Genomic DNA, 41,873 nt, shown 5'->3' on the forward strand with positions numbered 1-41,873 from the left:
GAGGCCGGAAAAACCCGTGCCATAATCGTCCAGAGAAATTTGAATGCCTGCTTGCTGAAGCTTTTCCAATACGCGTTGCGCCGTCTCCGGGCACTCCAGAAAACAGCTTTCGGTCACTTCTATCTCAATTAGCTCTACCGGGATATTTTTTTCCCGGATATTGCTCAAGATGACGTCCACCAGGCTGTCATCAGACAACTGCCTGGCGGATATATTGATGGCAACTGGTAAGAGAGGATTTCCGGCGTCACGCCACTGCGCAAGCTGTGTGCACACTGCCGTGACGATCCAATGCCCCAACGGCGTAATGTAATTATGCTCTTCTGCAATGCCGATAAAATCGCCAGGAAAAATCAGGCCATGTTTGGGATGCTGCCAGCGCAGTAATGCCTCCATGCCGACGGGGCGAAGATCCTTAAGGGAAATGCGCATTTGATAATGAAGACAGAACTCGTTGTCCCTGATCGCACGTCGGAAACGCGTGAGTAGTTCCAGGGAACGTGCGGAGGACGTATTAAGTGAATCGTCATAGAAGCGATATTTTCCTCGACCACTCCGCTTCGCACTGTACATTGCCGCATCGGCATTCAAAATCAGGGTATCGATGTCCTGTCCATCCCTTGGGCAGAGGGCAATGCCGATACTGGGTGTCGTATCAACACTATGTCCATTCATCTCAAGATATGGCGCCGACAGGCAATCAACCAGCTTTTCCGCAATCTTGCTCGCCCGCTCCTCCGAGTTCAATTCAGAAACGAGGATGATGAATTCATCTCCACCAAATCGGGCCACCAAATCGTACTCGCGCAATGCGCCACGCAGGCGTTCTGCCACTGCCTTGAGAAGAAGATCACCGACGGCATGCCCAAGCGTATCGTTAATTGCCTTGAATTTATCCAAATCCAGGAAGTAGACCGCATATAAATTTCGGCTTCTCCGCGCGCGCGCCAGCTCAACTGTCGCAAGCTCATAAAACATCATGCGATTCGGAAGGCCTGTCAAAAAATCATGCGACGCAAGCTGGAAGGCTCGTGCCTTTTCCTGCTCAAGCTGTTCGATGAGCGCCTGCTTTTGCACTTCCGACTCTGTGAGTTCCTGATACAGCCTGCGCTGGCGTTGAGCCAAAACTGTCAGGCCCGCTGAAAGCAGAATGGTTACGACCGACATAAGTATGCCTCGCCAAAGGTAGCTTCGGTGACGCTCCGTCAACTCCCCCTCCACGGCAACACTGTCTCGTGTAATGGCAACTGCGATCGGAAACCGATCCAATATGTGGTAGCTCCCAATGCGGGTAATATTATTTGCCTGCGATGCTACTTCGATGCGTCCCAATTTCTTGCCGCGGCCAATGACGCCGCTGTAACTCGACAGGGCATCATGGTCGCTATCTGACACCATTCCACCGCGTATTTCAAACAGCTGCTGCCCATGAAAATCCAGCACTTCCAATGCGGTATCTTTACTACTGGTCGACTCTTTATATAAGCGTAGAAGATAGCCAAGATCGATATTTGCGGCGAATACACCGATTGGCTCGTCGCCGGAGACAATTGGTACCGCGACGGGAATGGTCCAATTTGCCGCTGGCCGCCCGATGAAAGGACGACGTTGCCTGTGGAGCGCGCTGCTGTCCTGCAGGACGACACGGACTAGCTCCCGCATTTCAGGCTCTATCTCGCCACGTGATGATACGTACTTCAGCTCGGCGTTCGAACCGAAAACCGCAAGCCGCAAATACGCGGAGTCCCCAAAGGTAAGGGGTGCAGGAATCGATGGCGTGTCGCCATTCGGTTTCAGTGCACTGCTGCTTAACTGTGCGTACAGAAGCGCACGTCCAAAGACCTCGTCGATGTCGGCGGCGACAATAGAAGAGATATTTTGGCTCGCCAGAATCGATTGCTCTACCGCTTGCCGCCTTTCGCCCAGCACTAAAGAAATGGTGATCAGCCATATGATTGCAAGACAAAGTACGGCGAGGAGGATAGTGCCGACGACAAGCCAGCGCCCCTCTTGCGCAATTGATTTTAAGGTACTGAACTTGAACGGCTGATACAAAATCATCGCCCTAGGGAGAAGCAGAAATGCAGTCGATTTTACTTTTGAAATATTTCCGGAGGACTACATTATTGCCATCTCCGTAGCAGCGCAAATAGTCATCAATCACGTGTAAAGCGGACAGATTGCCGCTGCTTCGGCGCGGCAATGTGATGGAGCCTATCCAGGCTTAAGCAGGAGGAATATGACAAAAACACGAACACGTGTTTGGCTTGTCATTGAATTGTCATATATGCATCCTAAACTGTAGGGCCCTAGGGATCATTCCTTCTATGAGCGCAAAAATAAAAGCAGTAGCACCAGTGCTGACTCTACCGTCTACCAACATATATTTAAACCGGGAGCTTTCGCAACTGGCGTTTAACCGCAGGGTTTTAGCGCAAGCAGAGGATGCGACTCTTCCTCTGCTCGAACGCCTGCGCTATCTGTGTATTGTCAGTAGCAATCTGGACGAGTTCTTTGAGGTTCGTATCGCCAGTCTGTTGGCCCATGATCGCATGGAGGGTAGAAAGTCCGAGCCCCCGGCGTTGACTGCCGCACTGGAGAGAACGAGCATCGAATGCCACCAACTCGTCGAACGCCAATACGAGTTGCTCAATCGGGATATCCTGCCGCAGTTGTCTGAAAAGGGAGTGCATTTATTACGGCATCACGAGAGAAATGATGCGCAACGCGCCTGGGTAAAAGAGTACTTTGATCGCGAAGTACGCCCCCTGCTAACACCAATTGCCCTCGATCCGGCACACCCCTTTCCGCAAGTCGTTAACAAGAGTCTTAACTTTATTGTCGAGTTATCTGGAAAAGATGCTTTCGGCCGTGGCACAGGCATTGCCATCTTAAAGGCTCCACGAGTATTGCCGCGGGTAATTCGCCTGCCTGACCATCTATCAACGAACGGTGTTGTATTTTGCCTCCTGTCGTCCGTCATTCATGCACATATTGCAGATCTATTTACCGGGCGCGAAGTCGTTGCCTATTCCCAGTTCCGTGTGACGCGCAACAGCGACCTGTGGGTCGACGAGGAAGAGGTCAAGAACTTGCGACAGGCATTGCAGAGTGAGCTGCAAAGTCGTCAATTCGGTTTTGCTGTCCGCCTCGAGGTCGCACGGAATTGTCCTCCGCATTTGGCTTCCTTCCTGCTCGAACAATTCTCCATCGACAAGAGCCGGTTATACGCCGTAGACGGTCCTGTTAATATGGTCCGCCTGTTGGAATTGATCAATAGCGTCCAGCAGCCGATACTGCATTTCCCCGCTTTCCAGCCCGGGCTGCCGCAGACGCTGGTTGACGGTGACATGTTTGCATTGCTGCGCAAGCGCGACGTGTTGCTGCATCATCCGTTCCAGTCGTTTCAGCCGATTGTCGAATTTATCCGTTGCGCCGCGCTCGACCCGAATGTCGTCGCAATCAAGCAGACCATCTATCGTACCGGCATGAATTCCTCGCTGATGGAGTCACTCATCATCGCGGCGCAGCGTGGCAAGGAAGTGACCGTAATTGTGGAGTTGATGGCGCGCTTCGATGAAGAGGCAAATATCAACTGGGCCGAGCGGCTCGAGCGCGTCGGTGCCCAGGTGGTTTATGGGGTGGTAGGGCTGAAAACGCATGCCAAACTCGCACTAGTTTTGCGCCGCGAAGCCAGCGAATTGCGTCACTATGCGCACCTTGGCACCGGCAACTACCATCCGACGACGACCAAGTTTTATACGGATTTTGGCTTGCTGACTGCACATCCGGCGCTGACGGCGGAAGTCAATGAAGTCTTCATCCACTTGACCAGCCTTACCAAGCCGAAAAAACTGAACTACCTTTGGCTGGCGCCATTTGACTTGCAAAAGGAAATCATCCGCGCCATTCGAAATGAAGCGGCAATTGCGCGCGAAGGTCGCCCTGCCCGCATTATTGCCAAGATGAATGCGCTGCTGGACGAGTCAGTGATCCGAGCGCTTTATGCAGCCTCTGCCGACGGCGTCAAAATCGACTTGATCGTACGCGGCGCATGTGCACTCCGCCCCGGAGTGCCGCATCTATCGGAAAACATACGCGTACGTTCGATTGTCGGCCGGTTTCTGGAACATAGCCGCATCTATTTTTTCCGTAACGATCGAAAGAATGACGTCTATCTTGCCAGTGCCGATTGGATGAACCGCAACCTCTTCCGACGCGTTGAAGTGGCATTTCCGGTATTGGATCCGAAACTGAAACGGCAAGTAATCGCCCAAGGCTTGAATCCCTACTTGAAGGACAACACCAACTCCTGGGAATTGGTATCCGACGGAAGCTACCGCAAGCGCAAGCCCATCGGCAAGCAACGTGCTTTCTGCGCGCAGCAATACCTCGCGCAGACACTCGGCGCCTAAAGCGTATGGCGAGAAAGGAGATGCGATGGAACTCATTTTATGGCGTCATGCTGAGGCTGAAGCAGGCGACATCGACCAACCCGATGCCGCGCGGGCTCTCACGCCAAAAGGACAGAAGCAGGCAGCAAAGATGGCCGAATGGCTGGATCGCGTTTTACCCAATACCTGCCGCGTCCTGACCAGCCCAACCACGCGGACTGTACAAACCGCATCAGCGCTGGGACGCAAATTCAAGATCATGCCTCACCTCGGGCCGGATTCCACGGCCGAAGAGGTATTAGAAGCCGCTCACTGGCCGACCAGCCGAGAGCCGGTATTAATAGTCGGACATCAGCCGTTTCTTGGCCAAATCGCCGCGTTGCTGATTACAGGTCAGCGCGATGAGTGGACCTTGCGTAAGGGGGCCATCTGCTGGATCGCGCAGCGGGTAAAAGATGAGACGGATGCCAATTTCATCAGGGCGGTCATGGGTCCCGACTTGGTCGGAAAGTGATGCCCACGATGCAGAAGAAATAGCCCCGGGACGTCATGAAGCTCTTTGCAACACCGAACACAGAAGCCATTGGCCATTGGTTGACGCCGTGATGCGGCAGGCCCATTTCCCTGCAGCGTTCGTTATGGCGAACAATGGCGAACGCCTTCCTATTTCAATTTCCTGCAGGAGAGGCACAGCATTACGAGCATGATACCGCTGTAAATCCAATAATCGATCGGTGCCCGCCAAAACCAATGCTTGTGCCACGCAATCGACTCCGGATGAAAGCGTGACAATCCATACGCAGGATTGAGCACGAACCAAAGGAAGTCTTCGACAATCCAAAACAGCATGATGCAGGCAAGGACACGGAGTTCTGCCTTTAACGACCAGCGTCCCATAAAAAACAGTGGGAAATGAAAGAACAGCGCGACGAAGGGGAATACCCAGGCGTGATAGCCGGTCATAGGACGGCCGCCCCAGAAGATATCAAGCAACCAGTGCTGCTCGATACGCCAGGTCGGCAGGTTGGCAGCCCAGCCGGCGGCACCTTCGATCTGAATTTCGATATTTGCAAAAAAATAGGCGAGAAGAATGACCCATGCCAGCGTGAGCACCAGGTGCAGGCGACGATTAGTGCGTTGCATGTGAATCGCGTGGCATTGATTTTCCGAGAACGACATCCAGTACATGATCGGCCGCCGCACTGCGGGCGATTGCCTTGGCCTTGTCGCGCATCTCCGCGAGTCTTTCGGGATGCTGCAGCAGATAACGGACGCGGTAGGCGAGCGATGCAGCGTCGTTCGCCTTGAAGGCGACGCCCTGCTCCAGCAAAAAATCGGCATTACACTCTTCCTGCCCCGGGATCGGGGCCGTCAGAATCATTGGCAGCCCCATGGCCAAGCATTCCGATGTAGTCAACCCGCCCGGCTTGGTAATCGCCAGGTCGGCGCAAGCCATCAAGCGCTCGACACGATCGGTAAATCCCTGTGCCAGTATGCGACCGGGATGCAGCACCGCCAGGCGCTGCAGAGCGGACAAGGCGACCGCGTTTTTTCCGGCCATGACAATGAGTTGAAGATCCGGATCGAGCGCTAGCAGGTCGGCCGCGGTCTCATCCAAACGCCCAAGCCCAGCGCCTCCTCCCATCAGCAAGAGCGTCGTTTTCTGTGGAACAAGTCCAAATTCTGCAGCACATTCGGTTCGGCTATGATGCTGCCCGAACGCCGGCATGACTGGAATACCAGTGACATGAATGGCGTCTGGCGCGATACCTTGTGCGCGCATATGAAAGGCCACTTCCTCGTTGCCCGCAAAATAGCCCGCCATATTCGGTTGCACCCACATTGCATGCAAGTCGAAATCAGTTACCTGTACCCATACCGGAGAGCCGAAATGTCGCTTCCCTCCGGGGTTCGCCAGCCACTCTGCGGGCATAAAATGCGTGCAAATGATCGCATCCGGCCGAAATAATGCGATTTTTTCCATCAGGCGGCGCGACGCCATCCGCTCGATTGCCCGTCGCACGGTTTGCCACGGGCTGTCCGACGGCACTTTATCGCTTATCCGGTACAGATATCCCCAGATAGCCGGATACCGCTGAACAAGAAAAATATAGAAATCCGTGTACAAGCGGCGAAAGAGCGATGGCACGACGCTCATCACATCGAGGTGCATCGCCGTTATATCAGCCCCATACATCGCGGCATGCGCACGGATTGATTCGGCTGCACGCACATGGCCTGCGCCGGCGGAAACGCTCAACAGCAAGATCCGCCTCCTGCGCAGCGAAGCAGGGGCAAGCACTCCCACGTTCGGTGCGGCATCTGACAAGCACTGCTTACGATATATCGTTTGCATGGTCTTCCATCTCAAGCCAACGACGACTGTGCCGCCTCACCCCCCTGGGCAGTACGGGCGAGATGCAGATTGGCCAGGAATTGCTGTGTGGCGGCGCTCCACGAATACTGCAGCGCATGTAGTCGCACAGCCTTGCGGCACAGTTGGCGTGCCGCAAGGCAGGCGCGTTCCAGGTCGTGGTCCAGCACGCCGGACCGCCCATGCGAGACGACGTCGAGAGGCCCGTCTACTGGATACGCAGCCACCGGTGTGCCGCATGCCATCGCTTCAGCCATGACAAGGCCGAACGTGTCTGTACGGCTAGGGAACACGAAGACGTCGGCGCAGTTGTAATACGGCACAAGCTCGTCGTTGTTACGCGCGCCAAGGAAGCGAACTCCGGGATAGCGGCGCTGCAGCTCTTCACGCATGGGCCCGTCACCAATCACCCATTTGGAACCAGGCAGGTCGAGCCGCAGGAAGTCCTCGACATTCTTTTCCACCGCGATCCTGCCGACATACAGGTAAAGCGGACGCGCAATGCCGGTTTGGTCCACCTGGGCTGGACGGAACAAGCCGGTGTCGACGCCACGCCCCCACAGGACGAGATGGCGAAAGCCCCGTTTTTCAAGGGAGCGCAGGATACCGGGAGTGGGCACCATCACTGCTTTAGATGGCCCGTGAAACCACTTGAGCCAGCGATAGGTGAGCGTCATGGGAATGAGCGAACGGGCCCGCACGTATTCCGGAAAGCGCGTATGGTAAGAGGAGGTGAAGGCCAGCCCGTGCTTCAGGCAATGGCGGCGCGCAGCCAGCCCGATTGGCCCCTCAGTCGCGATATGGATACAATCCGGTTCAAGATTCTCCAGGATTGACGCCACCTTGCGGTAGGGATTACATGCGAGGCGGATATCAGGATAGGTTGGGCAAGCGAACGTCTTCATACCCGCTGCGCTGACCACTTCGACCTCGTGTCCGGCGTTACGCAGGCACTGACGCGTAGCGACCAGCGTGCTAACGACCCCATTGATTTGCGGTGACCAGGCATCCGTTACGATGGCAATACGCATACTTCACCTAATTCCTCTTGTTTAGCGTGAATCGGCGGCATGACGATTTCGTGCCAAGTCACCAGGCGAAGTTCGCCGGAAAGATCCTCGACGAGCGCCGTTAGGCTCTCGACCCAGTCACCGTCATTGCAATAAGTAATGCCCTCGATATCCCGGATTTCCGGTTTGTGTATATGGCCGCAAATAACGCCATCGACATTTCTCTTCCGCGCTTCGCTTGCAAGCGCATGCTCGAACGAGCTGATGTAACTGACGGCGTTCTTGACTTTCAGCTTCAGGTACTGGGAGAGCGACCAGTACGGCAAGCCAGCACGTGCTCGCCATTTGTTAAATACCTGATTGATCTTCAGGATCAGGGTGTAGAGGGTATCGCCCACGTACGCAAGCCATTTTGCGCACGCGATGACGCCGTCAAAGCGGTCACCGTGTAGAACCAGCATCCGTTTCCCCTGCGCTGTCACATGCACCAGTTCGTCGCGAATCCGGATTCCGCCAAAATCAAGATCGATAAATTGGCGGATCGCTTCATCATGATTCCCGGGGATGAAGATGACTTCGGTGCCTTTTTTTGCTTTCTTCAGCACGCTTTGCACCACGTTATTGTGTATCTGGTCCCAGTACCAACGACGTTTCAATTGCCAGCCGTCGACAATATCTCCGACCAAGTAGAGCGTGTCGGATTCGGTATGTTGCAGGAACTCCAGCAAGCGCGCTGCCTGGCATCCTGTCGTCCCAAGGTGCACGTCGGATATCCAGATGGCTCTGAATCGCGTTACCGCCCGCTTCCCGCGCGATTTCAAGAAGTGCGGATCGAGGAAATCGTCTGCCGGTTTCATCGCGACCTCGCTTTACCGAATGCATGGCACGCCTTGCGCTCATCCGATGCAAGGCACCCGCCTGCAAGCCAAAGCGACTGCGGCAAGCCGGATCGATGTTCTTCGTGCTGACTTCCATGGGCGAGCGCACAGCCTCGAACAAGTCTCGAGACCAACTGCACGCTGTCAACTGCGGTGGGATGGGATCGCATCCAATGTCCTCATTGATTCGACAATGGAAGCGTAACTGTGGATTACTGCATGCGAATGACAGCTGCATGTCATCTGGATGACATGCAGCCAGGAGAAAACCGGAACGGGCGCCCCGGCAGCACCGCCGAGTGTTACTTGCTTTTCTTCGGCCGTCCTGCTTTTAACGCTGGCAGACCGGTCAGCACTTCCCTAAGCTTTTCGATTTGCAGTTGACGAATCAATGCGACGCCAACACGGAGGAGTTCGCTTTTTTTGACTTCAATGCCTGCCTTCAGGCACGCCTTTTTTACGTCGCTAAGAATGGCATATTCATCTTCCGGCATGGTGAAGCTATCCCGGACCAGCTTGATTTTCTTGACCTTCTCTTTTTGCGCCGCCTTGTCCGTGGCTACCGCCTTTGCAGCGGGCTTAACGGGTGTAGCAGCCTTCACGGCCTTGGCCGGCGTTGCCAGGTCGGCCGCAGCTTCGGTTTTTTTGCGCACTGGCTTCTTTTCGGTTGCAGCAACAGGTGTGGATGCAGATGTCTTTGCCATAATTTTCCTCTAGTTTTAAATTGTATAAATAATATATATCGTTTATCTCATTTTTTCAAATCGGGGAATTGAGCATGGCATAACAAACAACATCTGCAGCCCCCATAAAACCATACCAACCAATAGGATCGGACTGCATCTGCTGCGCCAACGCTCCATCACGACCGGCGTGAGCTCCTGGGGTCAATATTTGACGCGATGGATAATCTCTGCCGCAGCCATTTCCAGGGTCGCTTGTGACGTAGCACTTAGCGAAACAACTTCGTCACCCACCTCGTGCACGAACAATCGTCCGTTGCCGTTGGCCGAATACACCTCAGCGTTGCCGTATTCGTCAAGTTGTTCACGAAAGCGATCAAGGCCGCTGACGATCAATCAGTCGCCATCGTCCGTTTGTGTGGCGGGAATGAACCGATCACTCATGCTTGCAGATCTATTGCGGCGTGCCGCCGCACGCCGTTCAGGCGCAGCAATAGGCACTCTGTTGAGCATGCGCAGCTTCTGGCAGGCGGATGCTGGATGTTGTTGGGCGGGAGGTCCCCGGTTGGGCTCCGTCGGTCTGGGAGTGCTGAGCACCCGCTTCGGCTCGATTGCGCCCCCCCGGTATCGAGATCGCCATCCGTCCGACCTCTTCGGCAGCAGTAAAGCACGCGGCCAGCGTGTGGATGTCGCGCATGTTCATGCCAGCCTCGTCGCGAGTGAGAAAAAACCGGCCGCATTGGGACAACGCGTTCTCCCAATTGTTTGCCGGGCCATAAGCGCCCACGCCGATGGATTGCGCCGCCGCGCTGGCGTCCACGTGGGGGGCGATATCGAATGCCGGCGACAACACGAACCGGCTGGGGTAGCGCATCAGCCGCGCATGATGGCGCATGTGACCGTCGACGTTGCCGACCAGGATGTTAAACACCATGCGGCGAAACAGCTGATTGCAATCTATCGTTTTCGGCGATCACATCTTAGACAGTTGAGCGGTCATGTACGACGCAATATCGACATTGGCAGGGTCATGAAGGTGATGATGACACGTGCGTTCACCTCACGAATTGCTACGGATCGCCTTCATTTCACGCTCAGACGTGGAAACCGCGACGACGCTCAGCAGTCTTAATGATCGTCCGCATCGGACTCGCCCAGGCACCTTTGTACCCCAACGTTACCTGCTCGGAGGCCATTGTAATGCCCATACGTTCATTATCCAGTCCGACCGGCCCCGCAGGTTGGCCCGAGTTGCCATACGAAGCCTGGCGAGACACCTGCGAAACTTTGCATATGTGGACGCAGATCGTCGGCAAAATCCGTAAGGTCCAATCCCCCTGGGTCAATCACTCATGGAATGTCCCGCTGTATGTGACGGCCCATGGCTTAACCACCTCACCGATTCCCTACGGGAATCGCCTCTTCCAGATCGATTTCGACTTTGTAGACCATCAACTTGCGATTCAATGCAGCGATGCCCCTACCGAAGTGATACCCTTGGTGCCCCGTTCGGTAGCGGATTTTTACCACCAATTGTTTTCCCGATTGTCAGCACTTGGCCTGGACATCAAAATTCATGGCGCTCCCAATGAAGTTCTGAATCCGGTTCCATTCCAGGAAGACACCAAACACGCCTCCTATGATTCGGAGGCAGCCAATCGGTTCTGGCAGGTTCTGGCCCAAGCGGATCGGGTATTCAAGCAATTCCGTGGCCGCTTCATTGGCAAATGCAGTCCGGTACATTTCTTCTGGGGCAGCTTCGATCTGGCATTGACGCGCTTTTCCGGGCGGCGGGCGCCCGCGTTCTCCGGCAGCGTGCCGAACTGCCCGGACTGGGTGATGCGCGAAGCCTATTCGCATGAAGTCTGCAGTTGTGGCTTCTGGCCAGGCAGCGATGCGTTGCCTTTGCCGATCTTTTACACCTACGCTTACCCTGAGCCGGCCGGCTTCAATACCCATCGGGTCATGCCAGAAACGGCACGGTATGACCCCAATTTTCGCGAATTCATCTTGCCCTACGAAGAGGTTAGGCATGCATCCTCGCCGGATCAGATGTTGCTGGAATTTTTGGAGGATGCCTATGCCGCGGCAGCTACGCTGGGTAAGTGGGACCGTCAGGCGTTAGAAACGACTGAGCCCATCTACCATACTTGACGAAAAGCGTGCCATCACCGAGTAGTCGCTCACGTTCCCCGGCTGCCCCCGAACCCGCGTTGACACGGCACGCCCAGAGTGATCGATAGAAAGCGGGCAGTTATCAGGACTGCCTTGTATCCCCTGCGATCAGGATTTGTGGGTAATGACAAGCCCTGAACGCCGCGGCTTGCCACGCTTCTGGTCATCAGCGTCACTTCCTGTCGCCGGGTATAAATGTGCCGAACTCTTTCCACGTGCAGGGCTGCGTCGGCCTGGTGTCATGCCAGAATGGAAGTGACTGATTATCCGCCGGACTTCACCGTCATCTCCATGCCCACCTCGTTCCACCAACCTTTCTCTTTTTCAATCCAATACAAAACCGTCGGATGCTGGACAGCTAATTCTCGCTTGAACTCCAGTTCGATGCGGCTCTTCATTTTTAGACGTAGGCCGCTCACTTCAGTGTCGATCCGTGCATGCATGAAAGTGATCGCGAGCCGCAATGCCAGAACCGCTTTGGTGAAATCGGCATCACGCAGGGCCTCCGATACTTTGCGCAGGTTGCCCTTGTGCGCAAGAACCAATGTGCTGAGAAATCGCTGCTCGCGTGCCGTAAATCCAGGAAGGTCGGCATTCTCGAGCATATATGCTGCGTGTTTGTGGTACCCGGTATGTGAGACCGCAAGTCCGATTTCATGTAGCAAGCCGCCCCAGTAAAGATATTTCGCGAACGTATCGTCCTGCGGCTTGAGCTGGCTGTACAACGTGGTTGCGAGCGTCGCAACGCGCGAGGCGCGATCCTCATTGACATGAAAACGGTGCATGAACTCAAGCACCGACTGTTCGCGTCGGTCCCGTCTCGTGGCGCGCAGCTGCAAGTCCCACAGCACTCCCATGCGAAGGCCGGCATCCACGGCCGTAAGGGATTCAATACCAAGTTCCTGCATTATGCCGATCAGAATGGTCAACCCACCTATCATTGGAGTGACACGCTCCGGCTTGATGCCCAGCAGGTCGACCTGACTGACATGGCCAATTCGTAGTAGACGGACCTTCAGTGCCTCGAGATTGTCCAGCGACAGCGTGCGATCCCCGATCGCATTTTTTGACAAGGCGTCGGATATCGTCCGTATCGTTCCGGAGGAACCGTAAACGTGGCCCCATTGTTGGTGGCGGAATGGCTCTGCCCCATCTTCAAACACTGAACGTGCCGACAAAACCGCCGCATTAAGCCCAGCAGCGTCGATCTGCGCATCCCTGATGAACGCTTGCGCCTGCCCGACGGTTCCGATGCTAAATGATTCGACCTGAAGCACATCATGGCCACGACCAAGAATTAATTCCGTCGAACCTCCACCGATATCCACGACCAGTCGCGTCTCGCTCGAAGAATCAAGCGTGCTTGCAACGCCCATGTAGATCAGCCGTCCCTCCTCCTCGCCCGAGATGATCTCGATCGGATATCCAATTGCTCGTTCCGCCGCGGGCAGGAATGCGACGCCATTCTTCGCGATACGCAAGGTATTGGTCGCGACGACTCGCACCGCATCGAGCTTGTAGCCGTCAAGAATGGACTTGAAATTTGCGAGGCACTGCACTGCCTTCTGCATCGCCTCACCAGTCAGGTTTCCGTCATTGTCGAGACCTGCAGCAAGGCGAATCGGATCCCGTGCGCTCTTGACTATGCGGATTGCCTCTCCATCGTACAGCCCAACATGCAGGCGAAAACTGTTGGAACCTAAATCTACTGCAGCAAACATCCCAATTCCTCTTTCTAGCGATCAGCGATACCGCTGCGGAAATACCTGAATAACTCGAGCCCTGAATATGGCGACTCTACCATCAAATCTGATGTACCCCCGGGGGGCTATCGCGAACATTGATCGCTTGCCTGGCCGGAGGCCATGCCTCCCTTTGGATAGGGGCCGCGCTGCATGCAACGTTTGCCACAAGAACTCATTCATCAATAGCGACGGCGCACAATCATAAAACACGCGACAGGAACGACGCCGATAAAACGATGGCCATTATCCTACTAGCGCATCAGTATCCGGCGGAATTTGTTCAGCCCTGCCAAGCACGCGTGATCTTCCGTCGCCGCGGGTATGGACGCAGCCCCGCCCCTCCTGGGCATTCGGTCTGACATGCGCTGTTCTGTGCGGTGCAATCAGTGAGTGCGCCACGATGGAACTTTATGCCTCGGCGGGGGGCAATCTCCCGCCTGCGCATCCCGCGCTTGCGTTTTCGCGACCATGTAAATGAGCAGTAAACAATATCCAATTACGACAAGGACATTCATCCACAAACTCGTGCTGTTGAGGCACGAAAAGGCAACCACGGGAAAGCCGAGCCCTTGCAGTCCATACCCACCGAGATAGCAGGAAGTCATCAGGCTGCAGGCTGTGACGAGGGGCCACGTGCTTCGGTAAAGCAGCAAAAGCAAGGTAATGATAAAGAACAGAAAATATGCCAGGACGTGTCCGCCGCTAAAGTGGATCAACAGTGTCGAAAACCATGCGCTCGCCATAGCGCTATATATGCCTCCTATTGCCCGTCCTGGACGGTATCGCCAGAGCAGCGCGGCCACGAATGCAACAGGGCTCGTGAAGAGCAAGGCGTCAGTCCAATTACCGGCGATGAGCATCGGGGAAGCGCCTGTATCAGAACAGGCCGGTGGCAGCGTTTGGCCGTGTCCGTAAATATAAGCTACGCTGCTAATCAGTGGGCTTAATGCCGCAAGCAGGAAGAAAAATAACCTGTCCGCCCGGGTACGTGCTTGTCGCAATGAATGATCTTCGGTCATCACCATGATTATTCTTGCCCATGCACGGTCACCGTCGCCTCGCCGCAGTAGCAGTCACCATTTTTACCGCGAATTTTCTCCCTCCGTTCCAAGACTTGCCGCTTTTGGGCGAGCGCCACACATCTTCGAAGGTGTCTTGCGGCATGTCGGAATGACGCATGAGACTGTGTGGCGCACCTATCGATTCCAGCACAGCACACCTGCTGATTTTCAAGAAGTCACGATTAACGTAAGTACGCTTTCCTTTTAAATCTGGCTTCGTGACGATAATGTCACCGTCGTTCAATACATAGTCTGTAGTGACCACCGGCAGATGGGCGCGCATCTTGGTAAGGTTTGCGTTCAACTCAAGGAAGCATCGGTAGATGCACAATATGAAGGTCATTGTATTTTGGAAATATTTCTTCCATATGACCGCCCTATACCGAGAGGTGCCATAAAGAATTCAATCTCGCAACCGGATAAGCCTTCCGATCTTTGCGAAGCGCAGGCATCAAAGGGCTTGGGCCAGGCTTCCCGTGCTCAATCTCGACGAGGACGTTGCGCTCTTGCTCAGAGTGCTGCTTTCCATTGCATTAGGTGCATTGCTCGGATCACATTAGCGTGTCATCCGACCAGAACCGGACACGTTGTCGATGATGGCCTTGGCCGGGTCCACCTGCATAGCGGCTTTCCTGTTGATCGGAATGACGGCCGCGCAACTAATTCAGCGATTCCTGTTCCTTTCGCACGGTGGGGCAGGGATTTCCTGTGTTCTGTTCATGAGGCTTGTCACCCAACGGCGAATGCGCGATGTGGAACTCTTGCGATGCGTTGGTCTTGCTGCCAGGGTCGACATGACATCCCGCCTTGGAAGGGTGGTCTCCGCCTTGCTGATCATCGGCTTGGCCTAAGTGGCCGTTACGTTCCTGCATCGCAAGTCTTGGGAAGCGTATTGTCGCGCCGAATAGCCCAACAGTTGGGTGGGGCATGAGGCCGTAGCCCGCGCCTTGCCGCGAGATGGAACGCATTTGACGGTCGCCGCTCGCTATGAACCGCCCCGGAAATCGAGGAGGCTCCAATATTTGAGAAAATGGAGCCATGAAGAAGAAATCAACAAGATATTCGCCGGAGATCATGGAGCGCGCAGTGCGCCTGGTCTTCGAGAGCAGGGAGCAATACGAATCGCAGTGGGCGGCGATTGAATCGATTGCGGGCAAGATTGGCTGCACGGCAGAGACGTTGCGGCGCTGGGTTCGCCAGCAAGAGCGTGATACCGGCCAGCGTTCGGGGGCAACCACGACCGAGCAGGAACGGGTTAAAGCGCTGGAGCGGGAAGTCAAGGAATTGCGCCGTGCCAACGAGATTTTGCGCCTGGCCAGCGCATATTTCGCCCAGGCGGAGCTCGACCGCCGATCGAAATCATAAAGGCATTCATCGACGAGCACCGGGAGACCTTTGGGGTCGAGCCGCTCTGTGAAGTGATGCAGATCGCCCCGTCGGCCTATTGGCGCCATGCCGCCCGGTGTCGCAATCCGATGTTGAGAAGCGCACGCACCAAGCGTGACGAAGCCTTGATTCCCCACATTGAACGTGTGTGGCATGCCAACATGCGGGTTTACGGGGCGGACAAGGTCTGGAAGCAACTGCGCCGCGAAGGCAGCGACGTGGCGCGCTGTACGGTGGAGCGACTCATGCGCAAGTGCGGCCTGCGCGGCGTCATACGAGGCAAGGCAGTGCGTACTACGCAAGCCGACAAGGCAGCGCCATGTCCGCTGGACCGTGTCAACCGGCAGTTCAAGGCGACGCGTCCAAATCAGCTCTGGGTATCGGACTTCACCTATGTCTCGACCTGGCAGGGATTCGTGTACGTGGCCTTCGTGATCGATGTGTTCGCCCGGCGCATTGTCGGCTGGCGGGTCAGCAGTTCAATGCAGACGGACTTCGTACTGGACGCACTGGAACAGGCGCTGTACGCTCGGCAGCCGGAACGGGAAGGCGGCTTGATTCACCATAGCGACCGCGGCTCACAGTACGTGTCGATTCGCTACAGCGAGCGTCTTGCCGAAGCCGGCATCGAGCCGTCAGTCGGAAGCAAGGGCGACAGCTACGACAATGCGCTTGCAGAAACGATCAACGGGTTGTACAAGGCGGAACTGATTCACCGCCGTGCGCCATGGAAGACGCGGGAAGCCGTGGAGCTGGCAACGCTGGAATGGGTATCCTGGTTTAACCATCATCGGCTGCTGGAACCGATTGGCTATATCCCGCCGGCAGAAGCTGAGGCAAACTACTACCGGCAATTAACCGGTCAGGTCGAAATGGCCTGACTCACACCAACCGGCCTCCTCAAAAGCCGGGGCGGTTCACTACCCGAAAATAGCCTTCAACACAGGCAATGAGTGCAACAGGAAAATACCGGACAAGTTCTTTCTCGGACTTGTCATGCTTCTTGAAGGTATTTTCAAGCGCAAAGAGTCGAAGCGGGAGTTCAGCCATGGCGGAGCCGAATTGTCGGCGCTGCCGGACATCGGCGATTTCTTGAATAATGTCTCGTGTACGACTCATGTTTGAATAAAATCTAACGAATGAACTAGTGGGGGCACGACAGGCGCCACAAAGCGGCTAGCTTCAGTACCCCCTGCGAAGCCCGGGAATTATTAGTGGGTCTCTGTCCCAGACCCAATCAGGCCTCTCGCTGACAAAATGCATAATCGCCTCGCAGGCAAAGTCTCGGAAGTCCGGGTTGTTCCAAAGTCGGATCATGGCCTCGCGTGGCTCTCTGCCGTCAGGCTCACCTTGAAAATACACATAACCTCTGTACGCATGAAGCTTCCGCTTATTATGCTTAGCATGGTGGCCGTGCGGGACAGACGGGTCCGGGTCGGCATCCCCCTTATGAAAGTCCCATTTCCTTGAAAAGCCCATGCTCGCATTCGTCATGAATGAATAGCTTGGCTCTTCGTCTTCATCATCCCACTTGCCTTCACCCGACAGTGCGTTGCCTCGATCATTGGTACGTTGTTCGTCTGTAGAGCTTTCAATGGTGCCAAATTTGTTGATCCACTCTGCGTCTTTATCCCAGCCTGAATATTCCAACACGTTACGGGCGTACTGGAAAGGCTCCTCTTCAGATGAAGCTAGGGCACAAAGTGATCGCATTCTTGAGAGAAATTCGTAGCGTCCAATGATGCCTTCTGAGTATGAGATCCGGCACAGTTTTAGATATGTGCGAGCGGCGACGGGAGATAAAAATTCCATTTTTAATGATGAGGATATTTACGTTCTTAACACTACCAATTGCCAGTGTTCGCTGGAGGGCTAACGCCGCGTTGACCAGCGAGTCTCATACGCCGCGAAGCGGCCAGCTTTCTAGCGCGGGTCTGGGTTGAACAAAGAGTTAGCCTTCCACATTGAGAATAAGCTCCGACATTCGTGCTGCCAGCTGTAAATAGCGATCTGCTTCGTCTTGATTGAGGCTGAAATCGGGCAGGTGAGCAGCCTGATTTCTTAGTTTTCGCATCTGATCGAGTAGCGAGTCACTGTCCTTGGGAAGCTTACCGAGGCGAACCAACTCTTCAACAAATAAGTGTGGATTGACCCGAGGAATTGCTGCGCCTTGAGCAAAGCCAGACTTTCCAGCAGCATCTTCAACAAGAACCCAGGCTTCCATAATTGCTGCACGCGGAGATCAATAATCGGGAAAGATGGCATCCATACGAATACGTCCAAGTGTTGCACTAGATGCAATTTATTAAGTCTACCGATGGTTTGTACTTATGTCTATTAAGCAATATGCTAGCGCTGAAAGCATAAAGGCCTCTATCCCAAAAATATGGGAAAAATGGGGGGCGGAAAGCCTTGGATTATCGAGTGAACTACGGTTGAGAGAAATATGAATGTCCGTATATGGCCGAGACTGTGTGAAAACGTGAAAATCGAACGACACGACCACAACATGTCACGAGGCGCTCTTCTTTTATTCCGCTATTTCGTGCTGGTCTAGCGGCAAAACCATGTTTTTACACACTCTCGACCCATGGCGGACGTTCGCGGACAAATGAGAGGCAGCTGCTAATGTTTGAGGTAGCCGGCCGCCGGAGCGTGTAGCGCAAAGGGAACCCGCAAGCGCAAGTTGCGGGTGGATCGGTTGGCCGAGAAGTTAGCCGGCAGAATGGACATGACAAACTCAAATCGAACGACTTGCAATTTCCTTTTTGCATTCATTAAGAGCGGCAAGACTGATTTCTCCGATTTCGGTCGCAAGAGTATCCAGTTTTGCGATTTCCTCCAGAAGGGACGCGGGATCGGTATTGCACAACTCCCGAAGTCTTTGCCAATTCTCGTGCATGACGCCCAGCGCTCTACCTATCGTCAGTACGTCCAGCGCGAGCAAGCCATCTGGTATCTCGAAAATCGGCAAAGCTCGTAGTGCAAGATGTGTATCTACCATTAATTCCGGTGAGACTTGGTCGAAGTCATCAAACTGAGAAGTGGAGAATGCCTTACATATGTCATTGCTGAGGCCATGTGCACGAGCCATGAGTGCCATGACAATCTTGAGCTTCTGTATCTCTGCTGCGGCCTGTTTTTTTGCTTCGAGATCACTTGCTGCGTGCGCTTGGCGGCGGCCAATTTCTGTGGCTGCAAATATCGCGGCGATGCTACCAATAGCTTGAATCCATGCTGGAGCAGCACTTTCCAACATACCCTTGAACCATAACCATCCGCCTGCAGCAATAAGGCCCAAAGACGCGAGTAGCAAAACGACGACAACAGCGCCAAATGCGAACTCAGAGGGTGTGTGGGGCGGTTCCTTTTGCATCGTGTCAGGTAAGTGGTGGACAATGTCGGACGGCTAACGTTTGCGAAAACCAGCGGCGTAGCTGCCAGGGTTGATTAGTGAGTTGGATTTTTAGCCGCCATCGCCTAGCCGCCCGCAACCGCTTACCTCCTCAAACCGATGCTGCACCAAAGTCTCCGCTGTGCCGGAATAGATCATTGGCCAAATCGTTCCACCATTTGCTTGATCTCCTGCGACAAAATTTGCCCATGCGTCGCAATAGCTCTGCCAATTTTCATGAGCGATTTCAAATGCAGCAAGTTCAGTTGAATCAAGGCGCAGCTTAATCGTTGCAACAGCATCTTCCAATAATTTCTTCTTTTCCGCGAGCGACTCGAATGCAGCGATATTCATCTCAGCTTGGCTCAACGGAGCGCCGGGATGAATTGTTTCGGAAATGAATTCATCTGCCACACGTAAGAATGCCACACAGCTCTCAAAGCAGCGCGCAACTTCATTGGAATCGATCTCGTATGCAGAGGCTATTTCGTGACAAATGATGTGCCTAAGTTCAAATGTTCTCACCACGTCGGCGAACACCTCATCCGGTTTCGACAGAATAGGCGTGTTTGCCTCACCTCGTATCTCGTGTGCCCAACGATCTGTGGTTGTACGAAGCGCTTGCAGGAAGCTTTTACCAACCAAGCTCGATAGCGCACCTTCAATATGATCTAATCGGCTAATTGGGACGATATGAGCCACCAACTCTCCCACGGTTATTGCCTTTCCATGTACTGCTCTTAGTATTGAGAAATCAAGCTTTATTGACGAAGCGAGTTTTTCTGCGTTACTAAGATGCGGTTCGCCAGCATCAATTAGATCCTTTATCGCTATGAACCGCCCCGGAAATCGAGGAGGCTCCAATATTTGAGAAAATGGAGCCATGAAGAAGAAATCAACAAGATATTCGCCGGAGATCATGGAGCGCGCAGTGCGCCTGGTCTTCGAGAGCAGGGAGCAATACGAATCGCAGTGGGCGGCGATTGAATCGATTGCGGGCAAGATTGGCTGCACGGCAGAGACGTTGCGGCGCTGGGTTCGCCAGCAAGAGCGTGATACCGGCCAGCGTTCGGGGGCAACCACGACCGAGCAGGAACGGGTTAAAGCGCTGGAGCGGGAAGTCAAGGAATTGCGCCGTGCCAACGAGATTTTGCGCCTGGCCAGCGCATATTTCGCCCAGGCGGAGCTCGACCGCCGATCGAAATCATAAAGGCATTCATCGACGAGCACCGGGAGACCTTTGGGGTCGAGCCGCTCTGTGAAGTGATGCAGATCGCCCCGTCGGCCTATTGGCGCCATGCCGCCCGGTGTCGCAATCCGATGTTGAGAAGCGCACGCACCAAGCGTGACGAAGCCTTGATTCCCCACATTGAACGTGTGTGGCATGCCAACATGCGGGTTTACGGGGCGGACAAGGTCTGGAAGCAACTGCGCCGCGAAGGCAGCGACGTGGCGCGCTGTACGGTGGAGCGACTCATGCGCAAGTGCGGCCTGCGCGGCGTCATACGAGGCAAGGCAGTGCGTACTACGCAAGCCGACAAGGCAGCGCCATGTCCGCTGGACCGTGTCAACCGGCAGTTCAAGGCGACGCGTCCAAATCAGCTCTGGGTATCGGACTTCACCTATGTCTCGACCTGGCAGGGATTCGTGTACGTGGCCTTCGTGATCGATGTGTTCGCCCGGCGCATTGTCGGCTGGCGGGTCAGCAGTTCAATGCAGACGGACTTCGTACTGGACGCACTGGAACAGGCGCTGTACGCTCGGCAGCCGGAACGGGAAGGCGGCTTGATTCACCATAGCGACCGCGGCTCACAGTACGTGTCGATTCGCTACAGCGAGCGTCTTGCCGAAGCCGGCATCGAGCCGTCAGTCGGAAGCAAGGGCGACAGCTACGACAATGCGCTTGCAGAAACGATCAACGGGTTGTACAAGGCGGAACTGATTCACCGCCGTGCGCCATGGAAGACGCGGGAAGCCGTGGAGCTGGCAACGCTGGAATGGGTATCCTGGTTTAACCATCATCGGCTGCTGGAACCGATTGGCTATATCCCGCCGGCAGAAGCTGAGGCAAACTACTACCGGCAATTAACCGGTCAGGTCGAAATGGCCTGACTCACACCAACCGGCCTCCTCAAAAGCCGGGGCGGTTCAGCGCACAACTGGCAGGTAGCTGTCAGTGAAGTCAGGACATGCACTGGGGAATTACGAATAGTCGACCCAAACACATGATGTTTGCCGCTTTGGTTTCGAATTCCCCGGTGCGCCTGGGTTCGTCAACGAATACTCAGGGCGTGCCGCTTCGCCGGCTCTCTATATTGGCTTCGCAGAGCCCAGCTTGCATGTCTGTTTCCCCTACCCATCACAATCCCCTTCCAGGAGGTGATGATGAAGCATTCATCTTCCCCAAACAACCCGGCTTTCAGTGCCTATGTCGGCATTGACTGGGCTGATCGCAAACACGATTTCTGCCTGCAAGCTGCGGATTCAACGCGGCGTGAATCCGGCATCTTCGAACACTCGCCGCAGGCCATCGCTCATTGGGCCAACACCTTGCATCAGCGGTTTCGCGGCCGCATTGCGGTCTGTGTCGAGCTTGCGCGCGGCCCCCTGGTATCTGCCCTGCAGCGCCATGATTTCCTGGTGCTGTTTCCCGTGCATCCATCAACGTTGGCCACGTACCGTCAGGCGTTTGTTCCCAGTCGCGCCAAGGATGACCCGGGCGACGCCGAACTTGCGCTGGAGATTTTGCTGCGCCATCCCGAGCGATTGCATCCGATTGCACTGCAGAGTACCGACATGCGCGCGCTCGCAGCGCTAGTGGAGGCACGCCGGGGCCTGGCTGAGCAAACGCTGCGCATCACAAACCAGCTCGTCAGCACACTCAAGCAATATTATCCGCAAGTACTAGACTGGTTTGAAGACCGTAATACGCGTTTGTTCTGCGACTTCCTGACCCGCTGGCCGACTCTATTGCATGTCAAGCGGGCACGACGCGTAACACTGGAGGAATTCTTCCATCAGCATTCAGTACGCCGTGGCTATCTCATTGACAGGCGCATTGAGGGAATCAAGGTCGCCACGTCGTTGACGAACGATCCTGCTATCGTGGGCCCGGCGCGGCTGATGATGCACACCCTGGTGGCGCAGTTGCGCGTCCTGCTGGACTCCCTGCAGCAGTATGACAGCGAAATCGACGCGACCGCCCGGCGTCTGCCGGATTACGACTTGTTTGCCAATTTGCCGGGGGCAGGCCACATTCAGGCACCGAGGCTCATGGTGGCGTTCGGTGAAGATCGTGGTCGCTACAACAGTGCGGCACAACTGCAACAGTATGCGGGTATTGCCCCGGTGATCGAGCGAAGCGGCAACAAGTGCTGGGTGCATTGGCGCATTGCCTGTCCGACGTTTCTGCGGCAAAGCTTCGTGGAATGGGCCGGTTCGACCATTCCACGTTCCTATTGGGCAGGCGCGTACTACCAGCAGCAACGTCAGAAGGGAAAGCCACATGCGATGGCCGTTCGTGCGCTTGCGATCAAGTGGATCCGTATCCTGTATCGCTGCTGGAAGAACCGTACCCCGTATGACGAGACCCGATACCTGAAAGCACTCCAGCAGCACGGCTCGCGTCTGGTCAACTCTGCGCCACTTTAATCGCCGGTTTCCTTACTGAGTAGAGGTATGTTCCGCCACCGGGTCAAGGGCAGGCTGCTAATGCAGCCTGGCGCAGCGCACCCTTGATGCGGTGAAGGAACTCCACACTTCAGATTTGCCAACGGCTTGGCATGCCGAGCCGTTGGCTTGCTAACTTGCGTTCCTCTGATGGGAAAACCCGTGAAAAACCCTTGACGGACCGGCTCAGGGCACGAAGTGGAAGTGGCGCCTTCCGGAAAGTAGCCATTCAACATGCGGTTGACCGAAGCTTGCATATAGGTTTCGAATAACAAGCAGACAGCACTTGTTCCCACTATCCAAGGGCTGTTTCATCCCCTCAAGTACATCTTTATGTCGTGGCGCTTAGGTGGCGCAGCTCCCGCCGCCGGCGGAAAACACAGGGTTTCAGTGAGCAGACTGCGTTTGAAGCCACTTGCGCCAGCAAGGATGTTTACTCGTCGGTTTGGAATGTCTGATACTTCGCACAAAAACGCGAATACGTGCCTTCCTGGCACAACTGCTGCAAGTCCTGTCGACGCACCTGTGAAAACGCACAATGTTGCACTTGGTAGAGCACCCCAGCGCCATATGGCTCAGACAATCGAGCGAAATTGTCGATTTTCTTTTTTAGCTGGGCTGATGCCTCACTCAGTTCACCTTCGGCCTGAGCAAGGCGTTCCGTGCTGCCATTGCTCAGCATTGCCTGGATTGCGCGCTTGCGTGCGGCGAGCCTGGCTTCTTCCGCCCGTAGTGCCGCCTCCTCGGCATCGAGCTCCTCTTGCTGCGTCGTTAGCATGGCATCACGCTCGGCACAATCACGTAGCTGCAGGACCGTCGGCAGATGCTCACGATATGCCTGTTCGGGCGCTTGTTGCGCTTGTTTCCGGTCTCGTCTTATGGCGGTGCTTGGTCCGACTTGCTCGCCTGCGTCATCCAGCGCGATACAGGTGGCGACGAAACCTGATTTGTCTTGCTCTGCATTACCGGCAAGAGCCATGCTGGTAGCAACCAACAGCATCACCGTAACGACCTGTCCACCTTTTAACATTTCTGTCCTTAATCATGAGCCGAAGCGCACGAAATAGCGAAAGAGACTCTCGTTCTATTCACTGAAATACTTAATATCCACGCGCCGGTTTTCGGCCCAAGCAGCCTCATCGTTACCTTCCGCCTTGGGTTGCTCCGCGCCGTAGGAAATAACTTCCATTTGCTTCTCGCCGACGCCGTAAAGAGAGAACACCTTATGCACTGATTCTGCCCTCCTTTGCCCCAGTGCGACGTTATACTCCCGGCCGCCGCGTGCATCCGTGTTGCCGATAACATAGACTTTGATTTCCCTATGGTTGGCCAGATATTTCGCGTGCGCCTCGACCAGCGGCCTGAATTCATCCTTGATCACGTACTGGTCGAAATCGAAATAAACACTGCGCTTGGCGAGAATGCTGGCCGGATCATCATGCTCTTTTCGCTGAGATTCCGGATTCATGCAGCAAGTCGGGTGCGGTTCGGGGCGTGCCCTGCGGTTGTCGGCGGTGCCGTCGTCCTTGATGGTGGGTGAACTGCACGCTGACAGCAACAACATGGCTGAGATGACGGAAAAAGCTTGAATCTTGCGCATTGAAGTCTCCTTAGTATTCGCATTCGCTCCGTTCCGAAGCAATTGAAAGCGCGGACCGCACGCGGGGCGGTGCTGCCTTTACCGCGTCGCCGCCCATAAGATATGCAACGTCGCACCAAGGCAACCGGGGTTAAACATGTACGTTGCCGATAGGATACATCTTGGCTACACTAGGCGCCATGTCTGCCGACCTATCCGACGAAGCCCTGATGCTGCGCTATTGCGAAGGCGATCTGCCGGCTTTCAAGGAGCTCTATCGGCGTCACAGCCGTGGTCTGTACGGTTTCCTGGCATGGCGTTCGCCGCGCAGGGAATGGGTGGACGAAATCGCACAGGATAGCTGGGCCAGCTTGCACCATGCCCGCTCCCGTTACCAGCCGCGGGCAAGTTTTCGCACCTACCTGTACCAGATCGCCCGCAACCGCTTGATCGACCTGCTGCGCCAGCAGCAGGAGCTGTTGGCCGGCGACCTCGGCATGGATAGCGACGGCGGAAGCTCGTTCGAACACTTGGCCGATGCGGGGCAAGACCATGTATCGCCGGAATCAATGCTCGAATCGAAACAATTGGCTGCAGACCTGCACGCGGCAATCCGTGCCCTGCCGGCCGACCAGAGGGAAGCACTGATTCTGCAACAGTTCAACGGCATGAGCCTGGATGAGATCGCCGAGCTTTGCGCCGTCCCGGCGGAAACGGTCAAGAGCAGGCTGCGCTATGCGATGCGCAAATTGCGGCAGCATTTCACCCAAGGGCAGGCTGTCCAGGAGGAACGGGCATGACGGGCAAGGATCAGTTCGACGACGAGTTCGAGGCCTTCCTGCATGGTCGGGATGATCTGTCGCGTCACTTGCGAACGTTGGCGCAGCCGGAACCGCCGGCGGAGTTGGATGCCGTGATACTGGCCAGAGCGGAAGCCGACCTGGCGCATTCCGCCGCCAATGACCCTGTCATGCCCGATGAAGCTGGCCGTGCGCAGCCGGGATTCCTGAGGCGTTGGCGTGCCCCGCTTGCGATGGCGGCGAGCGTGGTGTGTGCATTCCTGTTGCTACTGCGCTGGCAAACGCATTCTGAAGCCCCTGCACCGCTGGTTGTCGCGCAAGTTTCACCGCCGCCGGCCGTCGAGGCGCCACCGACACGGCAACCGGCGGCAATGCCCCCGGCGCAATCGGCTGCGCGCGGCGCTCTTGGCGAAAAGCCGCCTGCGGCAAAGCCACAGCCGGCAGTCCAGCGCCAGGCCGGGACATCGGTGGCCGATCCGCAAGTTGCACCTAAACCCGATGCCGGCCGCGACACCGCGATGGCCCCCGTCCAGATCGCCCAAGCAGACACGCTGGAAACCATCCCACGGGCGGGCATCATGGCGGCCCCCGCACGCGCGCCAACTCCGGCCGCCGTGCCGGGACACTCGCCGGCCGCCGATACGACAGCTATCGCGGCCCCCCCCTCCCCTTCGTCCGACCCGGAAAAGGCGAAGGCATGGGTAGCGCTGATCGAGGAATTGCTGAAGGCCGATTTGCGGCAAGATGCCCTGACCGAATGGGACAAATTCCGCAAGGCTTATCCGCAGTATCCGGTCCCGGGGAAGCTTGAAGCGCACATCGAGGCACTGCAAAAACAACCACGCTGATCTTGCATTTTTAACCCCGTTGCTCCGGCCTGATCGTTCAATCAGGCACACCCTCATGCGAGGGTGCGGAAGGTTTTTGATCGATTGATGAAGAGGGGGATCATGTCACGCGCGTGGAAAGTTCTGACCGTGCTGAGTCTGGTGCTGAACGGTGTGTGCCTGCTGTATCTGTACGCTATCAGTCATCCCAATCCTTACAGCTCGCAGTATTACGAAACCGAGCAGGTCAAGCTGGAATTGCGCCAGCTGAGGAATGGGCTTTGCGAGCTGCGCGCTTCGAGGACGCCCCAGGCTGGGCAAGGAGAAAAAGCGTGTGCGTCGTGAGGCTGAACTGGATCAGCATCGCCGCCGTGCTGCTGGCCGGTTGCGGCGGCGCCCCCGATTTTGTCTACGAGCCGCCGGCTTCCTATCGTGTTCCGTTGTCTGCCGATATCCAGGGCGTCTGGGCGCGCGAAGGCAAGGACAATGGCGAGCGGGCCCGCGTCAGCGCCCTGGCGGACGGCATGCTGCGTATCGACTTTTTCAGCACCCGGCCGGATGCCAGGCATATTCCCGATACGCCGCTGATCGCGCGGGCGCTGCGTTTCGACAATACCGACTGGCTGCTGGTCGACAGAAACAGGCTGAGCGCCTTGCAACATAGCCAGTACACAGGAAGTGCGCCTTACCGCTTGATCAAGTATGCGCTGGAAGGAGATAACCGCCTGTGCGGCATCGAACCGAGCGCCAGCCTGTTCGCCGCAGCCATCGATGCCGGTAAGTTGGAAGGCAAGGTGGAGCGCTATGCCGGGCCCTTCATGCACGTTACGGTCACGTCGCCTGGCGAGGGGTGGGTGAAATGGTGGAGTGAATTGCCGGCCTCCGAAAAGATGTTTGCGCAGCCCGTGTTTTGTTTTCAGCGGGTCGATTGATATACCGAAGGCCAGTCGAAAAATACAAATATTCACACTATTCCTCATCAGAGAAAAACTTCCGTGAAACCGTCCCTGTACTCTTATCCTCGATCGACTACTTCAGCCGTGTCTTCAATGGCTGCGTTGTTGTTCGCCTCTCTGCTTTCGACGGCGGCATCACCAGCCTCGGCGTGCATAGGAAAACCGGTCTTCAACCCGAATGCCGAATCGCGCTTCATGGATTTCCCTGACAAGTCAGTCCGGTTTGCCAGCAGTCGTGCGGAATTCAATCAGGACGACATCTTGTACATCCTGGTGCCGGACAACGCCAAGGTCGATACCAACAATGGCGATGCAACGCTGAATCGCATCGTCGATATACATGTTCTGGAATCGCCGCAGTTCCGAGAACGCGCTCCGCAATCGCTCATCAGCGGAGCGATGGTGGCACTCCAGGATGGTAAACAAGGCTATGCATGGCGGGCGTTCCAGGCAAGGCACGGCAAGACCACGCTGACTGTCGATATCGACGGCAAGAAAATAGCGCTGAATGTCGAGGTCCAACCCTACATTGCGCCTGCTCCCGAACCGGTAAAGGTGCCGCTGGAAAAAGCGACGCGCGAAAGCCCCTTCGGGATGCGAGCCGGCCAGGAGTTTGAATTCACCCTGCCGGGCGAGCTTGCGGCCGGATGGTCGGTCGACGGCCTCAAGGGAAACGGCGTGACACTGAAAAGCCTGACGCAGCTACAGCCTGCCATCGGGAGTGCTGAGCCAGCGCAGCCCAGGGTCAGGCTGGTATTCGATGCTTCAGGCAGCAATTATTCCAGCGTGCCGCAACGCTTGTCGATCCGGCGCGGCGGGGCATTCGTCGGCGAGACTTTCGAACTCTACCTGGTCTTTTATCCGATTCCGACGTGCTGAATTATCACTCGAAAAATTGTAGAAACCCTTTAGAAAAGGAATGAACATGGAATCTCAATGGATCTCAGCCACGCGCAGGGCATACCTGGCATTGGCAATGACGCTGGCTGCAACCCATGCTTGGGCTGAGAACGTGGCCGAATACAATTTTCGAGCCATCATCGCTAAAGACAAGGCCGCGATCGACCAAATTCAAGACAAGCTCAATGCAGGCGCTGACTTTGGCAAGTTGGCGATGGAAAGCAGTATCGACCGCAATTCTGCCAAGGACGGCGGGCTGATGAAGTACGCACGAGTGAGCTCGCTGCAGAGCGCTGTTGCTGCTGAACTCGAAAGCCTGAAGCCTGGACAACGTAGCGCCAAGCCGCGAAACTCCCCGTTCGGCTGGTTTGTCATCAAGCTTGAATCAGTCACAATGGTCGAGGATGACACCGCCCAACGCATACAGGCCCACAAGGAAAGAGGCGAGAAAATCCGACTTGATCGTGAGCGGCAAGAGAAGGCCAGGGCGGAGTATGAAGAAGCCCAAGCCAGATTTGAAGAGGACAAAGCCAAGTTTGAGTCCTGCGCGCGCAGGGCCGCCGATCTCGAAGGCGAAAACGACGAGCTCAATCGCAGAATCAAGATGTATAACGTGGGTGCTGAATATAACGTATCCGAGCTGCGCTCGGACCAGGCACGTTTGAAACGCAAGGTATCCAGCTTTGAACACGATTGTTCTGAAGTCGCGTACAACGATGAAATTGCGAAGGTGTGCTCGCATCCCGCCTACCAAAGCCGCTGGTGCAGCGCGTTCAGATGACGTCGGCAGAAGAGAATCCGGTGAAGCGGTGGAGCGGGCGATCCGCATCCCCGATTTCATGCTGCCACTGCTCAGGCTCCAGAAGGCGACCTACAAATTGATATGGCAGAATTTTCTTTCCGAGCATCCGCTTAACTACTTTAACTACTACAGAAGAAGACTCTTATGATCCGGCGAAATTTACTTCTTGTTAGCCTCTTTTTCACTTCAATCAACGCTTCCTGGGCTGAGCCGCCCAAAGTGGTTGAAATTCCAGACGGCAGCTTTTACGTTGTCAAAGGCGTCAACGTACGTAACGGTAATTTCTCAATCACCTTTAAGACCTCGGCCGACAATAACGACCCTTCCGGCATCCCCTTCGACCGAATCTACAACTCCAAATCCGAACATCAAGGATCGTATGGATTGGGCTGGGGTACAGCGATGGACAATACCGTTTCTTTTCTCACCGACGGTGATTTGGTGATCCAGGAAAATGGTACGGGCGCTTTCACGCATTACCGTCTCAAAGACGATAGCCCAGGGCAGGCGTATGTAAGCACAGAAGCCGTCAATAAGCGCTATTTGACCGAGGCCGAAAACCAGGCGCGCGCCGCCAAGGAGCAATTGCGGCAAGCTCTTGTCAAGAAGGGCACGATTCCAGACCAGAGCCCCATCGAGCCGCTGTCCTTGGGGCCGATCCCGGACCGCTCGGTATTCGTAGTTGAAGGCGCTTTCAAGGGCGACATCTGCCGCGAGAACAGCCAGATCCGTCGTGAAGGCGATCGCATGATCCGCGTTTTTGGAAACCAATGCCCGACCGCCAGCGAAACTTACACGCTAAAAGGTGCGTTAGTCCATGTGGAAAGCCGCCAGACTCGTACCGGCGCATCGCTCAACGTCACCAGGGATCCAAAGACCACGCTGATTACCTCGGTCACCGATGAAAAGGGAAAAGTCACGCGCTTCCGATATGACGCTAAAAGGCGTCTTGTCTGGCAGGAGTTTCCTTCCGGGGAAACGGAAAAATTTGAGTACGACGATCATGACAACATGACTGCAATCATCTATCTCGATGACAGCAAGCAGACCATTGCCTATGATGCGCAGGATCGGGTGCTTTCTGTCACTCCGCGCAGAGGCCCAGCCGCAAGCTTTGATTATCTCCCGGACCCTTATGATCCGAGCATTTCAATTACACGTGTAACGATCTCGGAGGGTAATCAAAAGGAGGTCGTCGTTTTCAAGCTACTCAATTGAACGCCTTGAAATAAATGGCGTTCAAGAGGGCCGCGGTATGAAAATCTTTAATTGGATTCTTTAAGATGAAAGAGCGAGTTCCAATTTGAGAAAATGGTGGCGAGCGAGGCCGTACGCCCACACGAGTCATCAACAGTAAAAGCTCACTTGTGAAACGCTTCCAATACTTTTTTATCTGTGCTCGAAGGACTCAACCATGCCTGCCTTGGCTGCATGGTTGCTCGCATTACTGATCTTGACTGCAGCATCATCCGTTTCGGCCTGTATCGATAAGCCCAGGATCAACCTGCAGCCGCAATCAGACTTCGTGGATGCCTCCGACAAAACCATCCGCTTTGGTCGCGGCAAAGTGGATCAGAATCAGGATGACATGCTGTATATCCTGCTGCCGAAGAGCGCCAAAGTCGACACCGGCAACGTACCACTCAATCGCATCGTCGATATGCGCGTCCTGGATTCGCCACGATTCAGGGAGCTCGCACCGATACTTGCAATGGAAGCGATGGTGCCTCTTCAAAATAGCAGGAATGGCTATACCTGGTGGGCGTTTCGGGCCATGGGTGGTATTACGATCCTGACCACGGATATAGGGGCAAAGAGAACGGCGACAAATATCAATGTCAGATCCCACATTCCGCCTGCTCCTGAACCGATAAAGATCTCGCTGGAGAAAGCCACGCAGGAAAACCTGTTCGATATGACAGCAGGCCAGGCATTTGAGATCACCTTGCCCGGTGAGCTTGCTGACGGATGGAATGTTGATAACCTCAAGGAAACTGGGGTGACGCTGAAAAGCCTGACGCAGGCGTCATCTGTCGTCGGTGCGGGGGGATCATCCCAGCCCGGTGCCAGGCTGCTATTCGAAGCATCGGGCAACAGTGCTTCCAGTAGCCCGCGATACCTTTCGCTCAGGCACGGCGGAAAATTCAGCGGCGAGAACTTTAATATCTGTCTGGTCTTTTATTCGGTTCCGGCATGCTGACGGCTGATTCAAGATCCTGTGCAGATATTCGATATGGTAAATGCACGAGCCGCACGCAAGCCCCCTGCCTTGCCGATTAGCGCTTCTCTTGCCGTTCTTTCTTCAAAAACCAGTTTGAACGGGTGTCGGCATAACAGGTCACATCCCAGTTATTTCCCGATTCGGTGTGATCGCATCTGCAATTGGTGAAAGAAGCCCACGGCCCTTCTTCGTTCATGAAGCGGCTTTTAAGCTGCGGGCAAATTTTGTCTGCCATTTCTTCCATTGAAAAACTGGGAGCGTCGTCGTAGAAGTACCCGCCGTCGACCTTATGCACCTTCACCCGATTGCGCGCGGAATACCCTGGGTATGCCATGGGAAGTGTGTGCCAATTGGCATCGATCTGAGCTTGGCGCTCACTTGCTTTCCTTGACTCGGCTTCTTTCTGCTGTTTTATTTTTTCAATCTCAAGGCTGCGCTTTTCCACTGCATTCAAGGTCTCTAACGCTTCTCGATAGAATTTTCCTTTGGTGCCGGTTTCGTTCAAATACCTTTCAAGCATGCGCCTGCCTTTCTCGATATCGTCCATCTTGAACAGGGCATATCCATAATGGTAGTAAAACGTATCAGGAAGCTTGGTGCCGAGTTTCTCCGCTTTTGCAAGGCTTGCCGTGGCTTGCGCATAATCATTCGCATCCAGCGCCGTCTTGGCTTGCAACAGCAGACGGTCGGCTTCGATTTCAGGCGCGAGCGCCAAGGCCACCGCCGAAAATGAGAGCGCAACCAGCAACAAGCCGATGCGTTTCATGAGCGCTTCCTTCTTCACCCAGTTTTGACCTTTGTTCACTTGCGTCTGCCGCCATCGAAGACGGTAACGCCAAACTCGCTTTTACCTTATCGTTGCGGCTTGCTCGGAGCGGTGTAGCGTTTGTTGCACCACGTGTTGGGAGCTTCATTAAATTCCCAGACCCGCTTGGATGCAGACTCGGCAGCTTCCAATAGCGCTTTTGAGCCGCTCATGCCGTCCATGCAACCATACTTGCCATAATTCTGGCATTTTTGCCATGCTCTTTCCTTACGGTCTTCTAACTCTTTTCTGTAGTCATCGTACTCTTGGGTTTTGCAATTCCGCATATTGGCCTCATAGCGGTTTTGCTCCTGCGTATACTTCGCCATCGCGTCCGTATAGGCTTTTTCCGCTTTCGTCCATTCGAGGTCGGCCTGGTTGAAACCTTCCAGGGCTTCCCGATAAAACTTACCTCGCGTCCCCGTTTGGTTCAGATATTGTTCATAAGCGGCACGCGCCTTTTCCCACTTCTTGGCACCGCTATACGCTTTGCCAAAATGAAAATAAAAGGTATCAGGCATTTTTACGTTCAGCACCGCCGCTTTTTCAAAACTCTGGATCGCAATCTCGTAATCATTGGCATCCAGTGCCGTCTTGGCTTGCAACAAAAGCCGGTCCGCTTCGATTTGGGGCGGAAGTGCCCACGCGTTGGTGGACAAGATCAAGGCGAACAATATCGAGGTCAGGTGTTTCATGGTTTTGGCCTTCATTCAGCAAGAGTGTCAATCTAATCTAGGATGCTGTTGGTAATCGACGATCCGGTTTTCGAACGCTGATTCCATTCCTTCTGCATCAGCTTGCGCGCATCTTTTTCCGTCGGTCCTTTGGTGCGTACCTGTTCATTGGTACACTCGTTTAAATTATTGAAGTTTTTCGGGTTACATGTCTGGCGCACGTTTTTCTCGCATTGGCGGTAATGCTTCTGCTGTTCGTAGTAGGGCTCGCAGCGAGTCCTGATCGGATCCCACTTCGCATGCCATTCGCGTGCCTCCTTTTCTCGTTCCTCTTTCCTCCGACGTGCTATTCCCTCTCTGCACTTTTCATCACAATCACTAGTGACAAGGTACAGGTCGGGAACCTCATTGCCACCGCGCGCCGTATTACATTCACCCTCGCTTGTGCCTGCTGGCGGCTGCGGACGCGGGCATTGCGCGCGTACGTAACAGGCATCAATATCGCGCAAAATGTCCTGGCAGGCTGCCTCGGCCGTGCGGCGATAGCTGGCGGTTTCTTGCGCGAGTTTTTTCCGGATCGCGGTTCGCTCAGTGCTTTCGTCCAGCAAGTCGTGAATGCTCTCTGGCGGACGCCTGCCTGCGCCATCCAGCACGCTGGCGCCGAGCCCGGGTGCCGATGGTTCCTTTTCCTTGTTTTGCGCCTTGTTGCCCGCGGCTTCCTTATCCTGTTTTGCCGCGTCCTTTTTGTCCTTCTCTTCCTGCTTCTGGCAAAACACAAATTTGGCGGCGGCACCGGGCTTGCTGCACAGCTTGTCGACCGCATCTTCCAGCATCGTCAATTCCGATACGCCGGACTCCGGGCAAAGTATCAAGTCTTGCAGGCTGTATATCCCCTGTTTGAAGGCATTCTGTGCCGTCTTAGCGTCCACTTTCCATTGTCCAGCCTCTGCAGGTTTGCACAGGTCATAATGCCCAAAGACGTCATCCCAGCTGGGGCTGCCCGGCACATTGAAGGAATGTTGCCCTCCCGGCCGCACAGCGGTGCCGGTATTGAAGCGGTGCCTGAAACCCAGCATATCGATGGTATGCGCTCCCGTCACATTGACTGAAGCATGGCCGTCGATATATAGCTCGATGAGGCCTGCCGCCTTCCGCAATTCCGGCGGCAGACTGTCGGGGCTGAACCATAGCCTGTCCCCCCGCTTGCGCTGGTCCCGGAACTGGATACTGGTCAGCTTCCAAGACAATGTGTAGTTGCCGACCGGTTCGCCCATCAGAGCCCACAGCTTCCAGTTGATCTGATAATCCGCGCATACTTTCTGCACGATGGCGGAATGGGTGTCGAAGCAATGTGTACCGTTGTTCCCCACGGGGACAAGCGTCCCTTGACCACCCGGTTCCTTGTCGGCGCACCAAGCGACCGTAGGAGCCAGCAAGCATGCGAACACGAACGCCAACAGGCGTTTGGCTCGATTCAGTGTCATTACAGGTGCTCCCCTTCTTTGGTCCCCGCCAAATTCGTCACTTTGGCAAATTATTTTATTCTGGGCAAATATATTTACTTCATCCCGGGCAAGACATACGCCGGCCGTTGCGGAATCGGTACCGGTTCGAAGCGGACGGCTCCGCCATTCGAGCCGTAATAGGGATCGCCGCGCCCCATTTCCTGAAAAGCCGCCCAGCAGCGGTTCTTCTCCTGCCGATATTCATGGCGACAGACGCCACCCGTATGGCGGTCGTGGCGGCAGGGCGCATAGCCGTTGTCGGCGTCGGCCAGGCAGGCGCGATAGTTCGCCTGCGACCAGGATTCGGCGCCGGCTACACTTATCCAGCACGCAAACAAGCAGACAGCGAGAATCCGCAGCATTTTCATTGCGCGTCCCTTCCTTGCCTGCGCTGTTCTTTGGCTCGCCTTTCTGCCTCGATCCTGCCAGTGTCCGCCCGATGCTCTTTCCTGACATTGTCATAGCAGGTGTCATTCAGCGAGCGGGCGGTATCCCAGCAATTGCCGTTCTTGTACCCAGGGCTTTGGTCGAGGCATCTCAATAGTGCCGAAGAAGCCATCTGATGGCAGTGCAGCAATTCATCGGAGGTTGGTGAGGCAAGTGCTGCCGGCGCCGCGCATGCCAGGACTGCAAGCAAATATGAGCGGATCAAAACCATGTTGTCGCTCCGGTCAGATGACTATTTCTCTTGTACTGCCTTTTCATGCAGCACCGCATCGAGCGCTTCGGCATGAAGGTGTCGCATGTGAGCGCCGTGGTTACTGGATAACAGCTCGAATGTCAGTGCGTCGTTCCGGTTGATGACGATCAGGGTCGGAAAGCCGGTCAGGCGCGCCGAGTACTCGGACAGCACGATGCCGCTGCTGACCGGCTTGCCGTCGATGGCCAGCAGAAAGCAGTGATCCTGCAACCGCTGGGCGGATTCGATGCCGATGAAGCGCGCGGAATCCAGCGTCCAGCGTCCGTTGCTCCGATTCCAGGCAATGACGTCGCGCTCGGTCAGTGTCGGTGGCGTGGTCGGCAGCGGCATGGCCTGCAACCTGCCGGCAGAAGCCGGCGATGCCTCCAGGTCGCACTGGATGCCGCTGGTCGTACCGACCGGATCGGTGATCCACAGCGCCAGTCGTGCCGAGTCGGCAGCCGCTGCACTGGCCGCAAAGGCCAGGCCACCCAGAAATATAAGAATTTTTTTCATACTGGATTCTGTATGTCTGTCATGAGGAGGGTTCAATCAGGATGTGCAGCTCGCGCTTGTCCTGGATGCATTCACCGAACTTCACGTAGGTGCGGCTGGCGGCGTCCGTGCCGCGATAAGCGGCCTTGCCGCCGGTGTCGACGAAGCGCAGGTAATGTCCGTACAGGTCGACAATCACTGGCCCGTTGAGCAGTGCGACGCTCAACCGGTAATCGTCGCGTCCGGCATTGGCTGCATCCACCAGCACCCTACCCTCGTCATCGGTGACCCGCAACGTCACGGTGGGCGAGCGGCGCAGGACGCCGGCGAGCATGCGAGTCAACGTGATCATTTCGGCTTGACCTCGAATTCGCCAACGAAGACTGTGTTGCCGCGCTCCTTCAGCCGTAGCGTGATCATTTGGTCTTTCTCAGAAGGCGTTCCGAATCCGCTCGACAGCTTCACCTGAAGGGTCGTGGCGCCCGCAACAATCTGTTGGCGGGAACCGAAGAAATTCGCTTCGATCCGGTACTTGCCGGGCTTCGCCTCGCGCAGCGAAAACTCTTCCGGGCCGTAGCCGCCGGTGAAGTCGCGTGACATGCGCCCGCCCTGGTAGGTGAAGCGGTGCGCGTAATAGCACTTCTCGCCGTTGGGATCGGTCACCCATAGGTCCATGTCGCTGTTGTCGGCGTCCCAAGTCAGCACCGCGCGCAAATCGAGCGGCAGGTTCTTCAGGAAGCGGGCATCGATGCGGCTGGTGTCGAGCGCAGGCTGCGACGGAGCGGCGGCGATGATCGCGTTCATTTCCGCCAGCGCAATCAGCTCGATTTCGGCAAAACGCGCATCCCACGGACGCACCACCACTTCGTTCAGCTGGTCGATCGCCAGCTGGTAATGCTTGGCCGCTGCATGCGCAAGGCCGAGGTCGCGGAAGGATTGCGGCTCCTCTTCCGCCAGGTACTGCACCTTCTCGAATACCGGAATGGCGAGTTCGGGCGCGTCCGCCTGCAGCAGCCGGTAACCGAGGATGCGCAGCACATGGCGGTTTTCCAGGTCCATCTCGGCCAAGTTGGATAGCACGCGCAAGGCCAGGTCGCGCTGCCCCTTGTCGATCAGCATGTCGGCCGCGTCGAGATAGAAGGCGCTGCTATTGGCATATGAAGGCTTTTCATCCAGGTACACTTGATACAAAGTGTCGGCGCTGGCTGCAGTCATGCGGGCGATGTAGGGGGCGTCGGAGCGCCATTTTTTCAGGGAAATGCCGATGTCGGACGGCGCCGGCTCACGTGCCGTTGCTGTCGGCGATGCTGCCCGCTGCGCGCCGGCGGCATCACTTTGCCGGAGTAGTCCCATCACTGGCGCGGGAGCCGCCATTGCCACCGGCGCAGCTTGCCCCGGCATGGGCACGGCCTTGGTTTCAGCTTTTTGCGGCGGCTCACCCTTCGGATAGGCTTTTTCCCACCACGCCACTTTTTGCTCGAATTCTTGCAGCACGCGCTCCAAGTGCTTCTCGCGCTTGCTTGTCAGCTCGGCGCCGCGCAGCGCCTTCATCCGCTCATATGCCGTCAGATACTCGGACGGCGGCATGACGTCATAGCGCACGTAGTCTTCCAACCGGTCAAGCACGATCAGTGACGTTTCGCGAGTCGGCATGGCGAATTGGTTTCCCAGCCGGCGGATTGCCCCGCGGTTGACTTCAAAATCGGCTTCGAGCGCGTGCAACTTGGAGCTTGCCCATAAATAGGCAGCGAGCGCATGCGTCGGTGCCCCAGCTGACACAGCCAATGTCACATCTTTCGGCTGGCCTTGCTGGAGCACGGTCACTGTTAGCTTCGCGCTGCCGTTGATGAGCTTACCTGCTACGCGGAGCAATCCTTGCGGATCGGGGGAGTCGGCCAGCACCTCGGTTGCGCCTACAGCACTGATGTTACGGACATGAGCACCTTCCGTCAGCAGGGCTTGAGCGGCGGCGCCAGGCTTGTCCGGCAACACCTGAACCAGCCGGCCACCGCTGCGCTCGGCCAGCGCAGCCAGGCGGCCGGTGTCGGCGGCCAGCGAAGAATTGAGCGCGTATAGGCGCTGACCTGCGGCCAGTTCGGGGAATCGGCTCGCGCCATAGTTCAGCAAACCATCGCTCACCAGCAGATATTCCTCGACATCCGCTTGCGGCTGCCAACCAGCCAGCGCGCTGGCGCCGTCGTAGACGGTATTCTGCAATGCGTTGCGCAGCGCCTCCCAATTACCGTCGACGATATGGAAAACAGCAGTCGATTCGGCGCGGTCGCGCAATCTGGTCAGCCGCACTTCGGCATTGCCCACCGCCTTGAAATAGCGGTCGAGTTCCGCCAGTTCGGCATCACGCGCGCGTGCCGCGCCGGAGCCAGAGCTATCCCAGAGCAAACCGACGATCTTCGGCAGCGGCCGTGCTGCGCGTTTGGTCGAAACCGGAATTTCGGCGACGAAGTAAGTGTGGCCGTCGTGTTCCTGGATATAGGTCTGGGGCTGCACACTGGCTTGGGTAACGATGTTCAGCATGCCGCTCGGGGCGAAGCGACTTTTCGCCACGTGTGCCTGGTAGGTCGAGCCTTGTCTGCTGAAGCTTACGGCGCCGAGCGCACCGCTCACTTTCGGCACAGCTCCATTGCCATGAACTTTCAGCGTCAGATCGAACTCCTGCAATCGCTCGCCATACGCCAGCGGCAGGCGGTAGGACCAGTACATGCCATCGCGCGGCAGCGCTTCGGCATATTTCAGCTCCACCATGCGCGTGCCGAGCGCGGCAATCGGGTAAACCCGCAGCTTGAAATTGCTACCCTGAGTGTTTTCAAGGAGAGCCGGGTCGATATTGCGGCGCTCAATTGCTTCAAAAATCTGTCGGCCCTTGGCTTTTTCTACCGGCACGGCGGGACGCAACTTGCCATCGACATCGAGCGCAAAACCGGTAATTTGCTGCCCGGCCAGCAGCGGGAACTGCAAATGGCCTTCGAGCGGCCTCGGATTGGGGTTAAAGAACACCATTTGCACTGTGGTTTGTGCCATGCCGCCGCTGAGTTCGCCACTGATGCGCAAGCTTTGCAACTGGATTGGTTTTTCAGCATCGGCGCTTGCCATCAAACGAGTGGAGTCCGGGATGGATTGCGCAGATGTTATGGCACTAGCAAGCAGCAAAAATAAGGTAAATAGGCGAGAAACCATGCAATTCTCCAGAAATCCGGCACAGCCGACTTGCTAGATGAAACGAAAGCGACGAATAAATGGGGTTAAAAATGCTATGCAGTGCGAGGACTGTGCTCCATCATATCCACAATTGCACAATGGAAATAGATACTCATTGCAGTTTGGGCATCAAACGCGCTTTCGATGGGTTTGCCCACTCGGTTGGGCTCCATTTCTTAACGTCGCGAAGGCATGCCCGCTGTCCACTGCCATTGACGTATTTACAAGAACGAGAAGAAAGGCCAGCAATGTATGGGGCTAGCCGCAGCGCAGTGAAAACGACAACGATCAAAAAGCATGCGCTGGGAATCACTTTTGCAGTACGCGCGGCGCTGTCAACAAAACTGCTGTCCAGAATTCCCTATTAGTTATTGAACATCCGTTCTTGGGATAGTGACGCCACTTTGGAAGATCGTTTTTGGCCGATTCTGTTGAAAAACTCTCGAGAAATATTTATTTGCTATCGAAGCGAGTGCATTAGGTCAAGGGAGTAGCGCATTTTCCTGCTTTTCTATATGACTAATTCGTTTGACGAATCGTTATGGCAGCAATCTGCCTTGTCGGATATTTCTGGAAGGCTTTTTCAAATGTAAGGGACTTCCCCGTCCCGAAGCGACGTTGAAGTCGCAAGGCATCAAGTGCCAAGATTGAGGTGTCACCGTTCAATCTAACCAGGAGGGGAAGTCATGCACCAGCTTACTACCATCGGGATTGATCTCGCAAAGGATGTCATCGCGGCATGCGTCATGGATCAATATGGCGCCGTCACCGAACAACGGGTGTTACGCAGAGAAGCATTCGAACGCTGGGCAGCGCAATTGGAACCTGCCATGGTTGCCATGGAAGCCTGCGGTTCTGCACACCACTGGGGAAGGTGGTTTGCCGCACGCGGCCACACGACCCGGCTAATTGCGCCGGAATTCGTGGTGCCGTTTCGCAAAGGGGGCAAGAACGATACCGCCGATGCAGAAGCGGTCGCTATTGCTGCCCGCCAACCAACGATGCGTTTTGTCCCGATCAAGACAGCTGACCAGCAAGCAATGCTGGCCTGGCACTGCGCACGGGAAGGCTGGAAGGAAGAACGTGTTGCGCTGCTCAACCGCGTGCGCGGGCTGCTGGCCGAGTATGGTGTCGTCATCCCCCGGTCGCCAGAGCGGTTGCTGACCGCCTTGCCGGCGCTGACTGAAGACGCTCGCCTGCCTGATCGGATTCACGCGTTATTGCTGGAAGTGCGGGAACAACTGAGTGCATTGCATGCCAGATTGGCCAAATGCGATGCGCATATTGCTGCCCATGCAAACCACAGTACTGCTGCACAGCGTGCGATGCAGCTCACTGGAGTGGGGCCCGTTACCGCCAGTGCGCTGGCTGCCACGGTGCCCGACGCCCGGGTGTTCAGGAACGGCCGACGATTTGGTGCCTGGCTGGGGCTGACACCGCGCCAACATAGTTCAGGCGGCAAGACGCGTCTTGGCCGCATCAGCCTGCACGGTAACGTCTATTTGCGCAACCTGTTGATCCAGGGAGCGCGCAGCACGTTACAGAGTGCCTTGCGGGCCGATCCAGCCAAGGCAAACCGCCTGCAGCGCTGGATCAGTGCACTTTACGGCCGCAAAGGCTATTTCAAGACGGTGATTGCCATTGCCAACAAACATGCACGGATGCTGTGGGCGATGCTGGCCAGGGACGAGAACTATGATGCATCGGCCTGGCAACGGCATCCCATGACTTCCATTGCGTCACCAAAGAATCCATGAATCTCTGATGTACAGCCCGGTACGATAGCAAGACGAGGTTGGACCGAACGAGAGAAGAGCCCGCCGATTCTGTTGGCTGGCATTGATTGCAGCAGTTGATCCCTGCTGCAACGCCGAGCCGGATTTCAAATGGGGCACTCTCGTGCGGCTAATATCGTGGCCCGCGCCAGCTCCTGGACGCAACAAGGCCGTTTGCAAAGACGCAGTCTGTACCTTTGCTTGCCGTTGTATCCGCTGCCATCTATCGAACATATGACTACAGTAACTGGGCCTCCGCGATGGTTGCGGTGCCTGCTGCCGCAGGCACCGCCTTCATTTCTCTTTGACTCTCAGGGGAAGTCCTTGCAAACAGAATCGGCCGCTGTGAGCCTATTTGGGAATCCATGGTGATGTCCGTTCCAGACGACTGTCAGGAACGCATGACATGGAACAGTCGATCCTAAGAAGCCATTCATGACTTTCTGGCGCCGTCGAAATCCGCGAATTGCACCTATATCTATATTTCTACTTGCGTCCCAAGTTCGATGACTCTATTGGCCTGCACCCGGTAGTAATCCGCTGCATCGCGCGCATTGCGTGACATTGTTGCAAACAATGCTTCCCGCCACAATGCCATGCCGCTGCCAACCCGCGGGATGACGTTCTGCCGTGCAATGAAGTAGGATGTTTGCATCGGGTCGAGATCGAGTCCCACTTCCTTACACTGACTAAGCGCCTGAGGAATGTCGCGTTCATCCATGAACCCGTAATGGATATTTACCTGGTAGCAGTTGTGACCAAGATTTTCCACCTGCACCCGCTGAGAGGATGGAACACGAGGAAGGTCTTCGTTTTTCACCGTCAGGAATACGGTGCGCTCGTGCAGAATCTTGTTGTGCAGAAGGTTGTGGAGCATCGCGTGTGGCACGTCGTCCCCTTCCGCACGAAAGAATACTGCGGTGCCTTCCACACGTATCGGTGCGCCGATAAACAGGGGCTGGAGAAAATCGTGGAGCGGAACGAGATGGCGCTGAAGGTTTTCGTATACCAAGTGCCGCCCTTCCTTCCACGTCGTCATCACGAGCGTGGCAACCGCACCCAACACCAGCGGGAACCAGCCAACCAGCGGTATCCGGTAACGATGACGCCCAGTCGGGGGATTGATAGATTGCACCGGACGACTGGCAATGACGTGGGGATCCTTCCAGAAGCCGACAGGGGATGCAGAGCAGATCGAACCCGCGTCATTCGCAAATGAGCAGTCTTGCCTCAAGTGTCTCCACCAGCGAGCCGGCCACTGCTTTCGCGCGGTAGCTCGCGTCTAAGCTCCTGCAGTAGAATCGTTTTCTCATTTCATTCCTGCCAAGACCATGATCGTGCGCGACCGCCCCTCGGGCCTGAAGCTGTTCTTCGTTCTGAAGGGGTCGATCCTGCCGCGTGTGGCCGTCGTGCTGTTCATTAACATCATCCTGGCCGTGGCCGTCACTGCGCTGCACGGCTCGTTCTTTGACCTCAAGGTCACTTTGACGCCCATACCGTTCACGCTGATCGGGTTGGCGCTGGCCATCTTCCTCGGCTTTCGCAATTCGGCCGCCTATGATCGCTATTGGGAAGGCCGTAAGTTGTGGGGACAGCTCGTGTACGAAAGCCGCAATCTCGCGCGCCAATGCCAAAGTTTGATTGCTGCCGCCATGCCGTTACGCTTTGAGGACGGATTGGCGGACGTGCGGATGCGCATGATCATGCGTGCCATCGCTTATGCTCATGCCCTGCGCCAGCGCTTGCGTGATCGGGCGACTCCTGTGCGATTGACGCAGCAGTTGGAGGAACTGCGTCCCTTCCTGACTGCCGAAGAATTTTCTGGGCTGCGCGCGCCGGCGGACAATCTGAACCTGCTGATGCGTAGCAT

At 55.8% G+C, this 41,873-nt stretch carries 44 protein-coding genes, 1 pseudogene and 2 other annotated features (1 of these 47 cut by a window edge); of the genes and pseudogenes, 16 read left to right on the plus strand and 29 right to left on the minus strand.

Annotated features, from left to right (window positions below; genetic code table 11):
- Window positions 1-2,061, minus strand: the 5' portion of a protein-coding gene (locus TSA66_RS16440) for a putative bifunctional diguanylate cyclase/phosphodiesterase (protein ID WP_084199133.1). 303 nt of this gene lie to the left of the window's left edge; the window shows 2,061 of its 2,364 coding nt (coding positions 1-2,061); its start codon is at window positions 2,059-2,061; its stop codon lies beyond the left edge, outside the window.
- Between the two features lie 266 nt (window positions 2,062-2,327).
- Here TSA66_RS16440 and ppk1 point away from each other — a divergent pair, with 266 nt between their 5' ends.
- The gene (gene ppk1 / locus TSA66_RS16445; protein ID WP_040038552.1) at window positions 2,328-4,415 is read left to right on the plus strand and encodes a polyphosphate kinase 1; all 2,088 of its coding nucleotides are present in this window, start codon (window positions 2,328-2,330) and stop codon (window positions 4,413-4,415) included.
- A 25-nt stretch (window positions 4,416-4,440) separates the two neighbouring features.
- Window positions 4,441-4,908 (plus strand): SixA phosphatase family protein, encoded by a 468-nt coding sequence (locus TSA66_RS16450; protein WP_040038551.1) that lies wholly within the window; start codon window positions 4,441-4,443, stop codon window positions 4,906-4,908.
- Window positions 4,909-5,057: 149 nt separating this feature from the next.
- On the opposite strand, the gene TSA66_RS16455 is transcribed toward TSA66_RS16450, so the two are convergent.
- The 7 genes from TSA66_RS16455 to TSA66_RS16485 all read right to left on the minus strand — a co-directional run bounded on the left by TSA66_RS16455 (window position 5,058) and on the right by TSA66_RS16485 (window position 10,300).
- A complete protein-coding gene (locus TSA66_RS16455; RefSeq protein ID WP_040038550.1) occupies window positions 5,058-5,537 on the minus strand; it encodes a hypothetical protein in 480 nt (159 codons plus the stop codon).
- A complete protein-coding gene (locus tag TSA66_RS16460; RefSeq protein WP_040038589.1) occupies window positions 5,524-6,678 on the minus strand; it encodes an MGDG synthase family glycosyltransferase in 1,155 nt (384 codons plus the stop codon). Before TSA66_RS16460 ends, TSA66_RS16455 begins: the two co-directional genes overlap by 14 nt.
- 83 nt (window positions 6,679-6,761) lie before the next feature.
- Window positions 6,762-7,799, minus strand: a complete 1,038-nt coding sequence (locus tag TSA66_RS16465; protein ID WP_040038549.1) for a glycosyltransferase family 4 protein — start codon at window positions 7,797-7,799, stop codon at window positions 6,762-6,764.
- Window positions 7,781-8,635 carry a UDP-2,3-diacylglucosamine diphosphatase gene (locus tag TSA66_RS16470; RefSeq protein ID WP_040038548.1) on the minus strand — a complete coding sequence of 285 codons (855 nt, stop codon included), beginning with the start codon at window positions 8,633-8,635 and terminating at the stop codon, window positions 7,781-7,783. The genes TSA66_RS16465 and TSA66_RS16470 overlap by 19 nt, the downstream gene beginning before the upstream one ends.
- Before the next feature lie 323 nt (window positions 8,636-8,958).
- Entirely contained in the window at window positions 8,959-9,360 is a 402-nt protein-coding gene (locus TSA66_RS27815; RefSeq protein ID WP_040038547.1) for a hypothetical protein, read from the minus strand.
- 183 nt (window positions 9,361-9,543) lie between these two features.
- Window positions 9,544-9,735 carry a hypothetical protein gene (locus tag TSA66_RS16480; protein WP_040038546.1) on the minus strand — a complete coding sequence of 64 codons (192 nt, stop codon included), beginning with the start codon at window positions 9,733-9,735 and terminating at the stop codon, window positions 9,544-9,546.
- Between the two features lie 85 nt (window positions 9,736-9,820).
- Entirely contained in the window at window positions 9,821-10,300 is a 480-nt protein-coding gene (locus TSA66_RS16485; protein ID WP_332309920.1) for a HipA domain-containing protein, read from the minus strand.
- Between the two features lie 170 nt (window positions 10,301-10,470).
- On the opposite strand from TSA66_RS16485, the gene TSA66_RS16490 reads away from it, so the two are divergent.
- Complete coding sequence (locus tag TSA66_RS16490) at window positions 10,471-11,493, plus strand: DUF5996 family protein (protein ID WP_232429362.1); 1,023 nt, start codon at window positions 10,471-10,473, stop codon at window positions 11,491-11,493.
- Between the two features lie 284 nt (window positions 11,494-11,777).
- Here TSA66_RS16490 and TSA66_RS16495 read toward each other — a convergent pair whose 3' ends face one another.
- The 4 genes from TSA66_RS16495 to TSA66_RS27070 all read right to left on the minus strand — a co-directional run bounded on the left by TSA66_RS16495 (window position 11,778) and on the right by TSA66_RS27070 (window position 15,396).
- Window positions 11,778-13,235, minus strand: coding sequence for a Ppx/GppA phosphatase family protein (locus TSA66_RS16495; protein WP_040038544.1), 1,458 nt, complete (start codon window positions 13,233-13,235; stop codon window positions 11,778-11,780).
- 407 nt (window positions 13,236-13,642) lie between these two features.
- Window positions 13,643-14,284, minus strand: coding sequence for a hypothetical protein (locus tag TSA66_RS16500; protein WP_157691533.1), 642 nt, complete (start codon window positions 14,282-14,284; stop codon window positions 13,643-13,645).
- Between the two features lie 22 nt (window positions 14,285-14,306).
- A complete protein-coding gene (locus TSA66_RS16505; protein WP_052451962.1) occupies window positions 14,307-14,663 on the minus strand; it encodes a hypothetical protein in 357 nt (118 codons plus the stop codon).
- 316 nt (window positions 14,664-14,979) lie between these two features.
- Window positions 14,980-15,396, minus strand: coding sequence for a hypothetical protein (locus TSA66_RS27070; RefSeq protein ID WP_157691697.1), 417 nt, complete (start codon window positions 15,394-15,396; stop codon window positions 14,980-14,982).
- Here TSA66_RS27070 and TSA66_RS16520 point away from each other — a divergent pair.
- A protein-coding gene (locus TSA66_RS16520; protein ID WP_094298971.1) for an IS3 family transposase occupies window positions 15,359-16,587 on the plus strand; the annotation gives its coding sequence in 2 pieces (ribosomal slippage) (window positions 15,359-15,644 and window positions 15,644-16,587; 1,230 coding nt in all). The two genes, TSA66_RS27070 and TSA66_RS16520, sit on opposite strands and share 38 nt — an antisense overlap.
- Window positions 15,640-15,756: a sequence feature (AL1L pseudoknot), on the plus strand. It overlaps the preceding gene by 117 nt.
- A gap of 19 nt (window positions 16,588-16,606) precedes the next feature.
- Here TSA66_RS16520 and TSA66_RS27075 read toward each other — a convergent pair.
- The 5 genes from TSA66_RS27075 to TSA66_RS16540 form a co-directional block, all read right to left on the minus strand.
- Entirely contained in the window at window positions 16,607-16,825 is a 219-nt protein-coding gene (locus TSA66_RS27075) for a hypothetical protein (RefSeq protein WP_157691548.1), read from the minus strand.
- A 63-nt stretch (window positions 16,826-16,888) separates the two neighbouring features.
- Window positions 16,889-17,518 carry a hypothetical protein gene (locus TSA66_RS16525; protein ID WP_157691549.1) on the minus strand — a complete coding sequence of 210 codons (630 nt, stop codon included), beginning with the start codon at window positions 17,516-17,518 and terminating at the stop codon, window positions 16,889-16,891.
- A gap of 139 nt (window positions 17,519-17,657) precedes the next feature.
- Window positions 17,658-17,933 (minus strand): DUF4145 domain-containing protein, encoded by a 276-nt coding sequence (locus TSA66_RS16530; protein WP_269748344.1) that lies wholly within the window; start codon window positions 17,931-17,933, stop codon window positions 17,658-17,660.
- A 513-nt stretch (window positions 17,934-18,446) separates the two neighbouring features.
- Window positions 18,447-19,082: a hypothetical protein gene (locus TSA66_RS16535; RefSeq protein ID WP_040038676.1), complete on the minus strand. Its 636-nt coding sequence runs from the start codon at window positions 19,080-19,082 to the stop codon at window positions 18,447-18,449.
- Window positions 19,083-19,172: 90 nt separating this feature from the next.
- A complete protein-coding gene (locus TSA66_RS16540; RefSeq protein ID WP_157691717.1) occupies window positions 19,173-20,021 on the minus strand; it encodes a lysozyme inhibitor LprI family protein in 849 nt (282 codons plus the stop codon).
- On the opposite strand from TSA66_RS16540, the gene TSA66_RS16550 reads away from it, so the two are divergent.
- Window positions 19,984-21,212 (plus strand): IS3 family transposase gene (locus TSA66_RS16550; protein ID WP_094298971.1). Its coding sequence is split into 2 segments (ribosomal slippage): window positions 19,984-20,269 and window positions 20,269-21,212, totalling 1,230 coding nucleotides; the frame shifts between segments, so codons are not numbered across the junction. The genes TSA66_RS16540 and TSA66_RS16550 overlap by 38 nt on opposite strands.
- Window positions 20,265-20,381, plus strand: a sequence feature (AL1L pseudoknot). It overlaps the preceding gene by 117 nt.
- Before the next feature lie 273 nt (window positions 21,213-21,485).
- Window positions 21,486-22,751 (plus strand): IS110 family RNA-guided transposase, encoded by a 1,266-nt coding sequence (locus tag TSA66_RS16555; protein WP_040038531.1) that lies wholly within the window; start codon window positions 21,486-21,488, stop codon window positions 22,749-22,751.
- 451 nt (window positions 22,752-23,202) lie between these two features.
- Here the strand turns inward: TSA66_RS16555 and TSA66_RS16560 are convergent, their stop codons facing one another.
- Together TSA66_RS16560 and pal are read right to left on the minus strand one after the other, a co-directional pair.
- A complete protein-coding gene (locus TSA66_RS16560; protein ID WP_040038530.1) occupies window positions 23,203-23,799 on the minus strand; it encodes a hypothetical protein in 597 nt (198 codons plus the stop codon).
- A 54-nt stretch (window positions 23,800-23,853) separates the two neighbouring features.
- Window positions 23,854-24,369 (minus strand): peptidoglycan-associated lipoprotein Pal, encoded by a 516-nt coding sequence (pal, locus tag TSA66_RS16565; protein WP_040038529.1) that lies wholly within the window; start codon window positions 24,367-24,369, stop codon window positions 23,854-23,856.
- A 161-nt stretch (window positions 24,370-24,530) separates the two neighbouring features.
- On the opposite strand from pal, the gene TSA66_RS16570 reads away from it, so the two are divergent.
- From TSA66_RS16570 to TSA66_RS16585, 4 genes are all read left to right on the plus strand, one after another.
- A complete protein-coding gene (locus TSA66_RS16570; protein ID WP_232429358.1) occupies window positions 24,531-25,148 on the plus strand; it encodes a sigma-70 family RNA polymerase sigma factor in 618 nt (205 codons plus the stop codon).
- The gene (locus tag TSA66_RS16575) at window positions 25,145-25,996 is read left to right on the plus strand and encodes a hypothetical protein (protein WP_040038528.1); all 852 of its coding nucleotides are present in this window, start codon (window positions 25,145-25,147) and stop codon (window positions 25,994-25,996) included. The genes TSA66_RS16570 and TSA66_RS16575 overlap by 4 nt, the downstream gene beginning before the upstream one ends.
- A gap of 102 nt (window positions 25,997-26,098) precedes the next feature.
- Window positions 26,099-26,320 carry a hypothetical protein gene (locus TSA66_RS16580; protein WP_157691531.1) on the plus strand — a complete coding sequence of 74 codons (222 nt, stop codon included), beginning with the start codon at window positions 26,099-26,101 and terminating at the stop codon, window positions 26,318-26,320.
- On the plus strand, window positions 26,308-26,907 hold the full coding sequence (locus tag TSA66_RS16585; RefSeq protein WP_040038526.1) for a hypothetical protein: 600 nt from the start codon (window positions 26,308-26,310) through the stop codon (window positions 26,905-26,907). Before TSA66_RS16580 ends, TSA66_RS16585 begins: the two co-directional genes overlap by 13 nt.
- 83 nt (window positions 26,908-26,990) lie before the next feature.
- Here TSA66_RS16585 and TSA66_RS27080 read toward each other — a convergent pair whose 3' ends face one another.
- The gene (locus TSA66_RS27080) at window positions 26,991-27,128 is read right to left on the minus strand and encodes a hypothetical protein (RefSeq protein WP_157691530.1); all 138 of its coding nucleotides are present in this window, start codon (window positions 27,126-27,128) and stop codon (window positions 26,991-26,993) included.
- On the opposite strand from TSA66_RS27080, the gene TSA66_RS16590 reads away from it, so the two are divergent.
- From TSA66_RS16590 to TSA66_RS16605, 4 genes are all read left to right on the plus strand, one after another.
- Window positions 27,127-27,810: a hypothetical protein gene (locus TSA66_RS16590; protein ID WP_040038525.1), complete on the plus strand. Its 684-nt coding sequence runs from the start codon at window positions 27,127-27,129 to the stop codon at window positions 27,808-27,810. The two genes, TSA66_RS27080 and TSA66_RS16590, sit on opposite strands and share 2 nt — an antisense overlap.
- A 46-nt stretch (window positions 27,811-27,856) precedes the next feature.
- On the plus strand, window positions 27,857-28,612 hold the full coding sequence (locus tag TSA66_RS16595; protein WP_040038524.1) for a peptidylprolyl isomerase: 756 nt from the start codon (window positions 27,857-27,859) through the stop codon (window positions 28,610-28,612).
- A gap of 165 nt (window positions 28,613-28,777) precedes the next feature.
- On the plus strand, window positions 28,778-29,851 hold the full coding sequence (locus TSA66_RS16600; protein WP_040038523.1) for a DUF6531 domain-containing protein: 1,074 nt from the start codon (window positions 28,778-28,780) through the stop codon (window positions 29,849-29,851).
- A gap of 196 nt (window positions 29,852-30,047) precedes the next feature.
- Entirely contained in the window at window positions 30,048-30,833 is a 786-nt protein-coding gene (locus TSA66_RS16605; RefSeq protein WP_040038522.1) for a hypothetical protein, read from the plus strand.
- A 76-nt stretch (window positions 30,834-30,909) separates the two neighbouring features.
- Here the strand turns inward: TSA66_RS16605 and TSA66_RS16610 are convergent, their stop codons facing one another.
- The 8 genes from TSA66_RS16610 to TSA66_RS16640 form a co-directional block, all read right to left on the minus strand.
- Window positions 30,910-31,620, minus strand: a complete 711-nt coding sequence (locus TSA66_RS16610) for a hypothetical protein (protein ID WP_157691529.1) — start codon at window positions 31,618-31,620, stop codon at window positions 30,910-30,912.
- Window positions 31,621-31,706: 86 nt separating this feature from the next.
- Window positions 31,707-32,354: a tetratricopeptide repeat protein gene (locus TSA66_RS16615; protein WP_040038520.1), complete on the minus strand. Its 648-nt coding sequence runs from the start codon at window positions 32,352-32,354 to the stop codon at window positions 31,707-31,709.
- 32 nt (window positions 32,355-32,386) lie between these two features.
- Window positions 32,387-33,817, minus strand: a complete 1,431-nt coding sequence (locus TSA66_RS16620; RefSeq protein ID WP_040038519.1) for a hypothetical protein — start codon at window positions 33,815-33,817, stop codon at window positions 32,387-32,389.
- 74 nt (window positions 33,818-33,891) lie between these two features.
- Window positions 33,892-34,206 (minus strand): hypothetical protein, encoded by a 315-nt coding sequence (locus tag TSA66_RS16625; RefSeq protein ID WP_040038518.1) that lies wholly within the window; start codon window positions 34,204-34,206, stop codon window positions 33,892-33,894.
- Window positions 34,203-34,496 (minus strand): hypothetical protein, encoded by a 294-nt coding sequence (locus tag TSA66_RS27085; protein ID WP_157691528.1) that lies wholly within the window; start codon window positions 34,494-34,496, stop codon window positions 34,203-34,205. The genes TSA66_RS16625 and TSA66_RS27085 overlap by 4 nt, the downstream gene beginning before the upstream one ends.
- Before the next feature lie 21 nt (window positions 34,497-34,517).
- Window positions 34,518-35,033, minus strand: coding sequence for a hypothetical protein (locus TSA66_RS16630; protein WP_040038517.1), 516 nt, complete (start codon window positions 35,031-35,033; stop codon window positions 34,518-34,520).
- A 19-nt stretch (window positions 35,034-35,052) separates the two neighbouring features.
- Window positions 35,053-35,364 (minus strand): hypothetical protein, encoded by a 312-nt coding sequence (locus tag TSA66_RS16635; protein ID WP_040038516.1) that lies wholly within the window; start codon window positions 35,362-35,364, stop codon window positions 35,053-35,055.
- Window positions 35,361-38,207, minus strand: coding sequence for a VIT domain-containing protein (locus tag TSA66_RS16640; protein WP_040038515.1), 2,847 nt, complete (start codon window positions 38,205-38,207; stop codon window positions 35,361-35,363). The genes TSA66_RS16635 and TSA66_RS16640 overlap by 4 nt, the downstream gene beginning before the upstream one ends.
- 707 nt (window positions 38,208-38,914) lie before the next feature.
- Here TSA66_RS16640 and TSA66_RS16645 point away from each other — a divergent pair.
- Window positions 38,915-39,985 (plus strand): IS110 family RNA-guided transposase, encoded by a 1,071-nt coding sequence (locus tag TSA66_RS16645; protein WP_040040742.1) that lies wholly within the window; start codon window positions 38,915-38,917, stop codon window positions 39,983-39,985.
- Window positions 39,986-40,481: 496 nt separating this feature from the next.
- Here TSA66_RS16645 and TSA66_RS16650 read toward each other — a convergent pair whose 3' ends face one another.
- Window positions 40,482-41,237, minus strand: a complete 756-nt coding sequence (locus tag TSA66_RS16650; protein WP_084199665.1) for a KUP/HAK/KT family potassium transporter — start codon at window positions 41,235-41,237, stop codon at window positions 40,482-40,484.
- Window positions 41,238-41,334: 97 nt separating this feature from the next.
- Here TSA66_RS16650 and TSA66_RS25690 point away from each other — a divergent pair.
- Window positions 41,335-41,873: pseudogene (locus TSA66_RS25690) on the plus strand (bestrophin family protein); the annotation flags it as partial.

Origin of the sequence: Noviherbaspirillum autotrophicum (assembly GCF_000818395.1) — a bacterium.
GTDB classification, from domain to species: domain Bacteria; phylum Pseudomonadota; class Gammaproteobacteria; order Burkholderiales; family Burkholderiaceae_D; genus Noviherbaspirillum; species Noviherbaspirillum autotrophicum.

Bases quoted from the DNA above. Each gene is read 5' to 3' on its own strand.
- TSA66_RS16505 (WP_052451962.1), bottom strand. From the start codon at position 14,663: ATGACCTTCATATTGTGCATCTACCGATGCTTCCTTGAGTTGAACGCA.
- TSA66_RS16495 (WP_040038544.1), bottom strand. From the start codon at position 13,235: ATGTTTGCTGCAGTAGATTTAGGTTCCAACAGTTTTCGCCTGCATGTT.
- TSA66_RS16575 (WP_040038528.1), top strand. From the start codon at position 25,145: ATGACGGGCAAGGATCAGTTCGACGACGAGTTCGAGGCCTTCCTGCAT.
- TSA66_RS16595 (WP_040038524.1), top strand. From the start codon at position 27,857: ATGGAATCTCAATGGATCTCAGCCACGCGCAGGGCATACCTGGCATTG.
- TSA66_RS27080 (WP_157691530.1), bottom strand. From the start codon at position 27,128: ATGAAGCGCGATTCGGCATTCGGGTTGAAGACCGGTTTTCCTATGCAC.
- ppk1 (WP_040038552.1), top strand. From the start codon at position 2,328: ATGAGCGCAAAAATAAAAGCAGTAGCACCAGTGCTGACTCTACCGTCT.
- TSA66_RS16465 (WP_040038549.1), bottom strand. From the start codon at position 7,799: ATGCGTATTGCCATCGTAACGGATGCCTGGTCACCGCAAATCAATGGG.
- TSA66_RS16540 (WP_157691717.1), bottom strand. From the start codon at position 20,021: ATGATCTCCGGCGAATATCTTGTTGATTTCTTCTTCATGGCTCCATTT.
- TSA66_RS16615 (WP_040038520.1), bottom strand. From the start codon at position 32,354: ATGAAACACCTGACCTCGATATTGTTCGCCTTGATCTTGTCCACCAAC.
- TSA66_RS16500 (WP_157691533.1), bottom strand. From the start codon at position 14,284: ATGGTGATGACCGAAGATCATTCATTGCGACAAGCACGTACCCGGGCG.
- TSA66_RS27070 (WP_157691697.1), bottom strand. From the start codon at position 15,396: ATGATCTCCGGCGAATATCTTGTTGATTTCTTCTTCATGGCTCCATTT.
- TSA66_RS16470 (WP_040038548.1), bottom strand. From the start codon at position 8,635: ATGAAACCGGCAGACGATTTCCTCGATCCGCACTTCTTGAAATCGCGC.
- pal (WP_040038529.1), bottom strand. From the start codon at position 24,369: ATGCGCAAGATTCAAGCTTTTTCCGTCATCTCAGCCATGTTGTTGCTG.
- TSA66_RS16590 (WP_040038525.1), top strand. From the start codon at position 27,127: ATGGATTTCCCTGACAAGTCAGTCCGGTTTGCCAGCAGTCGTGCGGAA.
- TSA66_RS16580 (WP_157691531.1), top strand. From the start codon at position 26,099: ATGTCACGCGCGTGGAAAGTTCTGACCGTGCTGAGTCTGGTGCTGAAC.
- TSA66_RS16490 (WP_232429362.1), top strand. From the start codon at position 10,471: ATGATCGTCCGCATCGGACTCGCCCAGGCACCTTTGTACCCCAACGTT.
- TSA66_RS16610 (WP_157691529.1), bottom strand. From the start codon at position 31,620: ATGAAACGCATCGGCTTGTTGCTGGTTGCGCTCTCATTTTCGGCGGTG.
- TSA66_RS16535 (WP_040038676.1), bottom strand. From the start codon at position 19,082: ATGCAAAAGGAACCGCCCCACACACCCTCTGAGTTCGCATTTGGCGCT.
- TSA66_RS27085 (WP_157691528.1), bottom strand. From the start codon at position 34,496: ATGGTTTTGATCCGCTCATATTTGCTTGCAGTCCTGGCATGCGCGGCG.
- TSA66_RS27815 (WP_040038547.1), bottom strand. From the start codon at position 9,360: ATGGCAAAGACATCTGCATCCACACCTGTTGCTGCAACCGAAAAGAAG.
- TSA66_RS16635 (WP_040038516.1), bottom strand. From the start codon at position 35,364: ATGATCACGTTGACTCGCATGCTCGCCGGCGTCCTGCGCCGCTCGCCC.
- TSA66_RS16525 (WP_157691549.1), bottom strand. From the start codon at position 17,518: ATGGAATTTTTATCTCCCGTCGCCGCTCGCACATATCTAAAACTGTGC.
- TSA66_RS16640 (WP_040038515.1), bottom strand. From the start codon at position 38,207: ATGGTTTCTCGCCTATTTACCTTATTTTTGCTGCTTGCTAGTGCCATA.
- TSA66_RS16560 (WP_040038530.1), bottom strand. From the start codon at position 23,799: ATGTTAAAAGGTGGACAGGTCGTTACGGTGATGCTGTTGGTTGCTACC.
- TSA66_RS27075 (WP_157691548.1), bottom strand. From the start codon at position 16,825: ATGAGTCGTACACGAGACATTATTCAAGAAATCGCCGATGTCCGGCAG.
- TSA66_RS16625 (WP_040038518.1), bottom strand. From the start codon at position 34,206: ATGAAAATGCTGCGGATTCTCGCTGTCTGCTTGTTTGCGTGCTGGATA.
- TSA66_RS16620 (WP_040038519.1), bottom strand. From the start codon at position 33,817: ATGACACTGAATCGAGCCAAACGCCTGTTGGCGTTCGTGTTCGCATGC.
- TSA66_RS16630 (WP_040038517.1), bottom strand. From the start codon at position 35,033: ATGAAAAAAATTCTTATATTTCTGGGTGGCCTGGCCTTTGCGGCCAGT.
- TSA66_RS16605 (WP_040038522.1), top strand. From the start codon at position 30,048: ATGCCTGCCTTGGCTGCATGGTTGCTCGCATTACTGATCTTGACTGCA.
- TSA66_RS16555 (WP_040038531.1), top strand. From the start codon at position 21,486: ATGAAGCATTCATCTTCCCCAAACAACCCGGCTTTCAGTGCCTATGTC.
- TSA66_RS16645 (WP_040040742.1), top strand. From the start codon at position 38,915: ATGCACCAGCTTACTACCATCGGGATTGATCTCGCAAAGGATGTCATC.
- TSA66_RS16455 (WP_040038550.1), bottom strand. From the start codon at position 5,537: ATGCAACGCACTAATCGTCGCCTGCACCTGGTGCTCACGCTGGCATGG.
- TSA66_RS16600 (WP_040038523.1), top strand. From the start codon at position 28,778: ATGATCCGGCGAAATTTACTTCTTGTTAGCCTCTTTTTCACTTCAATC.
- TSA66_RS16450 (WP_040038551.1), top strand. From the start codon at position 4,441: ATGGAACTCATTTTATGGCGTCATGCTGAGGCTGAAGCAGGCGACATC.